The organism is Pseudonocardia wallangbongensis, assembly GCF_054486945.1.
Map to the genome: position 1 here is coordinate 112,477 of NZ_JBRERS010000015.1, position 56,889 is coordinate 169,365.

58 protein-coding genes and 1 pseudogene (1 of these 59 only partly in view) are annotated in these 56,889 nt (G+C 72.5%); 38 read left to right on the forward strand and 21 right to left on the reverse strand.

What is annotated here, in order from left to right:
* Positions 1-177: 177 nt before the first annotated feature.
* Both ACU436_RS36515 and ACU436_RS36520 read right to left on the reverse strand, forming a co-directional pair.
* Positions 178-597, reverse strand: coding sequence for an HNH endonuclease signature motif containing protein (locus ACU436_RS36515; protein WP_459031660.1), 420 nt, complete (start codon positions 595-597; stop codon positions 178-180).
* Entirely contained in the window at positions 554-1,072 is a 519-nt protein-coding gene (locus ACU436_RS36520) for a DUF222 domain-containing protein (protein ID WP_459031661.1), read from the reverse strand. Before ACU436_RS36520 ends, ACU436_RS36515 begins: the two co-directional genes overlap by 44 nt.
* Positions 1,073-1,472: 400 nt before the next feature.
* Here ACU436_RS36520 and ACU436_RS36525 point away from each other — a divergent pair, with 400 nt between their 5' ends.
* Positions 1,473-1,631, forward strand: a complete 159-nt coding sequence (locus ACU436_RS36525; protein ID WP_459031662.1) for a hypothetical protein — start codon at positions 1,473-1,475, stop codon at positions 1,629-1,631.
* Here the strand turns inward: ACU436_RS36525 and ACU436_RS36530 are convergent.
* On the reverse strand, positions 1,628-2,080 hold the full coding sequence (locus ACU436_RS36530; protein ID WP_459031663.1) for a winged helix-turn-helix transcriptional regulator: 453 nt from the start codon (positions 2,078-2,080) through the stop codon (positions 1,628-1,630). The genes ACU436_RS36525 and ACU436_RS36530 overlap by 4 nt on opposite strands.
* Positions 2,081-2,177: 97 nt before the next feature.
* Between ACU436_RS36530 and ACU436_RS36535 the strand changes: the two genes are divergently transcribed.
* A complete protein-coding gene (locus ACU436_RS36535) occupies positions 2,178-2,558 on the forward strand; it encodes a TIGR03618 family F420-dependent PPOX class oxidoreductase (RefSeq protein WP_459031664.1) in 381 nt (126 codons plus the stop codon).
* A 9-nt stretch (positions 2,559-2,567) separates the two neighbouring features.
* Here the strand turns inward: ACU436_RS36535 and ACU436_RS36540 are convergent, their stop codons facing one another.
* Complete coding sequence (locus tag ACU436_RS36540; protein WP_459031665.1) at positions 2,568-2,693, reverse strand: hypothetical protein; 126 nt, start codon at positions 2,691-2,693, stop codon at positions 2,568-2,570.
* Between the two features lie 21 nt (positions 2,694-2,714).
* On the opposite strand from ACU436_RS36540, the gene ACU436_RS36545 reads away from it, so the two are divergent.
* Complete coding sequence (locus tag ACU436_RS36545; protein ID WP_459031666.1) at positions 2,715-3,095, forward strand: enolase C-terminal domain-like protein; 381 nt, start codon at positions 2,715-2,717, stop codon at positions 3,093-3,095.
* 16 nt (positions 3,096-3,111) lie between these two features.
* Here ACU436_RS36545 and ACU436_RS36550 read toward each other — a convergent pair whose 3' ends face one another.
* On the reverse strand, positions 3,112-3,831 hold the full coding sequence (locus ACU436_RS36550; RefSeq protein WP_459031667.1) for an IclR family transcriptional regulator: 720 nt from the start codon (positions 3,829-3,831) through the stop codon (positions 3,112-3,114).
* Between the two features lie 154 nt (positions 3,832-3,985).
* Here ACU436_RS36550 and ACU436_RS36555 point away from each other — a divergent pair, with 154 nt between their 5' ends.
* The 12 genes and pseudogenes from ACU436_RS36555 to ACU436_RS36610 all read left to right on the forward strand — a co-directional run bounded on the left by ACU436_RS36555 (position 3,986) and on the right by ACU436_RS36610 (position 15,064).
* Positions 3,986-4,870, forward strand: a complete 885-nt coding sequence (locus ACU436_RS36555; RefSeq protein ID WP_459031668.1) for an amidohydrolase family protein — start codon at positions 3,986-3,988, stop codon at positions 4,868-4,870.
* A complete protein-coding gene (locus ACU436_RS36560; RefSeq protein WP_459031669.1) occupies positions 4,867-6,156 on the forward strand; it encodes an MFS transporter in 1,290 nt (429 codons plus the stop codon). Before ACU436_RS36555 ends, ACU436_RS36560 begins: the two co-directional genes overlap by 4 nt.
* A gap of 43 nt (positions 6,157-6,199) precedes the next feature.
* The gene (locus ACU436_RS36565) at positions 6,200-6,865 is read left to right on the forward strand and encodes an RraA family protein (RefSeq protein ID WP_459031670.1); all 666 of its coding nucleotides are present in this window, start codon (positions 6,200-6,202) and stop codon (positions 6,863-6,865) included.
* A 3-nt stretch (positions 6,866-6,868) separates the two neighbouring features.
* Entirely contained in the window at positions 6,869-7,972 is a 1,104-nt protein-coding gene (locus tag ACU436_RS36570; protein WP_459031671.1) for an Ldh family oxidoreductase, read from the forward strand.
* A 92-nt stretch (positions 7,973-8,064) separates the two neighbouring features.
* Positions 8,065-8,316: pseudogene (locus ACU436_RS36575) on the forward strand (Ldh family oxidoreductase); the annotation flags it as partial.
* A 315-nt stretch (positions 8,317-8,631) separates the two neighbouring features.
* A complete protein-coding gene (locus ACU436_RS36580) occupies positions 8,632-8,811 on the forward strand; it encodes a hypothetical protein (RefSeq protein WP_459031740.1) in 180 nt (59 codons plus the stop codon).
* Between the two features lie 149 nt (positions 8,812-8,960).
* On the forward strand, positions 8,961-9,647 hold the full coding sequence (locus ACU436_RS36585) for an alpha/beta fold hydrolase (protein ID WP_459031672.1): 687 nt from the start codon (positions 8,961-8,963) through the stop codon (positions 9,645-9,647).
* Positions 9,644-10,909, forward strand: a complete 1,266-nt coding sequence (locus tag ACU436_RS36590) for an NAD(P)/FAD-dependent oxidoreductase (RefSeq protein WP_459031673.1) — start codon at positions 9,644-9,646, stop codon at positions 10,907-10,909. Before ACU436_RS36585 ends, ACU436_RS36590 begins: the two co-directional genes overlap by 4 nt.
* Before the next feature lie 26 nt (positions 10,910-10,935).
* On the forward strand, positions 10,936-11,649 hold the full coding sequence (locus ACU436_RS36595) for a DUF1365 domain-containing protein (RefSeq protein ID WP_459031674.1): 714 nt from the start codon (positions 10,936-10,938) through the stop codon (positions 11,647-11,649).
* A complete protein-coding gene (locus ACU436_RS36600; protein WP_459031675.1) occupies positions 11,646-12,899 on the forward strand; it encodes a class I SAM-dependent methyltransferase in 1,254 nt (417 codons plus the stop codon). Before ACU436_RS36595 ends, ACU436_RS36600 begins: the two co-directional genes overlap by 4 nt.
* A gap of 9 nt (positions 12,900-12,908) precedes the next feature.
* Positions 12,909-14,264: a class I SAM-dependent methyltransferase gene (locus tag ACU436_RS36605; RefSeq protein ID WP_459031676.1), complete on the forward strand. Its 1,356-nt coding sequence runs from the start codon at positions 12,909-12,911 to the stop codon at positions 14,262-14,264.
* Complete coding sequence (locus ACU436_RS36610; RefSeq protein WP_459031677.1) at positions 14,261-15,064, forward strand: DUF1295 domain-containing protein; 804 nt, start codon at positions 14,261-14,263, stop codon at positions 15,062-15,064. The genes ACU436_RS36605 and ACU436_RS36610 overlap by 4 nt, the downstream gene beginning before the upstream one ends.
* 39 nt (positions 15,065-15,103) lie before the next feature.
* On the opposite strand, the gene ACU436_RS36615 is transcribed toward ACU436_RS36610, so the two are convergent.
* The 4 genes from ACU436_RS36615 to ACU436_RS36630 all read right to left on the reverse strand — a co-directional run bounded on the left by ACU436_RS36615 (position 15,104) and on the right by ACU436_RS36630 (position 19,254).
* Entirely contained in the window at positions 15,104-15,793 is a 690-nt protein-coding gene (locus tag ACU436_RS36615) for a fasciclin domain-containing protein (RefSeq protein ID WP_459031678.1), read from the reverse strand.
* Between the two features lie 321 nt (positions 15,794-16,114).
* Complete coding sequence (locus tag ACU436_RS36620) at positions 16,115-17,776, reverse strand: SulP family inorganic anion transporter (RefSeq protein WP_459031679.1); 1,662 nt, start codon at positions 17,774-17,776, stop codon at positions 16,115-16,117.
* Between the two features lie 7 nt (positions 17,777-17,783).
* Positions 17,784-18,986, reverse strand: coding sequence for an AI-2E family transporter (locus ACU436_RS36625; protein ID WP_459031680.1), 1,203 nt, complete (start codon positions 18,984-18,986; stop codon positions 17,784-17,786).
* A gap of 67 nt (positions 18,987-19,053) precedes the next feature.
* Positions 19,054-19,254: a hypothetical protein gene (locus ACU436_RS36630; protein WP_459031681.1), complete on the reverse strand. Its 201-nt coding sequence runs from the start codon at positions 19,252-19,254 to the stop codon at positions 19,054-19,056.
* 295 nt (positions 19,255-19,549) lie between these two features.
* Between ACU436_RS36630 and ACU436_RS36635 the strand changes: the two genes are divergently transcribed.
* The gene (locus ACU436_RS36635) at positions 19,550-20,503 is read left to right on the forward strand and encodes a hypothetical protein (protein ID WP_459031682.1); all 954 of its coding nucleotides are present in this window, start codon (positions 19,550-19,552) and stop codon (positions 20,501-20,503) included.
* Here the strand turns inward: ACU436_RS36635 and ACU436_RS36640 are convergent.
* Positions 20,490-23,171: a LuxR C-terminal-related transcriptional regulator gene (locus tag ACU436_RS36640; protein WP_459031683.1), complete on the reverse strand. Its 2,682-nt coding sequence runs from the start codon at positions 23,169-23,171 to the stop codon at positions 20,490-20,492. The two genes, ACU436_RS36635 and ACU436_RS36640, sit on opposite strands and share 14 nt — an antisense overlap.
* A 286-nt stretch (positions 23,172-23,457) precedes the next feature.
* Here ACU436_RS36640 and ACU436_RS36645 point away from each other — a divergent pair, with 286 nt between their 5' ends.
* Positions 23,458-25,374, forward strand: a complete 1,917-nt coding sequence (locus ACU436_RS36645) for an alkyl/aryl-sulfatase (protein ID WP_459031684.1) — start codon at positions 23,458-23,460, stop codon at positions 25,372-25,374.
* A 5-nt stretch (positions 25,375-25,379) separates the two neighbouring features.
* Here ACU436_RS36645 and ACU436_RS36650 read toward each other — a convergent pair whose 3' ends face one another.
* The gene (locus tag ACU436_RS36650; protein ID WP_459031685.1) at positions 25,380-26,375 is read right to left on the reverse strand and encodes a DUF389 domain-containing protein; all 996 of its coding nucleotides are present in this window, start codon (positions 26,373-26,375) and stop codon (positions 25,380-25,382) included.
* Positions 26,376-26,503: 128 nt separating this feature from the next.
* Here ACU436_RS36650 and ACU436_RS36655 point away from each other — a divergent pair, with 128 nt between their 5' ends.
* Together ACU436_RS36655 and ACU436_RS36660 are read left to right on the forward strand one after the other, a co-directional pair.
* Complete coding sequence (locus ACU436_RS36655) at positions 26,504-27,073, forward strand: hypothetical protein (RefSeq protein ID WP_459031686.1); 570 nt, start codon at positions 26,504-26,506, stop codon at positions 27,071-27,073.
* Between the two features lie 81 nt (positions 27,074-27,154).
* A complete protein-coding gene (locus ACU436_RS36660) occupies positions 27,155-27,754 on the forward strand; it encodes an HdeD family acid-resistance protein (RefSeq protein ID WP_459031687.1) in 600 nt (199 codons plus the stop codon).
* A gap of 395 nt (positions 27,755-28,149) precedes the next feature.
* On the opposite strand, the gene ACU436_RS36665 is transcribed toward ACU436_RS36660, so the two are convergent.
* The 3 genes from ACU436_RS36665 to ACU436_RS36675 are packed head-to-tail and all read right to left on the reverse strand — an operon-like array spanning position 28,150 to position 30,824.
* A complete protein-coding gene (locus tag ACU436_RS36665) occupies positions 28,150-28,848 on the reverse strand; it encodes a class II aldolase/adducin family protein (protein WP_459031688.1) in 699 nt (232 codons plus the stop codon).
* A gap of 28 nt (positions 28,849-28,876) precedes the next feature.
* The gene (locus ACU436_RS36670; protein ID WP_459031689.1) at positions 28,877-29,899 is read right to left on the reverse strand and encodes a Bug family tripartite tricarboxylate transporter substrate binding protein; all 1,023 of its coding nucleotides are present in this window, start codon (positions 29,897-29,899) and stop codon (positions 28,877-28,879) included.
* A 37-nt stretch (positions 29,900-29,936) separates the two neighbouring features.
* Entirely contained in the window at positions 29,937-30,824 is an 888-nt protein-coding gene (locus ACU436_RS36675) for a PaaX family transcriptional regulator (protein ID WP_459031690.1), read from the reverse strand.
* A gap of 68 nt (positions 30,825-30,892) precedes the next feature.
* On the opposite strand from ACU436_RS36675, the gene ACU436_RS36680 reads away from it, so the two are divergent.
* Genes ACU436_RS36680 through ACU436_RS36700 form a run of 5 tightly spaced genes read left to right on the forward strand, consistent with a single transcriptional unit; the run spans position 30,893 to position 35,994 of the window.
* The gene (locus ACU436_RS36680; RefSeq protein ID WP_459031691.1) at positions 30,893-31,780 is read left to right on the forward strand and encodes an LLM class flavin-dependent oxidoreductase; all 888 of its coding nucleotides are present in this window, start codon (positions 30,893-30,895) and stop codon (positions 31,778-31,780) included.
* Positions 31,777-33,978, forward strand: coding sequence for an oxidoreductase (locus ACU436_RS36685; protein ID WP_459031692.1), 2,202 nt, complete (start codon positions 31,777-31,779; stop codon positions 33,976-33,978). Before ACU436_RS36680 ends, ACU436_RS36685 begins: the two co-directional genes overlap by 4 nt.
* Complete coding sequence (locus ACU436_RS36690) at positions 33,975-35,354, forward strand: phenylacetate--CoA ligase family protein (RefSeq protein WP_459031693.1); 1,380 nt, start codon at positions 33,975-33,977, stop codon at positions 35,352-35,354. The genes ACU436_RS36685 and ACU436_RS36690 overlap by 4 nt, the downstream gene beginning before the upstream one ends.
* A complete protein-coding gene (locus tag ACU436_RS36695) occupies positions 35,332-35,523 on the forward strand; it encodes a DUF6052 family protein (protein ID WP_459031694.1) in 192 nt (63 codons plus the stop codon). Before ACU436_RS36690 ends, ACU436_RS36695 begins: the two co-directional genes overlap by 23 nt.
* A 27-nt stretch (positions 35,524-35,550) precedes the next feature.
* Entirely contained in the window at positions 35,551-35,994 is a 444-nt protein-coding gene (locus ACU436_RS36700) for a TetR family transcriptional regulator C-terminal domain-containing protein (protein WP_459031695.1), read from the forward strand.
* A 121-nt stretch (positions 35,995-36,115) separates the two neighbouring features.
* Here the strand turns inward: ACU436_RS36700 and ACU436_RS36705 are convergent, their stop codons facing one another.
* Positions 36,116-37,483, reverse strand: coding sequence for an MFS transporter (locus ACU436_RS36705; RefSeq protein ID WP_459031696.1), 1,368 nt, complete (start codon positions 37,481-37,483; stop codon positions 36,116-36,118).
* A gap of 116 nt (positions 37,484-37,599) precedes the next feature.
* On the opposite strand from ACU436_RS36705, the gene ACU436_RS36710 reads away from it, so the two are divergent.
* The 14 genes from ACU436_RS36710 (at position 37,600) to ACU436_RS36775 (ending at position 52,811) form a co-directional block, all read left to right on the forward strand.
* Positions 37,600-38,091: a MarR family winged helix-turn-helix transcriptional regulator gene (locus ACU436_RS36710; RefSeq protein ID WP_459031697.1), complete on the forward strand. Its 492-nt coding sequence runs from the start codon at positions 37,600-37,602 to the stop codon at positions 38,089-38,091.
* A 52-nt stretch (positions 38,092-38,143) separates the two neighbouring features.
* A complete protein-coding gene (locus ACU436_RS36715) occupies positions 38,144-39,085 on the forward strand; it encodes a hydroxymethylglutaryl-CoA lyase (protein WP_459031698.1) in 942 nt (313 codons plus the stop codon).
* Positions 39,086-39,113: 28 nt separating this feature from the next.
* On the forward strand, positions 39,114-39,863 hold the full coding sequence (locus ACU436_RS36720; RefSeq protein WP_459031699.1) for an enoyl-CoA hydratase/isomerase family protein: 750 nt from the start codon (positions 39,114-39,116) through the stop codon (positions 39,861-39,863).
* On the forward strand, positions 39,860-41,053 hold the full coding sequence (locus ACU436_RS36725; protein WP_459031700.1) for a CaiB/BaiF CoA transferase family protein: 1,194 nt from the start codon (positions 39,860-39,862) through the stop codon (positions 41,051-41,053). The genes ACU436_RS36720 and ACU436_RS36725 overlap by 4 nt, the downstream gene beginning before the upstream one ends.
* A 1-nt stretch (position 41,054) precedes the next feature.
* On the forward strand, positions 41,055-41,804 hold the full coding sequence (locus ACU436_RS36730; RefSeq protein ID WP_459031701.1) for an enoyl-CoA hydratase/isomerase family protein: 750 nt from the start codon (positions 41,055-41,057) through the stop codon (positions 41,802-41,804).
* Entirely contained in the window at positions 41,801-43,390 is a 1,590-nt protein-coding gene (locus ACU436_RS36735) for an AMP-binding protein (RefSeq protein WP_459031702.1), read from the forward strand. Before ACU436_RS36730 ends, ACU436_RS36735 begins: the two co-directional genes overlap by 4 nt.
* Positions 43,387-44,361 carry an NAD(P)H-dependent flavin oxidoreductase gene (locus ACU436_RS36740; RefSeq protein WP_459031703.1) on the forward strand — a complete coding sequence of 325 codons (975 nt, stop codon included), beginning with the start codon at positions 43,387-43,389 and terminating at the stop codon, positions 44,359-44,361. The genes ACU436_RS36735 and ACU436_RS36740 overlap by 4 nt, the downstream gene beginning before the upstream one ends.
* Positions 44,362-45,474: 1,113 nt before the next feature.
* Positions 45,475-46,791 (forward strand): MFS transporter, encoded by a 1,317-nt coding sequence (locus ACU436_RS36745; RefSeq protein WP_459031704.1) that lies wholly within the window; start codon positions 45,475-45,477, stop codon positions 46,789-46,791.
* A 28-nt stretch (positions 46,792-46,819) separates the two neighbouring features.
* Positions 46,820-47,863: a LysR family transcriptional regulator gene (locus tag ACU436_RS36750; RefSeq protein WP_459031706.1), complete on the forward strand. Its 1,044-nt coding sequence runs from the start codon at positions 46,820-46,822 to the stop codon at positions 47,861-47,863.
* Positions 47,864-47,943: 80 nt separating this feature from the next.
* On the forward strand, positions 47,944-49,269 hold the full coding sequence (locus tag ACU436_RS36755) for an MFS transporter (RefSeq protein WP_459031707.1): 1,326 nt from the start codon (positions 47,944-47,946) through the stop codon (positions 49,267-49,269).
* On the forward strand, positions 49,266-50,459 hold the full coding sequence (locus ACU436_RS36760) for a CaiB/BaiF CoA transferase family protein (protein ID WP_459031708.1): 1,194 nt from the start codon (positions 49,266-49,268) through the stop codon (positions 50,457-50,459). The genes ACU436_RS36755 and ACU436_RS36760 overlap by 4 nt, the downstream gene beginning before the upstream one ends.
* Positions 50,450-51,286 carry an enoyl-CoA hydratase-related protein gene (locus ACU436_RS36765; protein WP_459031709.1) on the forward strand — a complete coding sequence of 279 codons (837 nt, stop codon included), beginning with the start codon at positions 50,450-50,452 and terminating at the stop codon, positions 51,284-51,286. Before ACU436_RS36760 ends, ACU436_RS36765 begins: the two co-directional genes overlap by 10 nt.
* Positions 51,287-51,436: 150 nt before the next feature.
* Positions 51,437-51,709 (forward strand): DUF397 domain-containing protein, encoded by a 273-nt coding sequence (locus tag ACU436_RS36770; protein WP_459031710.1) that lies wholly within the window; start codon positions 51,437-51,439, stop codon positions 51,707-51,709.
* 205 nt (positions 51,710-51,914) lie between these two features.
* A complete protein-coding gene (locus ACU436_RS36775) occupies positions 51,915-52,811 on the forward strand; it encodes a helix-turn-helix domain-containing protein (RefSeq protein ID WP_459031739.1) in 897 nt (298 codons plus the stop codon).
* 150 nt (positions 52,812-52,961) lie between these two features.
* On the opposite strand, the gene ACU436_RS36780 is transcribed toward ACU436_RS36775, so the two are convergent.
* The 6 genes from ACU436_RS36780 to ACU436_RS36805 all read right to left on the reverse strand — a co-directional run.
* Positions 52,962-53,765: an SAM-dependent methyltransferase gene (locus ACU436_RS36780; RefSeq protein ID WP_459031711.1), complete on the reverse strand. Its 804-nt coding sequence runs from the start codon at positions 53,763-53,765 to the stop codon at positions 52,962-52,964.
* Positions 53,766-53,889: 124 nt separating this feature from the next.
* A complete protein-coding gene (locus tag ACU436_RS36785; protein WP_459031712.1) occupies positions 53,890-55,248 on the reverse strand; it encodes a PQQ-dependent sugar dehydrogenase in 1,359 nt (452 codons plus the stop codon).
* Positions 55,245-55,412: a hypothetical protein gene (locus ACU436_RS36790; protein ID WP_459031713.1), complete on the reverse strand. Its 168-nt coding sequence runs from the start codon at positions 55,410-55,412 to the stop codon at positions 55,245-55,247. Before ACU436_RS36790 ends, ACU436_RS36785 begins: the two co-directional genes overlap by 4 nt.
* A 121-nt stretch (positions 55,413-55,533) precedes the next feature.
* Positions 55,534-56,016, reverse strand: coding sequence for a (2Fe-2S)-binding protein (locus tag ACU436_RS36795; RefSeq protein WP_459031714.1), 483 nt, complete (start codon positions 56,014-56,016; stop codon positions 55,534-55,536).
* Positions 56,017-56,026: 10 nt separating this feature from the next.
* A complete protein-coding gene (locus tag ACU436_RS36800; protein WP_459031715.1) occupies positions 56,027-56,836 on the reverse strand; it encodes an FAD binding domain-containing protein in 810 nt (269 codons plus the stop codon).
* Positions 56,837-56,840: 4 nt separating this feature from the next.
* Positions 56,841-56,889 carry the final stretch of an enoyl-CoA hydratase gene (locus tag ACU436_RS36805; RefSeq protein WP_459031716.1) on the reverse strand. 686 nt of this gene lie beyond the right edge of the window, so the window shows 49 of its 735 coding nt (coding positions 687-735); its start codon lies off the right edge, out of view — the gene reads right to left on this strand; the stop codon is at positions 56,841-56,843.

Genomic DNA, 56,889 nt, shown 5'->3' on the forward strand with positions numbered 1-56,889 from the left:
GCAGCCAGTCGGCGATCGAGGCGATGTCGCGTGGCCGGGCAGGTCCGCGAGGACCCCACCCAGACGCCCATGATGGTCCGGTCGACGCCTGCGGCATCGAACCGGACCAACCCCACGACCAGCAGGACCGGCACGGTGACCGAGCCGAGCGGGGGGAGCGAACGCGACTCTGCGCGTTCAGGCCGCTGTCCTGATCCGCCTGGGCAGCAGGACGTCCAGGATCGGTTCCAGGTCGAGTCGGTCTCCGTCCCAGTTCGGGGTGAGCGTGTTGCGGTCGATCCGCAGCCGGGCCCGGGTGTGTATCTCGATCAAACTCTCGACGTTCCCGGTCAACGGGGCTGTGACGGTCGGGATCGGCGTGCCGTCCGGGCGCAGGAACTCCCACCTGCCGGAAAGGCGGTGGATGCGATAGCCGTGGTCGTGGATCACGCCGTGGTGGAAAGAGCACACCAGAACCAGGTTGTCGATGTCGGTGGGTCCGCCGAACAGCCAGTGCCGCCGGTGGTGGGCGTGCAGGAACCGGGTGTGGGTGCAGCCGGGGAACTGGCACGTCTCACCATCCCGAATGGTGAGCGGCCCGCACCACCGACTCGACATGGCTGGCGGTGCCACACAGGGCCACGTTCAACAGCGCCCGTTCCGCGGTCTGCGGGTCGGCCACCGCGGTGTGGCGCAGGTCGGACTCGCCGGCCGCGATGTCGGCGGCCATCCGGGTCGAGGTGGCGGTGTCGGACCCGGCAACCCGGGTGATGGCCCGGACTTTGGAGTAGGAGATCCGCCCGGCGGCGAAGGCCTCGGTGATGCGGGGTAGGTGTTGTAACGCGTGAGCGACCCTGAGGCGTTCGGTGGCGGTGCGCAGGTTCATCCCGGCCCGCCAGGACAGCCAGTGCGCACACGAGCGGATCCCGTCGCCGACCCAACCGCCGCGCTGGTCGAACTCGGCCAACAGCTGGAGGAAGCGGCATTCCGCGGCGGCGATGTGCCCGGCCAACCCCAACAACTCCGATTCCAGATCATCGGTGCTCATCTCGTCCATCGGAGCGGGGAGTGGAATGATCGTGGCTGCGGTCATGGGGAGCCTCCTGGGTTCGGATTGCGGTTCGAGTCCAGGATGGCATCCGGGTCCGACAATTCTTGACGGCCTGCGTTCCGCGGAACGCGGGTCGGATGGCAACGATCTTGTGGTGATGGCGGGTGTCGATTCGGGACCACCGGATAGTTGCGTAGGCACCCGGTCGAGGACGAAGTCGGAAACGGGCGTGCCGGACAGTCGGGGACGGCCGCCAAGGCGCCCACGGTATCGCCGCGAACGGTGCGGCAGCGCGCGAAACCCTGGCGGGGGTCGGGAGCATCGAGTCCCGAGGCGACCGGGCTCGCCCAACGCGAGAAAGATCGAATACCGGCACCGCGTTCCGCGGAACGCGGTCCGGGCGGCGCGCCCGCTGTCCGAGCTGTTCGCCGCGGGGTTCCTCGTGGCGGCGCTCGCGTTCCCGGAGTCGGCAGGCCGGCTGACCGACCCGGCCTACGTCCTGCCGTTCGCCGGAACGCTGACGCAGGTGGTCGGGCTCGCGGTGGCCGTCGTCGCCGGGATCGTCTCGGCGGCGCCCTCCCGCAGGACCGTGGACCGCTAGCCTGCCGAGCCGGGACCCGCCAGCACATCGACGTCGGCGGCGTGCATCGGTTCGCCGCAGTGGTTGCAGCGCAGGTCGACCCGGCCGATCCGGCCGCAGGCGTGGTGGCGGTAGAGCACGGGTGGCCCGGCCGTTCCGGCCTTCCAGCGGTCGCCCCAGCCGGCCATGACCATGAGCAGGTCGATGAGCTCGGTGCCCTTCTCCGTCAGCACGTACTCGTGGCGCGGCCGGTTGTCGTAGGGGCGACGCTCCAGCACACCCTCGTCGACGAGATGGGCGAGCCGCTCGGTGAGGACCTTGCGGGAGATCCCGAGGTCGGCCTGGATCTGGTCGAACCGGCTGAGCCCGACCCAGACGTCCCGCAGGACGAGCGGCGACCACGGCTCGCCGATGACGTCGAGCGTGCGCGCGATGGAGCACGCCATCTCGCCGAAGTTCGTGCGCTGCATGAGCACCACCCTAGCATTTGGGGTTCCTTCAAGGAACTCTAGCTGCTACGGTCTTCAAGTCTCTTGAAGGAACTTCAAATCTCAGGGAGCGCCAGCCATGATCAACGCCGACGTCCGCCGCGTGCTCGACACCACCGTGATCGCCCACCTCGCCACGATCCTCCCCGACGGCGCACCGCACTCCGTTCCCGTCTGGGTCGCCGCCGAGGGCGAGCGCATCGCGATCATCACCGGCCCGGGCTACCGCAAGACCCGCAACATGCAGCGCGACCCGAGGGTGGCGCTCTCGATGACGCCGATCGACAACCCGCTCGAACCGATCAGCATCCGGGGTCGGGTCGTCGAGTGGGTCGAGGGTGACGCCGCGTGGGAGATCGTCGACCGGATCGCGACGGCGTACATCGGCGGCCCCTACCCCCGCGCCGAGGAGCGGGTCATCGCGCTCATCGAGCCCGAACGACAGACCGTGGGCATGTAGCGCGGTGCCTCAGGGCTTGGGGCGGCGGAGCCGGTACTGCCCGCGGCGCAGGATGTCCGAGGCCGGCTGGAAGGCGTAGCCGCTGCCCGCGGCGACGACCCCCGGCAGGCCGGGGACGTCCCGGTTGACCAGCACCAGCTCCTGTCCCGCAGCGTCGTGCAGTACGTGCGGCCCGACGTCTGCATGGTCGGCGGGATCACCGCGGCCAAGAAGGTCGCGGCACTGGCCGAGGCGCGGCACGTCGGCGTCATCCCGCACAACCCGCTCAGCCCGGTCTCCACCGCGGCCTGCCTGCAGATCGCTGCAGGCGTGCCCAACTTCGCCATCCAGGAGCTGCCGCTGGGCGAGGACCGGGCCCCGAAGAAGGACGCGTTCTCGATGGCCTACTCCTACGACGGCCGGGGCTTCCTCGACATCCCGACGGCACCCGGGATCGGCGTGGAGCTCCTGCCGGATGCCACCGAGGCGGCCCCGCGGCGCGAATGGGGGCCGATCGTCGCCCGCCTGCACGTCGACGGGTCCGTCGTCGACCAGTGAGCAGGCCGGCGGCGGGTCAGCGGGCGGCCGTGGCCTGCGCGGCGATCGTGGCGGCGACCTCGGTCAGGCGGCGTGCGATCTCCGGGACCCGGGAGATCGGGAGCCGCGCCGCGGGAGCGCTGACGCTGATGCCGGCCCGCCGTTCCGGCCAGACCACGGGCACCGCGACGCAGCGCCCCTCCTCCTGGTTCTCCGAGTCGTCGACGGCGTAGCCGCGGGTCCGGGTGCGTTCGACCTCCGCGGACACGGCGGAGGGCGTGGTGCCGCTGGACGAGGTGAGTGCCGGTAGGCCCGAGGCGACGGAGACGGCGGCCACCCGATCGTCGTCGAGCTGGGCCAGCACGACCTTGCCGAGCGCGGTGGTGTGCAGGTGGGCGCGCTCGCCGACGCGCGCGGCGAGCCGCATGCGCTGCGTCGACTCGCAGACGGCGAGGTGCACCACCGCCGTGCCGTCGAGCACGCCGAGGTTCGTCGTCTCCCCGATCTCGTCCCGCAGCGCCTCCAGGACCGGACGCGCGGCCTCGATCAGCCGGGCGTCGACGTCGCGCCGCAGGCCGAGGATCGCGGTACCGGGGCGGTAGGTCTGGGCGACCTGGTCGTAGGTGGCGTAACCGCGCTCGCACAGCGTGGTGAGGTAGCGGAACGTCGTGCTCTTGGGCATTCCCACCGCCGTGCTCACGGCGGCGAGGCTGCTGCCCGACGAGGATCGGGCCAGCTCGTCGAGCACATCGACCACCCGGTGAACCGCACGTACGGAGTACTGCGAGGGCTCGCCCACCGTTTCCCTCTCTCCGCCGTGCCCCTTGACTCCTCGTCGCGGGCATTCCTAGCATACCGCACAGTTTTGAAACGCCGCGTGCCACTGAATGAAACGCTCTGCGGAGGCCTTCATGATCGTCGACGTCCACACCCACACCCCCGTCCAGCACGACGGGGGCCCGACGGACGAGACCTCCCCGCACCCCGCATGGCGTCCGGACGGGCCCGTGCACACCGAGCACGGCTGGGAGGCCTTCGACGCGGGGGTGGAGCCCGCCGACGTCGCGATCGTGTTCAACATCGCCGTCGACGACCCGGTCGGCGACACCGGGCTGCGGTACCGGCCCGAGGACACCAACACCGCCACCGCCGAGTACGTGGCCGCGCGGGCCGACCGGCGGATCGGGTTCATGTCGGTGAACCCGACCCGGCCCGGCGTCTGGGACGAGGTCGAACGGGCTCGCGCACTCGGGCTGAAGGGCGTGAAGCTCGGCGCGAACTACCAGCGCTTCGACCCGCTCTGCGAGCAGGCGATGGACTTCTACCGCTACTGCGAGCGCGAGGGCCTGCCGATCCTGTTCCACCAGGGCACCTCGCCGATCGCCCAGGCGCCGCTGCGGTACGCGCACCCGCTGGTCACCGACGAGATCGCGATCGCGTGCCCGGACCTCCGCATCGTCATGGCCCACGTGGGGCACCCGTGGGTCCGCGAGACCGTCGCGACCGTCCGGAAGCACCCGCACGTCTACACCGACGTGTCCGGGGCCGTCCTGCGGCCATGGGTCTGCTACGAGGCCCTCCTCTTCGCCGTCGAGTGGGGTGCCACCCACAAGCTGCTGTTCGGCTCGGACTTCCCCATCGCCACGGGCGCGGAGACCATCGCCAACCTGCGCCGGGTGAACGACGTCGTCGCCGGGACCGGGATGCCGCGGATCCCCGAATCCGTCGTGGAGAACACCATCCACGCCGACGCGCTGACGGCGCTCGGGCTCGACGACCCGCGTCCGGCGTCATGAGCACCCCGGAGGCGCGGGTCCGCGACGACGAGGTGATGCGCCGGATCCTCGTTCGCGTCATGCCGCTGCCGGTGCTGCTCGGCCTGATCTGCATCGTCGACCGCACCAACATCGCCTACGCCTCGCTCCAGATGAACGAGGACCTCGGGCTGAGCGCCACCGCGTACGGGTTCGGTGCCGGCATCCTCTTCTTCGGCTACTTCCTGCTGGAGGTGCCGAGCAACCTCGCCCTGCGCCGGTTCGGCGCGCGCCGCTGGCTGGCGCGGATCGCCATCTCGTGGGGCGTCGTATCGGCGGCGACCGCCTTCGTCTGGGACGAGGCGAGCTTCTTCGTGCTGCGGTTCCTGCTCGGCGTCGCGGAGGCCGGGTTGTTCCCCGGGGTCGTCCTCTACCTCACCTACTGGTTCCCGCGGAAGTACCGGGCCCGGGCGATGGCGCTGTTCATGGCCTGCATCCCGATCTCCTCCATCGTGGGAGGCCCGGTGTCGGGCCTGCTGCTCACCGCGGACGGCTTCCTGGGGCTGCGCGGCTGGCAGCTGATCTTCCTCGTCGAGGCCGTGCCGGCGGTGGTCCTCGGCCTGCTCGCGGCCTGGTTCCTGCTCGACTCTCCGGACCGGGCGCGCTGGCTGACCGACGCCGAACGCCGGTGGCTGGCCGCGGAGCTGCAGCGGGAGGAGGGCGAGGCCGCCCCGTCCCGGCACGACACGATCGGGGCCGCACTCCGCAACCGCTGCGTGTGGCTCTTCACGATCATGTACTTCTGCTTCGCCTGCAACTCGTACGGCGTCTCGTTCTTCCTGCCGCGGATCGTGGCCGGGTTCGAGCTGACCGAGGTGCAGGTCGGCCTGGTCTCGGCGGTTCCCTACGCGGTCGGCCTGGTGGCCATGCTCCTGGTCGGCCGCCACTCGGACCGGACGGGCGAGCGGCGCCTGCACTTCGCCGTGCCGATGGTCATCGGCGGGCTCGGGCTCCTCGGGACCGGGCTCACCCTGTCCGTGCCGGTGCTGGCCCTGCTGTTCGCGTCGATCGCGGTCGGCGGGCTCATGTCGGCGCTCGGCACCTTCTGGCCGCGGCCGACCGCCCTGCTCAGCGGCACGGTCGCCGTCGCGGGCATCGCATTGATCAACTCCTTCGGCAACATCGGCGGGTTCGTCGGGCCGTACGTGTTCGGGTTCCTCACCGATCTCACCGGCGGCGACTACACCCTGCCGCTGCTGTTCCTGACCGCGCTGGCCCTGCTCGGCGGGGGGCTCGCCCTCGCCGTGCGCGCCGCCGCCCGCCAGTGAGCCGATCCGGACCACCGACGTCCCACCGCAACGAGGAGGCCACATGGACACCACCACCCGCACCGACGAGACCACCGCCCGACTGGAGCGACTGTCCGTCGCCGTCGTGGCGGACTGCCTGGACCGGCTCGGCCTGCGCGACCAGGTGATGCACCCGCGCCTGCGGCCGCTCGACCCGTCCCACCGGTTCGCCGGGCGCGCGCACACCGCGGAGGTCGTCCAGGTGGACCGGGTCCCGGAGGACCGGGCCGAGCACTACCGGGGCGAGATCGAGGCCATCGACACCCTGAAGCCGGGGGACGTCATGGTCGCCTCGACCTGCCAGGGCTCGTTCTGGGGTGAGCTGCTGTCGACGGCCGCCCGGTACCGCGGAGCGGTCGGCATCGTCGGCGACGCCTACACCCGCGACGTCCGGCAGATGCTGGAGCTCGGTTTCCCGGGCTTCTTCGCCGGGATCCACGCCGCCGACTCGCTGGGCCGGATCGACGTCGCCTCGGTCGGGACCACGGTGACGTGCGGGGACGTCGTCGTGCACGAGGGCGACCACATCCTGGCCGACTACGACGGTGTCGTCGTCGTCCCGTCCTCCACGATCATCGAGCTCCTGGAGCGGGCGGAGGAGAAGACCGCCCGCGAGACCGACGTGCGCGGCGCGCTCGCCGGCGGCGACACGGTCCGCGAGGTCTTCGACCGGTTCGGCATCCTCTGAGGCATGACCCCACCCACGTCGCCCGAGGCCGCGAGGTTCCCGGCCACGCTGCTCCGGGAGCAGATCCTCCGGATCCTCTCCGCATGGGGCATGCCCGACGACCTGGCCGGGACGACCGTCACCGCCATGGTCGACACCGATCTCGCCGGGATCGACTCGCACGGCATCCAGATGCTGACGTCCTACGAGTCGCTGCTGCGCAGCGGGCACCTGCAACCTGCGGCCAGACCGGAGGTGGTCCGGGAGACACCGGTCTCCGCGGTGATCGACGGGCGGGGCGGCCTCGGCCACCCCGCCGCGGCGGCGGGCATGCAGCGCGCGGTGGACAAGGCCCGGGAGGTGGGGGTGGGGCTCGTCGCCGTGCGCAACTCCCACCACTTCGGCGCCGCGGGCCACTACGCCACGATGGCCGCCGAGCAGGGGATGATCGGCCTGGTCGGCACCACGACCCGCAAGATCGTCATGGTGCCGACCCGGGGGACGCTCCCCCGCCTGGGTACCAATCCCCTCGCCTTCGCCGCACCGACCGGGCCCGGACGACCACCGTTCCTGCTCGACATGTCGACGACCACTGTCGCCGTGAACAAGGTCAGCGTCTACGACCTCAACGAGCGGCCCCTGCCCCCGGGCTGGGTCCTCGACGGCGACGGGCGCTCGCTCACCGACGCCACCGCCGCGCTGCGCCAGATCGACGACGCGCTGGGCGGCCTGACCGCGCTGGGCGGCGACCCGGAACGGGGCGGCCACAAGGGCTACGGGCTCGGCGTGATCGTCCAGATCCTCGCCGGGACGCTCACCGGGTCGTCCTTCGGACCACTCCGCGACGCCGCCGACGGGCGGGCGGACATCGGCCACTTCTTCATGGCGTTCGACCCCGGGCTCTTCCGCGACGGTGCCGAGTTCGAGCGCGACCTCGACGCGATGGTCGACGTCCTGCACGAGACGCCGCCCGCCGACCCCGACCTCCCGGTGCTCGTCGCCGGCGACCCGGAGGCGACGAGCCGGGCCGAACGCGGCCGCACCGGGATCCCCGTCCCGCCGGCACTGATCGAGAAGCTGCGCGGGGTGTGCGAGCGCTGCGGCGTCCCGATGCTGCTCGAGCCGTAGCAGCACTTTCAGGCTCCACGGCTGACCGCCACCGCGTCCGTCATCACCTCGTGCAGTGCGTCGCCCGGCACAGCAACCACTTCGGCCCGGTCATGCCCTACCTCCACGCGGCGGCCAGGGCCGGGTTCGCGTCCATGATCGCGAGCAACGCCACGACGACCATCGCCCCGACGGGCGGGGCCCTGGCCATGCTGGGCAACAACCCGGTGGGCTGGGGGATGCCCTGCCCGGGCGCCGACCCCATCCTCCTCGACATCGCACTGAGCATGGCTGCCCGAGCGAAGATCCGCGCCGCCGCGCGGGAGGGCCGGCCCATCCCGGACACCTGGGCGACCGACGAGCACGGAGCGGCCACCACCGACCCGGCCGCCGCCCTCGCGGGCTTCCTGCTCCCGATCGGTCGGAGCTCCGCGAGGACGTCGAGGACTTCCGCCGGCGCGTCCTCGCCACCCCGGCGGCCGATCCGGACAACCCCGTCCGCCTCCCCGGCCAGCACGAGATCGGGCTGCTCGAGCGCCAGATGCGCGAGGGCGTCGAGATCGAGTCCGAGGACCTCGAGTCCCTGCGGGTCCTCGCCCTCGCGCTCACCAGAAGATGTTCGATCCGGCCGCCGCAAGTATGGTCATGTTGTGCCCGACATAACCACTCCCGGAACGCGGGTGACGACGGCATGGCACGCCCCGGGCGAGCCGGACCGGCCCCGCGGTGTGGTGGTGGCACCGGGTGACGCGGACGGCGAGGCCCCGGACGGTGCGGTCCTCGTGCGCTGGTGCGGCCCCGGGCAGGGGCGCCGGTGGGAAGCGCTGCGCGATCTCGTGTGCGACGAGGTCGAGGGGTAGACCGAGGGCGGTCCCGCCCCTCACCAGGCGTGTGACCTGCATCTCACGGCCGATCCGGGTCCGTGGTGCGGCTCGAACACCGGGCGATCGATCTCCCGGTGGAGAGGTGTCGTTTGCCCGCATCGTCGTCCCTGCCTCGCCTGGACGAGGTGCGCCCGATTCCGCGCCGGCACGGCTCGCCGGCGGGTGTGGTCCTGGTGCTGCACGGCGGGCGCGCGCACAGCGTCGCGAGCGGCGGCCGCAGCCGGTCGACGCGGCTGCGGATGCTGCCGTTCGCGCGCGGCATCGCGGCTGCGGGGCCCGCGACGTTCCTGCTGCGCTACCGCTACCGCGGCTGGAACGCCCCGCGCCGCGACCCGGTGCAGGACGCCGGCTGGGCCCTGCGTGAGCTCGCCGCCCGGCACCCCGGTGCCCCGGTGGTGCTGGTCGGGCACTCTATGGGCGGGCGGGCGGCGCTCGCGGCGGCCGGTGCCCCGAACGTGGCGGCGGTGTGCGCGCTCGCGCCGTGGCTCGACGCGTCCGACCCGGTGGACCAGCTCACCGGCCGCACGGTCCTGATCGCGCACGGCGACCGGGAGCGCTACACCGACCCGCGCGAGTCCTTCGCCTACGCGGTGCGGGCGAAGGGCGTGACGGACCGCGTCGCCCGCTTCGACGTGGCCGGCGCCGGCCACTTCATGATCACCCGCGCCGGGGACTGGCACGCGCTGGTGCGCCGGTTCGTCCTCGGTGAGCTCGGGGTCGAACCGCTGGACCCCCTGATCGCGAATGCCCTGCGACGACCGAGCCCCGAGGGCCTGCGCGTGGCCCTCCCCCGGAACGGAGCAGAGCGATGACGAGCCGTCCCACCGCCGCGGTAATCGGCGCGGGCGTCGCGGGCCTGACCGCGGCGCACGTGCTGCAGCGCCGCTACGACGTCACGCTGTTCGAGGCGGACGAGCGGCTCGGCGGGCACGCGCACACGCACGAGGTGGTGAGCTCCGACGGCGGCACGGCGCACGTCGACAGCGGGTTCATCGTGCACAACGAGCGCACGTACCCGACGCTGCTGCGGCTGTTCGCCGAGCTCGGCGTCGCGACGCAGGACTCGGACATGTCGATGAGCGTGCGGTGCGACGGCTGCGGGCTCGAGTACGCCGGGGCGCGCGGGCCGGGCGGGTTGTTCCCGCAGGCGTCGAACCTGGCCCGGCCCGCCTACCTGCGAATGCTCGCCGAGGTGTTGCGCTTCCACCGGCACGCCCGCCGGCTGGTGGCCGACGAGCGCGCCGGGGACGTGCCGTTGGGGGCGTTCCTCGCGATCGGCGGCTACTCCCGCTACTTCGTCGACCACTTCATGCTGCCGGTCGTCAGCGCGGTGTGGTCGGCGGGCGAGACCGTGTCACCGGCCTACCCGGCCCGGTACCTGTTCACGTTCCTGCAGCACCACGGCCTGCTCACGGTCGGCGGGTCGCCGCGGTGGCGCACGGTCGTCGGCGGGTCGCAGCGCTACGTCGAGCGCGTCGTGAAGAACCTGACGGCCGTGCACGCGGGCACGCCGGTCCGGGCGGTGCGCCGGACGGCCTCGGGCGTCGAGGTCCGCGACGGGGCGGGCACGGCCCACCGGTACGACCGCGCCGTCGTGGCCACCCACCCGGACCAGGCGCTCGCGCTGCTCGCCGAGCCGACGGCGGCGCAGGGCGAGGTCCTGGGTGCCTTCCGCTACTCGCGCAACACGACCTGGCTGCACTCGGACCCGGCCGTCCTGCCGCGCAGGCCGGGCGCGCGGGCGTCGTGGAACTACCTCAAGCCGGCGTGCTCGTCGACCGACGCCCCGGTGCTGGTCAGCTACGACATGAACCGGCTGCAGCGCCTCGTCGAGCCCGACGACTACGTGGTGACGCTCGGCGGGGAGGGCCGGGTCGACCCGTCCCGGGTGATCGCGCGGATGGTCTACGAGCACCCCGTGTACACGCCGGCGTCGGTCGCCGCGCAGCGCAGGCTCCCCGAGCTGGACGACGGCGTGCTCGCGTTCGCCGGCGCCTACCACGGCTGGGGCTTCCACGAGGACGGCTGCGCGGCCGGGGTCCGCGCGGCCCGGTCGCTGGGGGCGGACTGGTGAGGCGGCCCGCCCCGTACACCGCAGCGATGTACGACGTGGAGATCCGGCACGTGCGCCGGCAGCGGCAGCACCGGTCGTTCGCGCACCGGTCGTACCTGTGGCTGGTCGACCTCGACGCGCTGCCGCGGCCGCCGCGCTGGCTGCGGCCGTTCGCCCGCTTCGAGTCCCGCGACCACCTCGGCGACCCGCGCCGCCCGATCCGGGAGAACCTGGACGCCTGGCTCGCGCGCCAGGGTGTCGACCTGCGGGGCGGGCGGGTGCTGATGCTCGCCCACGCCCGCGTGCTCGGGCACGTCTTCAACCCGATCACCGTCTACTGGTGCCACGACGAGCACGACGCCCTGACCTGCGTGGTGGCCGAGGTGCACAACACCTACGGCGGGCGGCACTGCTACCTGCTGCGCCCGGACGCCGCGGGTCGCGCGCGCACCGCGAAGGACTTCTACGTCTCGCCCTTCCTCACCGTGGAGGGCGACTACGCGATGCGGCTGCCGGAGCCGGGCCGGCGGGTGGCGCTGGCCGTGACGCTGCACCAGCACGACGCCCCGGCGTTCACCGCCACCGTGACCGGCACCCGCCGCCCGGCCACCCCGGCCGCGCTGCTGCGGATGCTGCTGCGCCACCCGCTCGTCACCCACCGCACGACGGCGCTGATCCGCCGCCACGGCATCGCGCTGTGGCTGCGCAGGCTCCCCGTCGTGCCCCGTCCCGTGCACACCCCGCAGGAGGGCGTCCAGTGACCGCCTCGACGAGTACGTCCGCCCGCCACGTCCCCCGGCCCGCCGACGGCGTCTGGCCCGGGTTGGGGACGCCGCCGCAGGCGCCGCTGAAGGCCCGCATCGCCGAGGCATTGTTCCGCCGGGCGGTGCGGTCGCTGCCGGTGCGGGTGGTGTTCCCCGGAGGGGAACGCATCGGCACCGGCGGCCCGGACTCCCCCGTCATGCGGATCGTTCGGCCGCAGGCCTTCTTCGCCCGCCTCGGGACCGGCTCGAAGATCGGGTTCGGGGAGGCGTACATGGTCGGAGACTGGACGTCGACCCGCCCGGCCGACCTGCTCACGCCGTTCGCGGCGCAACTGTCGACGCTGATCCCGCCCGCACTGCAGAAGGCCTTCCGCCGGGTCGTCGAGCCCCGCAGGCCGGAGGCCGAGGCGAACACGCTCGACGGGTCACGGGAGAACATCCACCGCCACTACGACCTGTCGAACGAGCTGTTCGCGCTGTTCCTGGACGAGTCGATGTCCTACTCCGCGGCGTGGTTCGCCGACGGCGCCGACGACCTCGCCGCCGCGCAGCTCCGCAAGATCGACGGGGTGCTCGACATGGCGGGCGTCCGGGCGGGGCAGCACGTCCTGGAGATCGGCACCGGCTGGGGAGCGCTCGCCGTGCGCGCCGCGCAGCGCGGCGCCCGCGTCACGACGCTCACGATCTCGGCCGAGCAGGCGCGGCTCGCCGAGGAGCGGATCGCCGCCGCGGGCGTCGCCGACCGCGTGCAGGTGCTGCTGCGCGACTACCGCGAGGCGCAGGGCAGCTACGACGCGGTGGTCAGCGTCGAGATGATCGAGGCCGTCGGGGTGCGCTACTGGCCCACCTTCTTCGCGACGCTGGACCGGCTGCTGCGCCCGGGCGGGCGCGTCGGGCTGCAGGCGATCACGATGCCGCACGACCGCATGCTCGTCTCCCGCGACGACCACACCTGGATCTCCAAGTACGTCTTCCCGGGCGGGGTGATCCCGTCGGTCGAGGCCATCGAGGAGAACCTGCGCGACCACACGGGGCTGCGGATCGTGGAGCGGCGCAGCCTCGGCCCGGACTACGCCCGCACGCTCGCCCACTGGCGAGGCACCTTCCTCGACCGCTGGGAGGACGTGGCCGCGCTCGGGTTCGACGGGACCTTCCGCCGGATGTGGGAGTTCTACCTCGCCTACTGCGAGGCCGGGTTCCGCGTCGGCTACCTCGACGCCTTCCAGTTCTCGTTCCAGCACCGCTAGGAGTCGCACGTGCCCGTCGCCCCGCAGCTCACCGCCCTCGTCGAGCGGGTCCTCGACGCGCCACTGCCCGTCCGGATCCGCGCCTGGGACGGCTCGGAGGCCGGTGCCCCCGACGGCCCGGTCGCCGTGCTGCGGCACCGCCGCGCGTTGCGGCGGCTGCTGTGGAACCCCGGGGAGCTGGGGCTCGCCCGCGCGTTCGTGGCCGGCGAGCTGGACCTCGAGGGCGACCTCGCCGAGGGCCTGTCCCGGTTCTGGCGGCTCGCCCGCGACCACGGGCCCACCCGCCCGCGGCTCGGCCACGTGGGCGCGGCGGCCCGGCTCGCGGCCCGGCTCGGTGTGCTCGGCCCGCGGCCGCGACCCCCGGCCTCCGAGGCACGGCTCGGCGGCGTGCTGCACACGCGGCGCCGCGACCGCGCCGCGATCGCGCACCACTACGACCTGTCCAACGAGTTCTACGCGCTCCTGCTCGACCCGCGGATGGCCTACTCGTGCGGCTACTGGACGCGGCCGGCGTCGGCGTCCTACGGCCTGGCCGACGCCCAGCGCGACAAGCTCGACCTGATCTGCCGCAAGCTCGCGCTGCGCCCGGGGATGCGCCTGCTGGACGTCGGGTGCGGGTGGGCGTCGCTGCTGGTCCACGCCGCGCAGCACTACGGCGTCACCGCCGTCGGTGTGACGCTCTCGGCGCACCAGCGCGCGTTCGGGCTCGCCCGCGTCCGGGATCTCGGGCTGCAGGACCAGGTCGAGATCCGGCTGCAGGACTACCGGGAGATCGAGGACGAACCCTTCGACGCGGTCGCCTCGATCGAGATGGGCGAGCACGTCGGCGAGGCGAACTACCCCGTCTACGCCCGGCAGCTGCACCGGCTGCTGGTACCGCGGGGCAGGCTGCTGCTGCAGCAGATGTCGCGTGGGGCGGCCGGCCCGAACTCCGCGCCGGGCGGCGGGGCGTTCATGGAGCGATACGTCGCGCCGGACATGCACATGCGCCCGCTCGGCTCCACGCTCGACCTGCTGGAGGCGACCGGCCTGGAGGTCGTCGACGTGCACGCGCTGCGCGAGCACTACGTGCGGACCGTCCGGCCGTGGCTCGCCACGCTCGAGGACGAGCGGGACGAGGCCGTGGCGCTGGTCGGCGAGGAGCAGTACCGCGTCTGGCGGCTCTACCTCGCCGGCGCCGCGCTCGCGTTCGAGGAGAACAGGATGGGCGTGCACCAGGTGCTGCTGGTGCGGCCGGACGCCGACGGGCGCTCCGGCCTGCCGCCGGTGCGGCGCGACGTCCTGGGCGAGGACCCGGCGGCCGCCCGGACCGCTGCGGGCGACGGCGCGGCGGCGCCCGCCGTCGTGCCCGCACCACGAGGATGACCGGTGTGCTGACGAACCTCGCCGTGACGGCGGCCGTCGTCGTGACGCTGTTCGCGGGGGCGCTGCTGGTGGCCCTGCGGCGCGGTCGTCACGACGGCATCGACGTGCTCTGGGGTGCCGGGTTCGCGGTGATCGCGGTGGTCACGCTTCTGCTGTCCGACGGGGACGCCTGGCGGCGCTGGCTGATCACCGTGCTGACCTGCGTGTGGGGCCTGCGGCTCGCCTGGCACATCGGGCGGCGCAACGCCGGCCGCGACGAGGACCCGCGCTACCGCGACATCCTCGCCCGCGCCCCCGGCAGCCCGGTCGTGCACGTGGTCCGGAAGGTCTACCTGCCGCAGGCCGTCGTGATGTGGGTCGTGTCGCTGCCGGTGCAGTTGGGCCAGTACGGCTCTGCCGCGGGCCCGCTGCCGACCGTCCTGGCGGGTCTCGGGGTCGCGGTGTGGCTCGTCGGCTTCGTCTTCGAGACGGTCGGTGACACGCAGCTGGCCGCGTTCCGCGCCGACCCGGACAACCGCGGGCGGGTCATGGACCGCGGCCTCTGGCGCTACACCCGCCACCCGAACTACTTCGGTGACGCCGCCGTCTGGTGGGGCCTGGCGCTGCTCGCGCTGCACCACCCCGCCGGCCTGGCCGGGGTGGTCGGCGCCGCGGTCATGACCTGGCTGCTCGTCCGGGGCACCGGCGCGAAGCTGCTGGAGTCCACGATCGCTGAGCGCCGTCCCGGCTACGCCGACTACGTGCGCCGCACCAGTGGATTCCTGCCACTCCCCCCGAAACACCGTGCCCCGGACGATTGAGCCGAATCGCAACTCAGATACTTCGCATCACCCGAATGGTCAGCCTGCGGGCATCAGGACCTTGTCGATGACGAACACGGTGGCGTTTTCGGTCGGAATGTTGCCGCACAGCACCTTCGCCGTGTTGCCCATGCCGTCGGTGACCGTGGGCGCCTCGGCGGTGCCACCGATCGTGACCTGCCCGCCGGCGAGCTCCGTGACCTCACCGGCCTCCACGAGCCCCTCGGCGTCGTAGCGCTGCGGGACGACGTGGTAGGAGAGCACCGCGCCCAGCTTCTTCTGGTCACCGAGCAGCTCGTTGAACGCCTGGTCGCCCACCGCGCTCTGCACCTCGTCGAACGCCCCGTTGTAGGGCGCGAAGACCGTGATCGCCTTCTGCGAGTTGAGGGTGTCGGCCAGCCCGTCGACCTTCCCGACCGCGGTGACGAGGGTCGTGAGCAGCGGGTTCGTGCTCGCGGCGCTGGCCACCGGCTGCGGGCCCATGTTGTTCAGCGACCCGGGCTCGTCTCCTTGCGGGAGCTGCGAACACGCCGGGCCGAACACATCCTCGTTGGTGGTGACCCCGTCGCTCGCGGCCGCGGCCGGCGCGGAGGTCATCGGGTTCATCGGCGTGGCCGGCGCGCTCGGTTCCGCACCCCCCGCCTGCTGCTCCATGCCGCCACCGCAGGCGGCCAGCGTCAGGGTCAGTGCGGCGAAAGCGCCGGCAGCGGCGATTCGGTTGATACGCACGACAAATCCTTCCTCGATCTTCCCCGGCGAACCGGGCTCACCTGGCGTTCGAGGGCGACGGCGGAGCGGTTCAGAAATGCGGGTAACGTTCAGATAACGGCACGGATCAGCCGGCGGTGAAGATGGTGGCGGACCACCCGGATGCACCGTCGGGAACGGGGTCGGCACGCCGAGAACCGATCAGCACGGCGCGCCGCGACGGCCCGGCGCCGCCGGACGGTAGGCGCGACCGGCCGATGCGCGCAGCCCGGCGAGGACCAGCACTGTCATGGACCGTGTTCGACGGCCGCCCCGCTCGCGGTTCGGGTCCGGCCCGGCGGGTCACCCGTCCGGCCGGCCCCGGCTCCGGAGCGCGGCCGCCTCCTCCACGGTGCCGACCACGGTCAGCGCTTCCGCGCCGGTCGTGTGGAGGACGTCGCGCACCTGCCCGATCGGGTGCGCGAGCACGAGCTCGACGTCCCGGCCGCGCAGCCGGGCGGCGAGCTCGTCGAGCATGGTGGCGGCGGTGAGGTCGATGGTCGGGATCGTCTCGCCCGCGATCACGACGACCCGCGTGCCGGGGCCGGCCACCGCCAGTACCCGCTCCCGCACGTGGTCGGCGTTCGCGAAGAACAGCCCGGCCTCGACGCGGACGACGGCGACGCCCGGTATCTCCTCGCCGTCCGCGGGTCCGGCGACGTCCACCCAGGCTCCGGCCCGGTCGCGCTTGAGGCGCGGGACGTTCGGCTGGGACGCACGTTGCAGGAGCAGCACGATGGAGGCGATGACGCCGATGAGCAGCCCGGGCAGGGTGTCGAACAGCAGCACCCCGAGCAAGGCCGCGAGCGCGGCCACGAAGTCGGCGCGGGCGGCGTGGCGGTAGATGCGGCCGAGCCGGGTGGTCCACACCGCGCGGAAGCGGCGGAGCGCGGAAACGTCGACGAGGTCGATCACGGCGGCGATGACGACGGCCGCGAGGGTGGCCTCGGGCAGCTGTTCGAACAGGCCGGTGAGCAGCAGCAGCGTGATGATCGTGAGCGCGGCGACGACGACCCCGCTGAGCTGGGAGCGGGCGCCGGCGCCGCCGTTGACCGCCGTCTTGGAGAGGCTGCCGTTGACGACCATGCCGGAGGCGAGGCCGGCCCCGATGTTGGCGCCGCCCAGGCCGACCAGCTCGGTGTCGGGGTCGATGGTGTAGCCGTGCCGGGCGGCGTAGGTCTTGGCGGCGCCGAGCCCCTCGGCGAACCCGACCAGCGCCACCCCTGCGGCGGGCCCGGCCAGGGCCAGGTAGTCGCCCGGGGAGACGTCCGGGAGGCCGAGCGCGGGCAGCCCGGACCGGATCGGCCCGACGATCTCGACGCCCCGGGAGGTGAGGTCGAACAGGGCGACCGCCCCGATGCCGAGCGCGACGGCCACCAGCGAGCCGGGCACCAGCGGAAGCCACCGGCGCAAAACGATCACGACCGCCAGCGATCCGAGGCCGACCAAGGTGGTCGGCACGCTCACCGTTCCCAGCTCGGTGAGCACGTGCCAGGCCTCGGCGAAGAACTCGCCCTCCCCCTTCTCCACCCCGAGGAGTGCGGGCACCTGGCCGACGATGATCGTCAGCGCCAGCCCGATGATGAACCCCTTGAGCACGGGTTCGGAGATGAACGTGGACAGGAACCCCAGCCGGAGCAGCCCGGCGACGAGTGCGATCAGCCCGGTGACGATCGCCAGTGCGGTCGTGAGCGCGACGTAACGGGCGGCATCGCCGCCGGCGAAGAGCGCGACGGTGCCGGCCGAGAGCGCCGCCGTCGCCGACATGGGGGCGACGACGAGGTGGCGGGAGCTGCCCAGCAGGGCGTAGACGAGGAGCGAGGGAACGGCGGCGTAGAGCCCGATGACGGGCGAGACGCCGGCGATCGTGGCGTAGGCGAGCGACTCCGGCACCAGGACCGCCCACACGGTCAGCCCGGCGAGGACGTCTCGCCGCGGCGAGACGGCGCTCCACCCCCTCAGCACGGCGGCGTCACGATGTGGTGGGCCGCGCGGCACCGGGCAGGGTCCGGGTGTCGCGCTCGGGCTCGTCGCGGTCCGTGCCCTCACCGGGGCCGGTCTCGCCGGCTGTCTGTTCCTCGGAGCGCGCCCGCGCCCCCTCGCCGGGGCGGTCGTCCGGGGCGGGACGGCCGCCGGAGAGCAGGTCCGAGATCCAGCGGGTCTGCGGGTCGACGTCGAGGAGGAGCGCCTTGGTGAGGAGGGTGAGGGGGATCGCCAGCACCGCGCCGAGCGGGCCGATGACGAACGACCAGAACACCAGGGAGAGGAAGGTGAGGGTGAGCGAGAGGTTCACCGAGTCGCTGACGAACTTGGGCTGGATGATCGACTGGATCACAAAGTTGATCACGCAGTAGGCGACGACCACCGTGATCATGAGTCGCGGTCCGCCCTCCAGGAGCCCGAGCAGCGCCGGCGGCACCACGCCGATGATGAAGCCGATGTTGGGGATGTAGTTGGTGACGAAGGCGAGCAGGCCCCACAGCAGGGCCAGCGGTACTCCGACGGCCCAGAGGAACACCGCGTCGATGGCGGCCACGATCAGGCCGAAGACGGTCGAGACGAGCAGGTAGCTGCGGGTCCCGCGGACGAAGCCGCCCAGCGCGGTCACGATCGAGGTCTTCCGGCCCTCGACCAGCTCCAGGCGGTGGGAGAAGGCCAGCGCGTCGATCCCCATGAACAACACGACGAAGATCAGGAACAGCAGGTTGGTGAACGTGCCTGCCAGCCCGGCGAGCAGTTCGGTCACCACACCGGCGACGCGGCCGAACGAGATCTGCCCGATGGCCTGCTGGAGCTGCTCGGGGCCTATCCCGAGGCCGGCGAGCCACGCGCGCAGCTCACCCAAGAGCACGGTGAACCGGTCCTGGTAGAGCGGGAGGATCGTGCCGAGCCGGGCGACCGACAGGGCGAGGGACGCCGCGAGGCCCAGGATGATCGCCAGCACCACGACGAGGGTGATGGTGGCCGCGAGCCAGCGCGGCACGCCCCGCCTGCTCAGGATGCCGGTCAGCGGGTGCACCCCGATCACCAGGACCATGGCCAGCAACACCGGCGCCAGGATCGAGGAGAACTGCTGCAGGGCGAGCGTGCTGACGAGGAGCCCGGTGACCGTCAGCACGACCACCAGACCCCGTGGGATCCCGGCGGGCCCCACCGCGGGAGCGGTCTCGGACATCCTCGCCTCCTTCCGTGTGAGCCCGCCGGGGCGGGCCCCCGGCCGCTCAGCCGCGAACCCGGGTGCTTCAGTCGGGGAGCCGGTGCATGTCCACGAGCTCCAGACCGAGGTCGCTGAACCGGGCCAGCAGCCCGTCGAGATGAGCACGGTCGGTCACCGGCCCGAACAGCGTCGTACCGCTGCCGGGCCGTTCGGACACCTTCAGCTCCGGGAAGGCCGCGACCACGGTCTCGGTCAGCCGGCTGTCGATGTTGAACTCGTATCTCAACCGAACCCCCTCCTCCAGGGGCGGATGGCGCCCGTCCAGCTGGGTCACCGCGAGGGTCACTGTCCGCCGGGCGCGGCGGTGCTGTCCTCACCCGACGTGGACGAGTCCGCGGAGCCTCGCCCGCTCCTCCGGCGGAACGTCAGGTGGGTGCCCGTCCCCGCGACCGGGGAGGCGGGTGGTCCCCGCACACTGCCCTCATCCGCGTCGGACGACGCGCCGCGGCGGTCGGCGCCCGAGGCTCCCAGCAGGCCGTCCCGGATCGGGGGCGACGCGACGTGGGGGAACGGGGACCGTCGTGGACATCATCGCGGCATTGCTGAACACGGTGCTGGTCGTGTTCGTGGTGGCGACCATGCTCTCCGCGGGCCTGCGGACGGAGGTCTCCACGCTGGTCGCGGTGCTGCGCAACGGGCTGCTGGTCGTGCTGGTGCTGCTGGCCAACCTCGTCGTCGTCCCGCTGCTGGGGCTGGCCGTCGGCATGCTGTTCTCCTTGTCCGCCGCCGCGCTGGTCGCGTTGGTGCTGGTGGCCTCCTCACCCGGTGCCCCGTTCGGCGCGAAGATGGCGATGATCCAGAAGGGCGACGTCGTCACGGGTTCGGTGCTGCAGGTCGTTCTCGCCGCGGTCGGCAGCCTCACCTTCCCGGTCACGGCGAACCTGCTGCTGGTGGCGAGCGGCCTCGGCCAGGCCGTCAGCATTCCCGTCGGCCGGCTGGTCCTCAGCGTCGCGGTGCTGCAACTGGTGCCGTTCGCGGTCGGCCTCGCGATGCGGGCGTGGGCACCGGGGACCGCGGCGTCCTGGATGCCGCCAGTGGCGCGCGCCTCGAACCTGACGTTCGCCGGCGTCCTCGCGCTCGGGGTGCTGGGGAGCTGGCAGCAGATCGTCGACCTCATCGGATCGCGCACGCTGCTGGCGGCGGCGGTGTTCACCGGAGCGGGGATCGTGGCGGGGTGGGCGCTGTCCGCCGGCACCGGCACGACCCGGACGACCACGGCGCTGCTCGCGCCCACCCGCAACGCCGGACCGGCGTTCGCCGCGGTCGCGATCGCGTTCGGCAACGATCCGGCGATCCTCGCCGCGGTGTCGGGAATCCTGCTGGTCGGCCTGGCCGTCGAGCTGCCGGTGGCATCGTGGCTGGCCGGCCGCCGGACCACCGGTGAGGCGGACGCGGCCGACCGTGCCGCGGCCGACGAGGCGGGGCAGGCCGAGCTCGGCCGAGCCGGGTCCGACGCCGGGTTCAGAGCAGACTGAGGCGGCGGGCGAGGGAGACGGCGTCGCGGCGGTTCGCGGCCCCGAGCTTGCGGTACAGCGACCGGAGGTGCGTCTTGACCGTGTTGACGCTGACCTGGTGCTCACCGGCGATCTCCTCGGCGGTGAGCAGGGACGGCAGGTCGCGCAGCACCTCGATCTCCCGTGCGGTCAGCGGCGCGGCCAGCACGGGGTGCGGGTCGACGGCGTGGTCGACGACCTCGCCCGCAGCGTGCGCCTCCTGCCAGGCCTCTGCCTTCCTCCACGCCTCGAGCAGCCCCGCCAGGAAGGGCTCGAGGTGGCCCGCTCGCCCGATCGCCGCGATCAGGAGCTCGTGGACCGGTGGCCCGAAGTCGTAGAAGGGGCGCATCACACCGGTGTTCGCCCCGATGGTGAGCGCGGTCAGCAACGCGCGATGGACCGTCTCGCTCATCCCGGCGTGTGCGGCCGTGAGCGCCTCGACGAGCCAGGCCGTGATGAGGCTCGTGACGACGACGGTCGACAGCTCGCCGGCGAGCACGGGCGCGACCAGCGCGCGGGCACGGTCGTGGTGCTGGTGGTCGAGCAGCTCCACGGCGTGGAGCACCGCGACGTCACCGGTGCCCGACAGCAGCTCGTCCGCCCGGGCGGCGACGGCGGCCGCACGGCCCCGGTCGCCGAGGATCAGGCACATCCGCATCTCGGCCAGCTGGGCGAAGGCCGCGAGGGCCGGTGACGGCTTCGCGTCGTGGAGCTGGTCCCAGATCAGGTTCAGGTCCCGCAACGCGCTCCGGCGTTGCGGGTACCGGTCGAACGCGATGATCGCGGCACCGGACCGCACTGCGCACTCCGCCTCCGGCTCGATGGCACCGCCCCCCATCGCGGCCATCGCCAGGCCGACCTGGCGCCCCGCCTCCTCCAGGTCGAGCATCAGGTAGGCGCACCAGCCGGCGACCACGTAGGAGTAGGCCAGCTGGGGCGAGGTCGCCCAGCCGTGCTCGGCCGCGAAGACCGCCGTGCGCCGTGCCCACTCGCCGGACTCCCGGATCTCGCTCAGCCCTCCGGTGGCACCGGTGAGCTGGTTCATGCAGTCCAGCGCGAGCCGGTGGTGACCGCGGCGGCGCCCCAGCTCGAGGCCGGCGCGCAGGTCGGCCTTGGCCCGCGGGTAGTCGCCTGCGGCGATGCGCAGCGCACCCCGGTTGACGAGCACGAGGAGCTCGACGTCGTCGTCGGCCCGGCGGCCGCGGACGGCCGCGGCCGCCCGGTCGTCGACCTGTCCGAGGACGCCGGTGTCGCCGTGCATCCGCGCCTGGTAGAAGCGGGCCAGGTGGAGCAGGCGTCGCGTCCGGGCCGCACCCGGCCCCGTGTCGGCGCCCCGCTCGAGCAAGGCCTGAAACCGGGCCAGGGCCAGGTCACCACCCACCCGGTCACTCGAGCTGAACGCGACGATCGACATCAGCAGGAGGACCTCGGGATCGTCCCCGACCTCGGGTGGGCTCTCCGCGATCACCCGGATGAGCAGGGAGCCCTTGCCCGCCAGCAGCAGTTGGATGCCGTGCCGGGACAACAGCGCGCGGATCATGGCCGGGTCACCCGCCGCGACAGCGTGTTCCAGGGCGCTGCCGGGCAGGCCGGCGTCGTCGAACCACACGGCGGCCAGCCGGTGGCGGGTGCGGGCGGCGCTGAGGTCCCTGCGACGAAGCTCGGCGAGGAGGTAGGAGCGCAGCAGGGCGTGGTAGCGGAACCACTCACCCGAGCGCCCCAGGCGCTGCACGAGGGCGTTCGCCTGCTCCAGCCCGTCCAGCAACGCACCGGCATCCGGTCGTCCCGACAACGTCGCCGCGAGCTCGGCGGTGAGATCGTCGGTCACGCACGTGTCCAGCAGGAACTGTTGGAGGGCCACCGGCAGCCGGCTGAGGATCTCCGCGACCAGGTAGCCGGCGACCGCGCTGTCGTCCCCGGCGAACTCCGCCACGAAGCGCTCGGGATCCGGGTCGTGCGCCAGGCTCAGCGAGGCGAGCCGCACCGCGGCCGGCCATCCCTCCGTACGTCGCCAGAGCATCGTCAGGTCCGTGCCGTCGAGCTGGACGCCCTGCCCGCGGAGGACCTGCTCGACCTCCGTCCGGCCGAAGGCCAGGTCGAGGCCGCGGACCTCGCGCAGCCGGCCGTCGAGCCGCAGCCGGTGCAGCGAGATCGCCGGGTCCCGGCGGGTTCCGACGATCAGGTTCAGCCGGTTCGGCAGGCTCCGGACGAAGTCCGTCACCCCGGCGAGGGTGCCGGGGTCGGTGATCTCGTGGAAGTCGTCGAGCACCAAGGTCATCGGGGCCTCGAGCGCGTCCACCGCCTCGGCGAGCTCGGCGATGAACGCCCGGTCCATCACGGCAGGCGCCGTCAACGAGCCGAAGGGATCCCGGGGCCGCCGGTGGGCCGGCGTACGCCCCACGGCCGCGGTGAGCGCGGCGAGCACGCCCTGCCACAGGTGCGCCGGGTCGGCGTCGTGGCGGTCGCAGGTCATCCACCCGATCAGCCGGTCCTCGCGCTTCAGCCGCTGGGCGTGCAGGGCCAGCAACGTCGTCTTGCCGTACCCGGCAGGCGCGCAGACCAGCACGGCCCGCCCGGCCTCGTCGTCGTCCCAGTCGAGGATGTCGACCAGCTCCTCCCGCCCGATGACGGACGGAGGGATATGTGGCACCTGAATTTTCGACAGAGGTATGACCATAATCTTGTTGGGTCCTCGAACCAGCCCGTGATGGCCCCGTAAATCGATCTGGCAACCGGCAGGCGTTCGACCGTAGCCGCAGGTCCACCGGTTGCACAAGGGTCCGGTCAGCTCAACGGAGCGTAATCAATCAGCGGACAGAATCGCCCGGATGATCACAGTTCCGTTGAGTGAACAATGGGTTGCGAAGATCGTTTCCCCCGATCTCACCCGATCCGGATGATGATTTTCGGGCCGCGGGCCGCGACCCTTCGTCGTCATGACCGAGACGACCGCCACCGGGACCGTTCCCAGCCGCGACATCCTCACGGCCGCGGCCGCCATGGAGGCCCGCCTCCCGTTCGCCGACACCGCCGACCTGCAGGACGCGAACCGCGGATTCGTCGGATCGCGGAGCCCCGGGCAGGTCCGGGCCGCCGACGGGCGGGTCGTCTGGGACGCCGACGCCTGGTCCTCGGTACTCGAGACGTCCCATCCGGCCACCGTGAACCCGAGCCTGTGGCGGCAGGCCCAGCTCGTCGCGCTGCACGGGCTCTACGAGGTCACCGAGGGCATCTACCAGGTCCGCGGCATGGACCTGTCGAACATGACCCTCGTCGAAGGCCGGTCCGGCGTCATCGTCATCGACCCCCTGATCTCCACCGAGACCGCCGCCGCGGCGCTGGCCCTCTACCGCGCCCACCGCGGGGATCGGCCCGTCACCGGGATGATCTACACCCACAGCCACGTCGACCACTTCGGCGGCGTGCGCGGCGTGATCTCCGGCGACGACGTCGACGCCGGGCGCGTCCCCGTCCTGGCACCCGAGGGCTTCGTCGAGCACGCCGTGGCCGAGAACGTCTACGCCGGCACCGCCATGGCCCGCCGGGCGGCCTACATGTTCGGCGCCGCGCTGCCCGTCGGACCGGCAGGCCAGATGGGCGCCGGGCTCGGCATGACCACCTCCACCGGCACGGTGACCCTGATCCCGCCGACCGTCGACATCACCCGGACCGGGCAGGAGGAGACGATCGACGGCGTCCGGATCGCCTTCCAGGTCACCCCCGGCACCGAGGCACCCGCGGAGATGAACTTCCTGTTCCCCGACCGCGGCGCGCTGTGCATGGCCGAGAACGCCACCCACACCCTGCACAACCTGCTGACCTTGCGCGGTGCGCTGGTGCGGGACCCGCACGCCTGGGCGCACTACCTCACCGAGGCGATCGAGCTGTTCGCCGACTTCACCGAGGTGGAGTTCGCCTCCCACCACTGGCCCACCTGGGGCCGGGACCGGGTGGAGCAGCTGCTGTCCGAGCAGCGCGACCTCTACGCCTACCAGCACGACCAGACGCTGCGGCTGCTCAACCGGGGCTACGTCGGCGCCGAGATCGCCGAGCTGCTGGAGATGCCACCTGCGCTGGACACCGCCTGGAACACCCACGGCTACTACGGCTCGGTCAGCCACAACGTCAAGGCGATCTACCAGCGCTACATGGGCTGGTTCGACGGCAACCCCGCACACCTGTGGCCGCACCCGCCCGAGCAGGCGGGCCGCCGCTACGTCGAGGCGATCGGTGGTGCGGACGCGCTGCTGCAGGTCGCGAAGCGGGCCTACGTCGCCGGGGACTTCCGCTGGGTCGCCGAGCTCGTCGGGCACCTCGTGTTCGCCGAGCCCGGCCACGCCGACGCCCGCGAGCTGCAGGCCGCCGCGCTCGAACAGCTCGGCTTCGGCGCCGAGAACGGCACCTGGCGCAACTTCTTCCTGACCGGAGCCTTCGAGCTGCGCGGCGGCACGACCGGGACCCCCACCGAGACGGCCTCGCCGGACATGATGGCCCAGCTCAGCCTCGGGCAGCTGCTCGACAGCCTGGCGATCCGGGTGAACGGGCCGCAGGCCTGGGACCTGCGGGTGGGCATCGAGTGGATGATCACCGGGCCGGACGGGACCGAGGAGCGGCACTGGTCCCGGCTGCGCAACGGCGTCCTCACCCATGGGACAGGTTCCGGCCGCGGCGACGCCGACGCCACGGTCCGGATCGACAGGCAGGCGCTGCTCGCGTTGCTCTCCGGCCGGACCGGTGCCGGGGAGCTGGAGCGGGCGGGCAACCTGACCGTCGACGGGGCACGCGACGTGCTCGACCGGCTCCTCGGCGTCCTCGACACCCCCGACCCGGGCTTCGCGATCGTCACGCCGTAGTCGCCTCACCCCGGCGGCAGGTCGTGGATCCCGCCCACGACGAGCGAAACGCGAACAGGTACGTCGGCGAAGCCCGCCGCGTCGAGGTCACGGCGCAGGGACCCGACGTCGACGGCCGGCGGCGGTCCCACGGCGTCGATGCGGATCCCGTCGTCGGTCCCGCTCACCCCGACGATCTGCCACGAGCCCGCGGCGGCCCAGCGCTCCGCCACGGGCCGGATCCCGGCCACCTGGTTGTTCTGGACCACGGCCTGGACGCTGCCGATGCCCAGGGGCGCCGCGACCAGCACGACGAAGCCGATCACTACCACCAGCGAGCGCGGTCCGAGCCTGCCGACCCGGCGCCCCGCAGCCGCGGCGACCGTCCGGATCCGGTAGGCGAGCAGCAGCAGGGTGCCCGTCGCGATGATCGAGGCGACGTTCGTGGTGAACAGCAGGAACGCCCCGAGCGCCTGCCGCGGCTCGCCCGACTCCAGGGTCAGCCCGACCACCGCCAAGGGGGGCACCAGGGAGACCGCGATCGCCACGCCCGGCAGCGCGTCCGACACATCCGAGCGGACCAGTGCGAACGCGCCGACCACACCGGTGGCGAGCGCGGCGACCAGGTCGATGAGGTGCGGGCTGACGCGGCCCGCGACCTGGGAGTTGCTGTCGGCCACGACGGGCTCGGGCACGAGCAGGCCGAGGAGGAAGCCGAGCGCCACGACAGCGGCGGCACCGGCCACGATCATCGCGATCCCGCGCACGACCCACCGGGGCTCCCCGAGCACCACAGCCAGGGCCGTACCCAGGATCGGGGTCATCAACGGCGCGACGATCATCGCCCCGATTACCGTCGCCGTCGAGTCGGCCACGACACCGGCCCCGGCGATGACCGCCGCGAGAACCAGCAGCGCCCAGAACGCGGACAACTTGCGCCGGCCGTCGAGGAAGAGCCGCTCGACCATCCGGTCGACGTCGGCGCCCGTCACGCCCGACGCGGCGGACGGGTGCGCAGTCACCGCCGCCCCGCGCGTGTCACGCCCATACCCGGATGCTGCGCCGCCGCTCCCGTCGTCGGATCACCCGTCCGGAATGACGTGGCCCGCCGGGCATCCGTCGCACGATCTCCTGGGAACGGAGGCGACCCATGGACACCACGGGACTCGGGCTGCTGGCCGTCGGCCTTCTGCTCTGCTTCGCCGGCGTCAGATCGCTCAACCTCGCCCTGCTGGCGTCGGGCTTCGCGGTCGGATGGCTGCTGACCGAACCGTTCGGCGCCGCCCCCCTCACCGCGCTGGTCGTGGCGGCGGCCGCGGCGGTCGGCGCCTGGGTCGTCGCCCACCTCGTGTTCCGGGTCGCCCTGTTCTTCGTCGGCGGCCTCGCGGGGACGGTGATCGGGGCGAAGGTCTTCGGGCTTCTCCAGCCGGCAGGCGGCAGTGTCGTGCTGGCCGTGCTGTTCATCGCCGCCACCGGCTTCATCGGCGGGATCGCCACCCAGCACTTCCGGCAGCGCGCGCTGGCCGTGGCCTGCGCACTCGGCGGCGCCGGCCTGGCGCTGAGCGGCGTAGCACGGGCGTTCCCGGACGCGCTCGGGTTCCTCCGCGCACCGGGCACGCCATGGCAGTCGGTCGTGACCACCGCGGTCTGGCTGGCCCTCGCCGTCGTGGGCTGGACGATCCAACGGCGGGAACTCGGGGAGAAGGAGACGGCGCGATGACGGGTCGGATCATCCCGTCCGGACGAGGCGGATCCCCCGTCGTTCGAGCATCGTCACGACGGCGAGGGCGAGGAGGTTCCGATGAACCGTCACGGCGCGGATGACACGAGCCCACCTGGTCGGCTCGGGCAGATCGCCGAATCGCCCGGCCTGATGCTCGCCGCGGGCGCGCTGACGGTGCTGATAGGTCTGCTCGTCCTGGCGTGGCCCGGGGCGACCGTCCGGGTTATCGCATGGCTGTTCGCCGTCCAACTGGTCGTTTGCGGGGTCCTCCAGTTGGTCTCGGCGTTCTCGGCCGACCGCGGGCCGGGCGGGCGGGTGCTCTTCATCCTGCTCGGCGCGCTCTCGATCCTCGTCGGGCTGCTGTGCCTGCGCGAACCACTGCAGACCGCGATCGTGCTGGGGTTGCTCATCGGCGCGATGTGGGTCGTGCAGGGCGTCGTGGGCATCGCCGTCGCCCTGGGCGGCGATGGGGGCACGGCCCGGGGCTGGGCGATCGCCTCGAGCGCCCTGTCCGTGCTGGGTGGCGTGGTCGTCCTCGTCTACCCGGGCACGAGCCTCGTCGTCCTCACGTGGCTGTTCGGGATCACCCTCCTTGTCCTCGGTGTCGTGCTCATCGCCCAGGGCGTCATCGCACACCGGGGCCGGGCGCCCGCGGTGTCCGTCGCGCCACAGACCTGAGGCCGCCGGTGGGACGCGCTGCACTGGGAGGGTGCTGCCGAATCGGCTCGCCACACCCGGCCAGGTGGTCGCGGCCGGCGCCCGGGGTTACGCCCGGTCCCATGCGTCGGGGAGGCGCCCGGGTTGGGTGCTGGGGATCACTGCGTGCGCGTGTGAAACTGGTCCTCGGGGCGCCGCGCCCGACCTGCCCGCGATGTGCCCGGGAGGGGGCGCACAGGTGAGGGGCGGCCTCGCACGATGCGCGAGGCCCCTCGCCGCCCAGAGCCACCGGTGCGAGCACGTTCCGCCCCCGGGCCGCGAGGTCGACCACGCCCCGGTTCGGCAACACCCTCCCGGAGCGGCCGGAGAACCGCAAACGCTGATCAAGCCTGGGTAGCGCACCCCCCCCGTAGCCCTCAGCCGGGCAACCGGCCGTCGGCGCGCGCCTTCTGCTCGTGGTAGTCCCAGACCTTGCGTGCGATCTTGGGTGACCAGTTCGTGGTGCGCGTGCGCTCCAGGTTCTTCCCCTGCATCGGCTTCACCGGGCCGAGCAGCGCCGCCTGGTACTGCTTCTCCGCGTTCTGCTCCACGAACACCGCCCTGGCGAAGACGGCCTCGATGTCGGCCTCCACGAGGACGCTCCCGTGGTGCCGAATGGTGATCAGATCGGCAGCGCCCAGCTCGGCCGCGAGCTCCTCGCCGATCTCCCGTGTGTTCACGAGGCTCGAGGTCTCGTAGACGGGCAGGTCGGGGTGCACGAAGGAACCGATGGAGAACACCGGCTCCAGCGGGATCCGGGCGATCCCGAGCACCGTCTGCCAGTGCGGGTGGTTGTGCAGGACCGTGGCGACATCGGGGCGGGCCCGGTAGATCGAGGTGTGGATGTGGAACTCGCTGGGCGGCTCGTCGGCGCCCTCGAGCAGGTTCCCGTCGAGATCGATGGTCACGATGTCGGCCGCGGTCAGCGCGGCACGGCTCGCCCGGCGGGAGTTGATGAGGACCCGGTCGGTGCCCGGAGGCCGGTAGCTCAGGTGCCCGTTCATGTCGAGCAGCCCCGCGCACTCGAGCATCCGGATCGCCGTGGCGATCCTCGTCCTGGCCTCGCTCAGGTCCATGTCGCGTCCCCGGTCCTCTCGGTCGTCGTCATCCGGCTGTGAAGGCCTGCTTCAAGAGCTGCACGTACTCCGGCGGTGCCGCCATCAGCTCCTCGACCGTGGCCTGCACCTCCTCGCCGCCCGCGAAGTCGATGGGGCGCCCCGCCGCCGCGGACTCGGCCGCGAACGCCTCGTCGGTGGCGACGTCGGCGAATGCGGTCCGCAGCTCCGCGAGGAGGTCCGGGTCCATGCCGGGCGGTGCGGCGAACGCCCGGCCGGTCTCGAGCATCCGCGTGTGGCTCTCCAGCAGCGACCGGTTGGCGTCCGTGGCGTAGTCCATGACGGTCGGCACCCCGGCCAGCTCGGGCACCGGCTCCGCACCCACCACCAGCAGCGGCCTGGTGTCACCGCCCTCGATGCCCGGCAGCTGGCTGCTCAGGGAGAGGGCGTGCAGGTCGACGTCGCCCGCCACGACCGAGAGGGACGCCTCGCTGCTCCCCTCGAACCCGGTGACCACCTCGCTGCGGAGGCCGAACAGCGACCCGAGGACGACCGCGTCGATGTACTCGAGGGAGCCCGGGCCACCCGCCCCGAACCGCAGGGGACGGTCCGGGATGCCCGAGAGCACGTCGTCGAACGTCCGGAGCGGGCCGCGCGCACCCGTGACGACGACGTCCGGCTCCTGGCTGATCCGGCCGATGTAGGAGAACTTCGTGGCGTCGTACTGCACCCCGGGGGCGCCGGCCAGGGCGCTGCCGAGGTGGCCGACCATGTTGAGGATGGCGATCGAGGAGCCGTCCGGGCGGGCGTTCCAGAGCTCGTTGGTGGCGAGCAGCCCGCCGGCGCCCGGCTCGTTGACGACGGCGACCGTGGCGCCGAGCCGCTTCTCCAGCGCCGGCGCCAGCTGCCTGGCGTAGGTGTCGTAGCCTCCACCCGGGCTGAACGGCACGACGATCTCGATGGTCTCGCCCGCGAAGCTCCCGGACCCCGCGCCGGACGCGTCCGCGCCGCAGCCGGCGAGGAGCGGCGCCAGCAGGACCCCGCAGGTGAGTGCACCGAGAAGTCGTCGCATGCCGCTGTCCCCTCATCGTCGAGTCGACGACAGCAACCTACGGACGTTCTGTCTCACGGGGCTGATTATTCTGATCTGAGGAACACGACGGCGGAGCACCGCCCGCCATCACCTCGTCGAAGTACCTGCCCGCCGGATGTTCGAGCTCCACCATCACTCGCCGGAACGCGTCCGCGGCGCGGTGCCGCGCGACCGGGCGTGGAAGCAGCCGATCGGGTACCTCCGGGTCGAGGACGGCGAACTGGCGGAAGGTGTGGGCAGCGCGCACGCGGACCATGAACGCGGCCCGGTCGGCGTCCGGTCCGCCCGAACCCGCCGGGACCGCGTCCGCGAACTCGGCGACGAACTGCTCGTAGCGGTCGCACAGGCCCTCGACGTCCCACGCCCGTTCGACGAGGTGGTCGACCGGGAGGTCGACCGGAGAGGTGCCGACCAGCACCCCGATCCGGTCCGCGACCCCGATGCTCAGGGCGACGCCGTGAACCTCGCGGTCTCGGGTGTGCGGTGACAACCAGATCGAGTCCTGCACCGGACGGAAGCCGAGGAACCGCAGGCGACGAGCGAGCCTGTTGCGCTCCACCGGCTGCGACTCCGGCAACGCGTGCCACACCGTCGTCCAAGTGCCGTCCCACTCGGCGCGGTTCCCGAGCGTGAACAGCCGCCGGTCGCCCTCCGCCAGGAGATCGGCGCAGCGCGGGGTGATCTCGTAGTACACGTGCCGCCCGGCGCGCACCCGCGTCAGGAGATGCCGGCCGACGAGACGGTTGAGCGCTGCTCGGGCGGCCAACGTCGAGTAGCCGACCTCGTTCAGCACGCGCACCAGGCCGCCCGACCACAGCCGACGGTCGTCCTGCCGTCCGAAGATCGCGAGCAGCGTCATGACGAACTCTTGTGAGTCGCCACGGTCGGCCCGTCTGTCGTCCATGGTTCCGACCACCTTAGTCAGCCGCCAACAGTTGACACCTGACCGACGTCAGGTGCAGCCTATTCTGCGTGAGAGTCGGCGTGGCACTTCCCACCGCGATTCCCCAGGTCGCGACGAACGAGATCGTGCCGTGGGCCAGGCAGGTCGACGATGGGCCGTTCGCGAGCCTCGCGGTCCTCGATCGGCTGGTGTACGACAGCTACGAGCCGCTGGTCGCGCTCTCGGCCGCGGCCGCGGTGACGTCCCGCGTGCAGCTGGCCACCACGATCCTCATCGCTCCGTTGCGGGGCACCACGCTGCTGGCGAAGCAGCTGGCGTCCATCGACCGGTTGTCCGGTGGCCGCCTCGTGGTGGGCGTCGGCGTCGGCGCACGGCAGGACGACTACGAGATCGCAGGCGCCGACACCGCCCGCCGGGGAGCGATGCTCACCGACCAGCTGGTCGACATCCCGAGGCTGTGGGACAGCGGACGCCTCGGTCCGGGCACCGGGTCGGGATCCCGGCCCCGGTTCCTGACCGGCGGCACGTCCGGCGCGGCCCTTGCGCGGATGGCCCGGCACTCCGACGGCTACATCCACGGCGGCGGCCCGCCGCGCGTGTTCGGTCGTGCGGCGGCCGAGGCGCGCGCGGCGTGGATCGACGCCGGCCGCACGGGCGTCCCGGAGATGTGGGGCCAGGCGTACTTCGCCTTCGGCGCTGACGCCGCCGCAGGCGCGAACTACGTCCGCGACTACTACGGCTTCACCGGCGCGTTCGCCGACAAGATCGCTTCTGGCCTGCTGACGAGCCGCCAGCAGGCCGTCGAGCTCATGCAGGCGTACGCCGAGGCCGGTTGCGACCACCTGGTGCTGCTGCCGGCCGTCGCCGCCCGGACGCAGCTCGACCGGCTGGCCGACGCGGTCGTCGAGGCCGGCGCGGCGCCGGACACCCCGACGACGGCGAAAGCCATGCGATGAACGCCGGGCCGCTCGGGAAGGTCCTGGTGGTCGGCGGTGGCCCTGGTGGCCTTTACGCCGCGGCCCTGCTGCGCAAGGCGTTCCCGAAGACCCAGGTCCGGGTCGTCGACCGCAACCCGCGCGGCGCCACCTACGGCTGGGGCGTCGTGTTCTCCGAACAGACCCTCGGCGCACTGGAGCAGGCCGATGCCGCCACCCACCTCCGGATCCGCGAGAGCTTCGCCCGCTGGGACGCCATCGACGTCTCCTTCCGGGGGGAGCTGCTCCGCGCCCACGGACACGGCTTCTCCGGCCTGTCGCGGACGACGTTGCTGGACATCCTCACCGAACGGTGCGCCGAGCTCGGAGTCCTCGTCGAGCACGACACCGAGCTCACGGACACCTCGGCGTTCGCCGACCACGACCTCGTCATCGCCGCCGACGGCGTGAACAGCGGCATCCGCTCGGCCTCGGCGAGCCATTTCCGGCCGCGTTTCGACACCCGCACCGCGAAGTACGCCTGGTACGGCACCAGCCGGCGCCCGGAGGTGTTCACCTATCTCGTCCGGCCCACCGAGTGGGGCATCTTCCAAGGCACGCCGTACCCGTATGACGACGACCACAGCACGTTCGTCATCGAATGCGGCGAGGCCACCTGGCGCCGGGCCGGCCTGGACAGCATGACCGAGGAACAGTCGCGCCTGTTCTGCGAGAAGATCTTCGCCGACTTCCTCGAGGGCCACCCGCTGCTCTCGAACCGCTCGCTGTGGTCGAGCTTCGTCACGGTCAGGAACCGCACGTGGTCGAAGGACAACGTGGTGCTGGTCGGCGATGCAGCGCACACCGTGCACTTCAGCATCGGCTCGGGCACCAAACTGGCGATGGAGGACGCCATCGCGCTCGTGGACGCCCTCGTGAAGCACGACCGGCTGCCCGAGGCGTTCGCCTACTACGAGAACGGCCGGCTGCCGGTGGCGGAGGCGTTCCAGGACGCGGCCCTGCGCAGCCTGCTGTGGTTCGAGGCGCTCGACCGCAACATGGGCCTCGACCCGGAACAGTTCATGTTCAACTTCCTCACCCGCAGCGGTCGCATCTCCTACGACGACGTCCGGCAACGGGACTCGCGGTTCGCCGACCGGTTCGACCGGTGGTTCGCGCGAGCGGCCTGCTCCTCGACGGCACCGGTGCTCATCGCCCCCGGCCCGCTGTTCACGCCTCTGAGGGTGGGCCCCACCACGGTCGCGAACCGCGCCGTCCTGCCCCTGGGCAACGACATGGCCGGCCCGGACGGCGCCCCCGGACGCCGCCACCGGCGTGCGGTGCAGCACCGCGTCCAGGGCGGCGCCGGCGCGGTGCTGACCGACGTCCTCGCCGTGTGCCCCGATGGTCGGGTCACCCCGGCCGACGCGGGCCTGTGGAACGAGGAGCAGGAGCGTCGGTGGACCACGATCATCCGGGAAGCGCACGAGAAGGGGGCCGCGCTGCTCGTGGCCCGCCTCGGGCACGCCGGGCCCCGAGGTGCGACCGCTGCCCGCGACCACGGTGTCGACAGGCCGCTCCACGGCGAGGCATGGCCGCTGCTCGGCCCCACCGACCGGGCTTACACCTCGTACGGCCGCCGACCGAAGGCGATGGACCGTGACGACATGACCGCGGTCGTGGCCCGGTTCCGCGACGCAGCGCAGCGGGCCCTGCGGGCCGGGTTCGACGGCCTCGAGATCCACGCCGGCCACGGGTACCTGCTGGGCAGCTTCCTCTCCCCCCTGACGAACACCCGCACCGACGGGTACGGGGGCGATCGTGCCGCCAGGACGAGGTTCCCGGTGGAGGTGTTCCGCGCGGTCCGGGCGGTGTGGCCGGAGGACCGGCCGTTGTCCGTGTGCATGAACGTGCACGACTGGGCTCCTGGCGGCGCCGGCGTGGCGGACGCGACCGAGGCCGTGCGCGACTTCGCCGGGCACGGCTGCACGCTCGTCCACCTCGTCGCCGGGCAGGCCACGGCGGACAGCAGGCCCAGCTACGGCCCGTACTTCCTCGCCGGCCTCGCGGAGCACGTGCGGATCGAGACCGGCGTGCCCGTGATGATCCGCGGACGCATCACGTCCGGCGACGAGGCGAACACCGTCATCGCCGGCGGACGAGCCGACCTGTGTGTCCTCGACCTGCCAGGGCTCGCCGAGTTCGACGCGCCCGAACCCGGATCGGAGGTCCGAAGATGACCGACACGGTCCGTCGCGGCTACTGGAACCCGGCCGCCGAGACGATGCCTCGCGACCAGCTGCGCGCGGTGCAGTGGAGCAAGCTCGAGGCCCAGCTGCGGCACGTCTACCGGGGTTCCCCGTTCCACCGCGCACGGATGGACGCCGCCGGATGCCGACCGTACGAGGTGACCGGGCTGGACGACTACTTCGCCCGATTCCCGCTGTCGTACCGCGCAGACCTCCTGACCGCCGAGGCCGCAGCACCGCCGTACGGGACGCTGGCCGCGGTCGACCCCGCGTTGGCGATCGCGCGGCACCAGACCAGCGGCAGCAGCGGCCTGCCCCCGTTGCGCACCTTCGACACGGCCCGGGACTGGGCCTGGATCTCCGACATGTTCGCCCGCGGCCTGTACGGCACCGGGATCCGTCAGGGCGACCAGGTGGCCGTGGTGTTCGGCTACGGCATGTTCATCGGGTTCTGGGCCGGGCACTACGGCCTGCAACGGCTCGGTGCCACGGCCATCGCCACCGGGTCGTTGGACACGCAGCGACGCATCGAGCTCCTCATCGCCGAGGACATCAGGGCGTTGCTGTGCACGCCGACCTACGCACTGCACATGGCCCATCGCGCGGAACAGATGGGCGTCGATCTCGCCACCCAGACCAACATCGAGCTGCTGGTCGTCACCGGCGAACCGCGGCCGCCCACGACTCGTCGACTGATCGAGCGGGCGTGGGGCGCACCGGCGCTCGAGGTCGCCGGTATGACCGAGGCCGGCACGCTGATCATGTTCGAGTGCGGCCCGGACGCTCCCGGCATGCACATCATCGAGACCGACGTGATCGAGGAGGTGCTCGACGCCGACACCCGGCGACCGGTTGCCCACGGTGCACGGGGCGTGCGCGTCATGACCACGCTGGGCCGCGAGAGCATGACGATGCTGCGGTACTGGACCAACGACATCGTCGTGCGGGAACCCCACGACTCCTGCACCTGCGGCCGCACCTGGGACCTCTACCGGGGCGGGATCCTGGGGCGTGCCGACGACGTCAAGAAGATCCGCGGCTGTCTGTTCACCCCGTCGATGGTCGAGGACGTGGCCCGCTCCTTCGAGGAGGTCGAGGAGTTCCAAACGGTTCTGGACACCGTGGGCGCGCTGGACACCCTGATCATCACGTTCGAACCGAAGCCGCACGTCACGGCCGACGTCGCGGCCGACGTCGCGGCGCGGTTCGGCGCGGCGGTAAAGCGGGTGGTCGGCGTGACGCCACGGATCCTGGTCGGCGAGATCGGCTCGCTGCCCCGCTTCGACATGAAGGCCAAGCGGTTCACCGACGTCCGGCCCGCGTTGCGCGAGGAGGTGAATCCCGATGCGTCCCGAGGAGCTCAGTGACGGGGACGAGGCGGCGCTGCGCCGCGCGTACACCGACCTGCGTGCGCTGGCCGATCACCCGGTGCCCGCCGTGCGCGGGCCGGCCCGGCTCGCACTGGCCGAGGTCGCGCAGGTGATGAACACGGTCGGGATCGTCTACGAGCTGTACTCGAACGACCTCGCACCCTGACCGGGCGCCGACGCCACCCCGTGATCAGTGTTCGCGCTGCAACTGGTGATCGACCGCGCGACGGCGCGGGTGGCATCGGTGCTGCCGCTACCGACGGCCGGACAGGAGGTGGAAGCAGTGGCGGCCGAGCTCCTGCCCTTGGATCGCGAGCGCCGGGCGGAGATGGAGGTCTACCTGGCCCTTTTCACGGCCGCGAGCTCGAACGCGGGTCTCCGTGCCGTCCGCGACGCCGCGCACCGGACCACCCGGGACGCCTGTCGATGGATGATCGGCAGGCTCGACGACGCGAGTGATCTGGCCGAGGACGCCGACCGGGAGCTCGAGTCGGTCCGGCTGCACGCCGTGATCGACGGCCTCGCGGCCCACCTGATCTACGAGCCCGCCGACGCCGACCCCGGATGGGCACGTCAGGTGCTGGTACGGCACATCCGATCGCTCCGCGAGGTCGGCCGCGACGGGGCTGATCGCTGAGTCCGCACAGCGACCCCGCAACGGTCGTGCTCCGCGGCGACAGCTACACCGGGATCGCCGGGGTGACCGTCGAGGACCAGGCCGTGACCGAGAGCATGGGCGGCATCGTCGACCGCCGCGCTCAGCCCCGGCCGGGGTCCCGAGCCTCCTCCTTGAGGTCGCCCGCCTTCACCCCGACCAGCAGCAGAACGACGGCCAGCAGGATGACGCCGGCACTGATCTGCAGCCCGAGCGACAGGCTCCCCGTGGCGGACTGGATGAAGCCGAGCAGCGAGGGTGATGCGGCGGCGGCGAACGAGCCCATCGACGTCACCACGGCGATGCCGGTGGCCGCGGCCCGGTCGCTCAGGTAGATGGACGGGATCGAGTAGAAGACGGTCAGCCCCGAGTAGTGGGCGGCCGCCATGATCGCCAGCAGCGCCACGACCAGGGCGACGTTGCCGCCGACCACCGAGATCGCGATCATCGCGAGGGCGGCCACCATCCAGCTTGCCGCGGCGTGCCAGCGGCGTTCGAGGGTGCGGTCGGAGTGGCGGCCGACCAGGAACATGACCAGGATGCCGAGCAGCGGCGGGATCGCGGAGAACAGGCCGAGGTTCAGCACGTCGCCGACGCCGGCGTCGGCGATGATCCGCGGCGTCCAGTACGAGACGGCGTTGGCCAGGGTGTAGGCGCCGCAGGCGCACAGGCCGAGGATCCAGACCTTCGGGTCGCGCAGGGCGAGCAGCAACCCGCCGTGGGTGCCGGCGCGGTCGTGGCCCTTGGTGCGGCCGTCGGCGTCGAGGTCGGCCCGGACGGCGGCCTTCTGGGCGGGCGTGAGCCATGTCGCCCGCTCCGGCTCGTCGACGAGGGCGATCGCCACCACGGCGGCGAGCAGGATCGGGGGGATCCCCTCGAGCAGGAACAGCCACTGCCAGTCCGCGAGGCCCGCGACGCCGCCGAGCGCGTGCATGATCGTCCCGGACACGATCGACCCCAGGACCCCCGACACCGGCACGCCGATGAAGAACACCGCCGTCATCCGCGTTCGCCGGGCCGACGGGAACCAGCGCGACAGGTAGAACAGCGCGCCGGGGAAGAACCCCGCCTCGGCGACGCCGAGCAGGAAGCGGGCCACGTAGAAGCTCGCCTCGTCGCGCACGAACATCGTCGCGCACGTCACCAGCCCCCACGTGATCATGATGCGGACCAGCGTCTTGCGGGCGCCGATGCGCGCCATCAGCGCGTTGCTGGGAACCTCGAACAGGATGAACCCGACGAAGAACAGCGTGACGCCGAGCCCGTAGACCGCGGGCCCGAAACCGAGGTCGCGCTGCAGCCCCTGCTGGGCGATCCCGATGTTCGTGCGGTCGATGAAGCTGACGACATAGCAGATCACCAGCAGCGGCATGACCCGCAGGGCGATGGTGCGGTAGGTCGACGCGCGGTCCACCGTGTCGGCACCGCCGCCGCGGTCCGACCGCCCGGCGACGGCGTGGGGTTCGGCCACGGTTTCTCGACTCCTTCGTCCGGGGGCATTGTCGCCGAGGCACCGGCGGCGACGCCGAGTGTCGATACCTGTGTTGATTTTGTCAACACTCGGGCGAGGATCGCTACGATGCCCCCATGGCGCAGCGAACGGACGGGCGGGACCCCGTACCCATCTCGGAGCTCCTGTCGTACCGACTGTCGCGCACCTCGTCGGCGATGTCGCGGTCGGCGGCCCTGCGCTATCGGCGGGAGTTCGACGTGAGCCTGGGCGAGTGGCGGGCGATCGCGCTGATCGCGTCCGACCCGACGCTCACGCTCAACCGGCTCGCGCGCCGGTCGGGACTCGACAAGGCCCAGATGAGCAGGGTAGTCAGCCGCCTGACGGAGCGCGGTCTGGTCAACCGGACCGCGGGCTCGGGCCGCACGTCCCAGCTCGCGCTCACCGAGGATGGCACCCGCGTCTACCGGGGCCTGATCACCGCGGCCAACGAGCGGGACGCGAGCTTCCTGGAGATCCTCTCCCCCGACGAGGCCGACGCGCTGCTGCGCGCGCTCGACAAGCTCGCCGACCTCGCACTCGCCTTCGAGCAGCGTGAGCGCGAGCACGCGAACCGCCCCGAGTGTTGACTTTATCAACATAGCCGCGTACAGCTGGAGTCATCGACGAGGAGGTGACTCGATGGCGGCGCACGACGTCGTGACGATCTGCGAGTGCTTCGCCCGCGACGGGCTCCAGCACGAACCCGAGTTCGTACCGACTGCGACCAAGACCGCGCTGCTGAACGCGTTCACCGAGGCCGGCTTCCGCCGGGTCGAGGCCACGAGCTACAGCCACCCGTCCCGGGTCCCCGCCTTCGCGGACGCCTCCCAGGTGCTCGTCGAGGTCGGGCGCAGGCCAGGGGTGGCGTTCAAGGCGACCTGCCCCAACCCGCGCGCGGTCAGCCGGGCGCTCGCCGACCTCGACGCCGGGCACGGCGCCGACGAGCTGAGCCTGCTGGTCTCGGCCAGCGAGAGCCACACCCAGCGCAACCTGCGCACCACCCGCTCGGGCCAGTGGGAACGGGTCGAGGAGATGGTCGCGCTGGCCGGTGGCCGGTTCCGGCTGGTGGGGGTCGTGTCGGTGGCCTTCGGCTGCCCGTTCGAGGGCGCTGTCGACCCCGGCCGGGTCGCCGAGGACGTCGCGCGGTTCGTGGACCTCGGTGCGGACCTCGTGACCCTGGGCGACACCACCGGCGTGGCCACGCCGCGGACGGTCGCCGCCATGTTCGCCCGGCTGGGGCGCGCCCACCCCGGTCTCCCGGTCGTGGCGCACTTCCACAACACGCGCGGCACCGGCATCGCCAACGCCGTCGCGGCGCTCGACGCCGGTTGCCGGCACTTCGACAGCGCGGTCGGCGGCGTCGGCGGGCATCCCGCGGGCATCGGCTACGGCGCCGGGCTGACCGGCAACGTCTGTACCGAGGACCTGGTCGGCCTGCTCGACGCGATGGGCGTCGAGACCGGCATCGACCTCGACGCGCTGGCCGCGGTGTCGCGGGCGTGCGAGGAGGCGCTGCAGCGACCGCTCCACAGCATGGTCGCGCGCGCCGGCTTCACCCGCTCCGCGGCCGTGCCCGCCTGATCCGGACCACCACCCTGGAGAGCCCTTCGTGACCGTGCCGACCGAGCCCACCCGCGACGACGTCCTGCTCGTCGAGGACCACGCCGCGGTCCGGATCCTGACCCTGAACCGGCCGGAGAAGCTCAACGCCCTCGACACGGCGCTGACCCGCGCGCTGAGCACCGCCCTGGACTCCGCCGACGCCGACCGCGCCGTCCGCGCCGTGGTGCTCACCGGCAGCGGGCGCGGCTTCTGCGCGGGCGCCGACCTGCGCGAGTTCTCCTCGCTCACCCCCCAGCACCCCGATGCCGTGCTGGAACGCGCCGCGTTGACCTCCCGCCTGCAGGTGCAGATGCAGCGCATGACGACCCCGGTGGTGTCCGCCGTGCGCGGGGTGGCCGTCGGGGGCGGCGCGGGCCTGGCGATCGGCGCCGACATGGCCGTCGCCGCCACCGACCTGAGGTTCGGCTACCCCGAGCTGAAGCACTCGATCGTGCCGGCGCTGGTCATGACGGGCCTGGTCCGCCACCTCGGCCGCAAGCTCGCCTTCGAGCTCGTCAGCACCGGCCGCCTGCTCGGCGCCGACGAGGCGCTCGCCCACGGGCTCGTCAACCGGGTGGTGGCACCCGAGGAGGTCGTGCCGGCGGCGCTCGAGATCGCCGAGCAGTGGGCGGCCGTCGAGCCGCGCGCGCTCGGCGCGGCGAAGGACCTCTTCCACCGCGTCGCGGACCTGCCGACGGACGCCGCGATGCGCGCCGGGCAGGACGTCAACGCCCTGATGCGCGGGTTCCGCGCGTGACCCCGCGGCCGCTGGAGGGCATCACCGTCCTCGACCTCACCCGGGTGCTCGCCGGGCCGATGGCCACGCAGATCCTCGCCGAGCTCGGCGCCACCGTCGTCAAGGTCGAGCGGCCCCGCACCGGCGACGAGACCCGCGGCTTCGAGCCCCGGCTCCCCCACGGCGAGAGCGCCTACTTCTTCGCCTTCAACCGCGGCAAGCGCTCGATCACGGTCGACATCAAGGACCCGCGCGGCCGCGACCTCGTGCGGCGGCTGGCCGCGCGCGCCGACGTGCTCGTCGAGAACTTCCTCCCAGGCACCATGGACCGCCTCGGCCTGGGCCACGCCACCCTCGCGGATCAGAACCCGGGCCTGGTCCACGTCTCCGCGACCGGCTTCGGCCAGACCGGGCCGGACCGCGGGCGCAAGGGCTACGACACCGTGTTCCAGGCCCTGTCGGGCGTGATGGCGATGACGGGCGAGCCGGACGGGCCGCCCGTGAAGGCCGGCGTACCGGTGGCGGACCTGAGCTCGGGGCTGTGGGTGGCGATCGCCGCGCTGACCGGGCTGGCGGGTCGCGCGGCGCACGGGCGCGGCCGCCACCTCGACGTGTCGATGATGGACGTCCAGCTCAGCCTGCACGCGCTCAACGCGGCCCGGCTCTTCGCGCTCGACGAGGACCCCGTCCGCACCGGCACCGAGCACCCCGGCCGGGTGCCGTCCGCGGCCTTCCAGGCGGGCGACGGCCGCTGGCTCCACATCAGCGGCAGCGACCAGCACTGGGCACCGCTCTGCGCGGTGCTCGGGCTGCACGAGCTCGGCGCCGACCCCGGCCTGCGGCAGAACGCCGGGCGCGTCGCGCAGCGCGAGCGCGTCATGAAGTCGCTGCGCGTCGCCATCGTGGGATGGGACCGGGATCCGCTGGTCCAGGAGCTGCTCGCGGCCGACGTCCCGGTCGGCGAGGTCCGCTCGGTGCGCGAGGCGCTCGCCGACCCGCACGCGGCCGCGCGCGACGTCGTCGGCGGCTTCACCCATCCCACCGAGGGCGACTTCCCCGCGCTGCGCACCCCGTTGCGCGAGACCGGCGGGCCCCCACCCCCCACCGGCGTCCCGCCGCTGCTCGGCGCGGACACCGACGCCGTGCTCACCGACCTGGCCGGCCTCACGGCCGACGAGATCGCCGGGCTGCGCACCGCGGGGGTGATCTGAGATGGCCGAGCCGCAGCGGGTCCGGCTCGCCGTCGACGGCGCCACCGCGCACGTCGAGCTGGTGCGTCCCGAGGCCCGCAACGCCGTCGACCTGCCGATGTGCCTGCAGCTGCGCGCCGCGTTCGAGGAGATCGACGCCGACGACGGCATCCGGGTGGTCCTGCTCGGCGCCCGGGGCCCGGCGTTCTGCGCCGGCGCCGACCTGAAGGAGCGCACCGGGAAGGACGCCTCCTGGGTGCGCAGGCGCCGCGTCGCCTCGTTCGCCGCCTACGCCGCGATCGAGCAGTGCCGCCGCCCGGTGGTGGCACTGGTCCACGGTGCGGTCGTCGGCTCGGGCGGCGAGATCACCCTGGCGGCGGACTTCGCCCTGGCCGCGGAGGGCACGACCTTCCGCTTCCCCGAACCGCACCGGGGTACGGTCGGCGCCACGCAACGCCTGCAGCGCGCGATCGGCAAGCGGCGCGCCAAGGAGCTGCTGTTCACCGGACGCCCCCTCGACGCCGAGGAGGCTGCCGCGCTCGGCATCGTCGGCCGCGTCGTCCCCGCGGCCGAGCTCGCCGGCGCCGGCGCCGAGACCGCACGCGCGATCGCCGAGGCGCCCGCACTGGCGATGGCCCTGACCAAGCGCGCGGTCGACCTGGGCGCCGAGACGGACCTCGACCGCGGGATCAGGATCGAGATGGCCGCGATCGAGCAGTGCCTCGCGGACGGCGGCTGGCGGGACCGGTTCGGGAAGGTGGACGAGGAGTGATCGACCTGCACACGGCGTGCCCGCTCACCGCGCACGAGGCCCTGGAGCGCGCCGCATTCCTGGCACCCGACGTCGAGGCCGTCGTCACGGCCGAGGAACGCACCACGTACGGCGAGCTCGCCAGCCAGGTGGCGCGGATCCGGGGCGCGCTCGTCGCCGCCGGCATCGGGCGCGGGGACCGGGTCGGCGTGTGCCTCGGCAACGGCCCGGCCTGGGTGGCGCTGTTCATCGCCCTCGGGTCGGTCGGAGCGGTCACCGTGCCGGTCAACACGCGGTTCACCGCCGACGAGGTGCGCTACACGCTCGCCCACGCGAAGGTCGGCACCCTGTTCGTCGCCGACCGCGTGCTGAACGTCGACTTCGTTGCCATGCTCGACCGGCTCGGGCTCGACACCCTCCCCGAGCTCCGCACCGTCGTCATGCTGGGGAGCGCGGTTGCGCCCGGCTCCACCTCGTGGGCCGACTTCCTCGCCGCCGGAGCAGGCACCACCGCGCAGCCGACGGCGACGCCCGACGACATCCTGCTGGTGCAGTACACCTCCGGCACCACCTCGCGCCCCAAGGGCGTCCTGCTCACCCACCGCAGCATGTGCGCCGACGCGTTCTTCTCCGGCGCCCGGATGGGCCTGCGCCCGGGCGACCGGTTCCACTCCGCGCGGCCGTTCTTCCACGTCGCCGGGAGCACCCTGTCCGTGCTGTCGTCCGTCCAGCACGCCACGACCCTGGTCACGATGCCCCGGTTCGAGCCCGGCGAGGCCCTGCGCCTGCTCGACGCCGAGCGCTGCACCCACTTCTCCGGCAACGACACCATCGCCCTCCTGCTGCTGGGCCACCCCGACCGGGCACGCCACACCCTGCGCCTGCGCGGCGCCTGGGTGGCCGCCTCCCCCACCGTCGTCCGCCGCGTGATCGACGAGCTCGGCGCCCGCGAGTGCGTGGCCGGCTACGGGCTCTCCGAGGCGTCCCCGAACGTGGCGCAGTCGGCGTGGTGGGAGCCGGAGGAGGTGCGCGCCGCGGGCGCGATGGCCGTCCAGCCCGGCGTCGAGGTCCGCATCCGCGCCCTGGACGACAGCCGCGACTGCGGCCCGGACGAACCCGGGTCGATCCTGGTGCGCGGCTGGAACGTCATGCAGGGCTACCTCGACGACCCGGCCCGCACCGCCGAGACCGTCGACCCCGACGGCTGGCTGTCCACCGGCGACATCGGCGTGCTCGACCCGTCCGGGCGGCTGCACTTCGTCGGCCGGACCAAGGACATCATCCGGGTCGGCGGCGAGAACGTCGCGCCCGCCGACGTCGAGGACACCCTGCACCGCCACCCGCTGGTCCGCCAGGCCGCGGTCGTCGGCGTCCCCGACGAGCGGCTCGTCGAGGTGCCCTTCGCGTTCGTCGTGCTCACCGAGCCCGGCGTCACCGCGGAGGAGCTGCTCGCCTGGTCCCGCGAGCGCATGGCCGGTTTCAAGGTGCCGCGGCACCTGCGGATCGTCGACGGGTTCGAGGACATCGGTATGACGGCCAGCTCGAAGGTGCAGAAGAACCAGCTCGCCGCGCACGCCCGCGCCCTGCTCGAGCGGGCCGGCGCGTGACCCGGATCCGCACGCCCGTCACCGAACTGCTCGGCGTCGACCTGCCGATCGTGCAGGCCGGCATGTCCTGGGCCTCGTCGTGCTCGGCGCTGCCGCTCGCCGTCAGCAACGCCGGCGGGCTCGGCGTCGTCGCAGCGGGTCCGATGCGCCTGCCCGACCTGGCCCGCACGCTCGACGAGATGGCCGCCGGCACCGACCGCCCGTGGGCGGTGAACCTGCCGCTCCACCGGGCCGGCGCCGACGAGGTCATCGACCTGCTGCTGGAGCGGCCGCCGCCGGTGCTGATCGCCTCCCAGGGCGGGCCGCGCCGCTACCTCGACCGCTTCCACGACGCCGGCACCCGCTGCTTGCACGTCGTCGCCGCCACCGAGCACGCCCGCAAGGCCGCCGACGCCGGGGTGGACGCCCTGGTCGTGGTCGGCGCGGAGGCCGGCGGCCACCCACCGCCCGCGATGGTCGGCACGCAGGTGATCGTCCGCGCGGTGGTCGCCGCCGTACCGGCCGTCCCCGTGATCGCGTCCGGCGGCGTGGCCGACGGCCGCGGGCTCGCCGCGATGCTCGCGCTGGGCGCGGGCGCCGCCCAGTTCGGCACCCGCTTCCTCGCCAGCACCGAGGCGTCCGTGCACGACGGGTACAAGTCGGCCGTCGTCGCGGCGGGCGTGCACGACACCCGCGCCGTCGGCCGCGGGCTCGGCGTCATCCGCGTGCTCGCCAACGACTTCACCGACCGCATGCTCGGGCTCGAGGCGTCCGGCGCCGACGAGGACCTGCGACGCAGGACCTTCCACGCCGCCACGCTCAAGGACGCCGCGCTGCACGGGGACGTCAACGGGGGCAAGGTCGAGGCCGGGCAGTCGGCGGGGCTCGTCGACGCCGTGCTCCCGGCCGCCCGCATCGTCGAACGGATCGTCGAGGAGTACCGGACGGCCCTGGCCGGCCTCCCGCGGCTGCAGGACCGGCCGACGACGTAGAGGTTGGTGCAGCGACGACGAACGGCACCTTCGTACTGCTCTGTCGAACGTCGACTGAGCGCACTTTCATCGTGATGGGCCCGCCTGGGTGTGGGGCCGCGAGTGGGTGGGGTTGGCGCGATTCTCGACAGCCGTCACGTTCGCCGGTCGGAGACGCGTCGGGGTAGGCCCCGAGCAGGCGCCCGTGGATTCGCGTGGGATGCACCAGTGGACATGTGGCGCGTTGCGCGCTGCGGTACGACGGGGCCGAGTGGGAGAACACCGATACTGTGGGCGCGCTGCGAGATACGCCTCTTGCCTCCCGGACCTGCGTACGAACACTCACCTGCACGAGCAAGGCGACTGGGTGTGGCCACCCTGCGGTCACGATTCGGGACCACAGGATAGTTGCGCGGGCATCCGGCAGCGACGGACTCGTCCAAGACCGCCGTGCCCCCACGTCGGGGACGGCCGCCCACGCCACCACGGGGTCGGTAGTTCCGCCCGCCCAGCCACCCCGCCCAGGTTAGGGATCGACGCGAACGGATGGACTGCGCCGGAGGCAAGGAAGCGGTAGGGAGTGACCGTCCGGCACGGGGCGCCGGGACGGCGCGCCAAGCCGCGGGTTTCATGATCAGATAGACCTCAGCGGGGTTGGCTCAAGATCCAACCCCGCTGGTGTCGACATGATCTTGGACAGGCCCGGCGTGGCCGGGCGTGATCGTTGCGAGACCGCGCTCAGCGCCCTGGTCACGGCGATATGCCGCATCTCGGACCGATCATGCACCCTTGATCGCTGCGAGACCGCGCTGAACGTCCTGGGCAGGGCGATCCGCCGCATCTCGGACCGATCATGCGACCCTGATCGCTACGAGACCACCATGAACGCCCTCGTCAGGGCGATTTCGCGCAGCTCGGATCGATCACCAGGCGCCGACCCACCCGAGCCCCGGCCCTCGCGCTCCAGGGAGTGCTCCTGGTGCACGAGCGGCACCTTCGTCCGAACCTATCGCACGAAGGTGCCGTTCGTACGGTCTGTGTGCCCATTCGCAGGGCGGAAACGGGATATGCCGATCCTCGGATGTGCACCTACCCTCCGGTGATCACGCGAAGCGGAAACCGAAGGGTTCACCGATGCATCCTGCGCCGCCCGCCCCCGACCCCACCAGCACCCGCCGGGTCGCACTGGCCACCCTGATCGGCACGTCCATCGAGTGGTACGACTTCTTCGTCTACGGCGCCGCCGCCGCGCTCGTGTTCGGCAAGCTCTTCTTCCCGGACGCGAGCCCGCTCACGGGCACCCTGCTCGCCCTGTCCACCTTCGGCGTCGGCTTCATCGCCCGCCCCATCGGCGGGGTCGTGTTCGCCCACTACGGCGACCGCATCGGCCGCAAGTCCATGCTCGTCCTGTCGGTGCTGCTCATGGGCGGCGGCACGTTCCTCGTCGGCCTGCTCCCCACCGCCGACACCATCGGCGTGGCCGCACCCATCCTGCTCGTCCTGCTGCGCATCGCCCAAGGCATCGGCATCGGCGGCGAATGGGGCGCCGCCGCCGTCATGGCCGTCGAACACGCCCCACCCCACCGCCGCGGCTTTTTCGGCAGCTGGCCGCAGGTCGGCGTGCCCGCCGGGATGCTCACCGCCAACCTCGCCATCCTCGTCATGTCCGGCACCATGAGCGAGGCGGCCTTCCTCGCCTGGGGCTGGCGCATCCCCTTCCTCGCCTCCATCGTGCTCGTCGTCGTCGGCATCGTCATCCGGCTCAAAATCCACGAATCGCCGGTGTTCGAGCAAGCCAGAGCGGCCGGCCGGATCGAACGGCTACCGGTGCTCGCCGTACTGCGCAAACAGCCCAGGAACGTGCTGCGCGCCGCCGGCCTGCGCTTCGCCGAGAACAGCACCTTCTACATCCACACCACCTTCGTGCTCACCTACGGCACCACCCTGCTCGGCATGCAACGCGACGACCTGCTCCTCGCCGTGATCGTCTCCTCCGCGGTCGGCCTGGTCAGCCTCCCCTTCTACGGCTGGGCCTGCGACCGGTTCGGACGGCGCCCCGTCATCCTCTGGGGTTCCCTGGTCCTGCTCGCCATGAGCTGGCCCTACTTCTGGGCCCTCGACACCCGCTCCCTACCGATCATCATCCTGGCCACCGTGGTGGCGGTGAACGTCGGCAACAGCGCCGTCTACGCACCCCAACCCGCCTACTTCTCCGAGCTGTTCGAACCCGAGGTCCGCTACAGCGGCGCCTCCATCGGCGCCCAGGCCGCCAGCGTCTTCGCCGGCGGCCTCGCCCCGGTCATCGCCACCGCACTGCTGAACGCCACCGGCGGCTACAACATGATCGCCCTCTACATGTCCGCCATGATCATGATCACCATCGTCACCGCGCTGCTCTCCCCCGACCCCTACGGCGCGTCCCTACGACGCCGCGAGCCGGCACCGACCTGAGCGGCCCCCCGCCTGCCAGACTCGGCCGGTGGACCTGCGTCAGCTCGAGTACTTCCTCGCTGTCGTCGAGCACGGTGGGGTGCACCGGGCCGCTGCGGCGCTGCGCGTCGCACAGCCGTCGCTGAGCCAGTCCCTGCGCAGGCTGGAGCGGGACCTGCAGACGGAGCTGTTCCACCGCGTCGGCCGGGGCCTGGTGCTCGCCCCCGCCGGCGAGGCCCTGGTCGGGCCGGCCCGTCAGATGCTGCGCACGGTGGGCTCGGCCTACGACGCGGTCCGCGAGGTCCGCGAGCTCGAGGCGGGGCGGGTCGACGTCGCTTCCCTCGCCGACCTCTCGGCGGACCCGGCCGCGATCTGGGTCGCCCAGTTCCGCGTGGTCAAGCCACGGGTCAACGCGCGCATCGAGGAACGGGGTGGCGTCTCCCAGGTCGCCGAGCTGGTGTCCTCCGGTGAGTGCGAGGTCGGGGTCAGCGTGCTGCCGCATCCGCGGGACGGGCTCGTGCACGAACGGCTGCTCACCCAGCACTTCGTGCTCGTCGCCCCGCCCGGAACCGACGCGGGCTTCCCGGACGCCGTTCGGCCTGCGGACCTCGACGGTGTCCCCCTGGTGCTGGGCGAGCGGCATACCACCACCCGCGAGTGGATCGAGGGAGCCTTGCGGGCCGCCGACGTCGAGCCCCTGGTCTCGGTCGAGGTCCCGCAACGGGGCGCCGTCCTGCCGATGGTCCTCAACGGCGGCGGCGCGGCGATCGTGCCACTGCGCCTCGCGCTCGACGCGTTCCTGCGCGATGCGGTGGTCCTGGAGCTCGATCCGCCCCTGCGACGCGACATCGGGGTCGTCTACCGGCCGGGCCGCATGGCCCCGGCAACGGCGGCGTTCCTCGACTTCACCCGCGACCGGGTGCGTTCCTGGGAGCGCGCGATCGAGCGGCGGATGGCGGCCGGGCTCGGGCGGGTGCAGGCCACGGCGGAGACCGACCTCGCCGTCCGCCGTCGGCAACGCGCCGAGTTCTCCGAGCGCTCCCCGGTCGCGCGGATCGGCCGCGGGCTCCCGCCGAACGATAGGCAGGAGTGATCGGACCACATGATTTCACGTCTTTGACGCTGTCGGTTCGGCCGCCTTGACTGTTGCCCGGACCGACCGCGGGAGACGCCATGGCAGAGACGCCGAGTACCGAGCCTCGAACGGCGGCGACGTCGTCGGCCGGGGCCGAAGGCCTGCGACGGGGTGCGTGGACGGCCACCGCCCTCGCGTTCGCCTTCATGCTCCTGAACTTCGCCGACAAGGCCGCGCTCGGCTTCGCCGGCAGCGCGATCATGCGGGACCTGGGCATCACCCCGGCCGAGTTCGGCGTCGTGCAGAGCGCGTTCTTCTGGCTGTTCGCCGTCGGCGCCCTCGTCGTCGGGGCGCTGAGCACGCGGATCTCGGTTCGGGTTCTGCTGCCCGCGCTGATGGGCATCTGGATCCTGACGATGGTCCCGCTGCTGTTCCCGGTCGGGTTCGGCCTCCTGCTGGTGTCCCGGGTCGTCCTCGGCTTCGCCGAAGGACCCGCCTACGCGCTGGCGACCCACGTCGTGCATTCCTGGTTCCCGCCCGAGAAGCGCGCCCTGCCCGCCGGGGTGATCAGCGCCGGGAGCTCGGTGGGACCGCTGATCGCGGCACCGGTGCTGACCCTCGTGATCGCCACCTGGGACTGGCACGCGGCGTTCCTCGTGCTGATCGTCGCGGGGCTGGTCTGGCTGGTCTCCTGGTTCCTCCTGAGCCGCCCGTCGCCCGAGGAGGCGACGACCGCCCGGCCGGGCACCCGCACCCGCACGGACTGGCGCCTGCTCGCCCGCCAGCTGCGCACGCCGACGATCATGGGGGTCGCCTTGCTGGCCTTCGTCGGCTACTGGACCACCACCCTGCGGGTGTCCTGGTTGCCCCTCTACCTGGAGCAGGGCCTCGGCTACGACGCCGTGACCGCGGGCCGCCTGGTGACGGCGCCCTACGCGCTGGCCGCGGTCGCCGCCGTCGGCGCCGGGTTCCTGTCCAACCGGCTGCTCGCCGCCGGGGTGTCGCGGCGCTGGGCGCGCGGCGGGCTGTCCGTGGCGTTCGTGGTCGCCGGCGGGCTCAGCATGTACCTGTTCACCGCGGTCGCCCCCGGCGCCGTGCAGATGGTGCTGGTCACCTGCGCGTTCTCGCTGAACTCGGCCGCGTACGGCGTCGCGCTGACGATCGTCGCGGACCTGGTGCGGCCCGCTCACCGGGGTGCCGTGCTGGGCTGCCTGGTGGCGTTCTACAGCATGGCGGGGGTGATCGCGCCCCTCGTCCTGGGCTTCTCGATCGGCGACGGTGCCGACGTGGCCTCCGGCTACGGTCACGGCTTCGCGATCAGCGCCGTGGTCATCGTGGTCGGCGGCCTGCTGTCGCTGGTCTTCATCGACCCGGAGCGCGACCTCGCACGGCTCCCCGGCGACGACGAGGTGGAGCCGGCGTGAGGCAGCCGCTCGACGGGGTCCGGGTCATCGACTTCGGGCAGTTCATCGCCGTACCGGCGGCCGGCGCGGCCCTGGCCGCCATGGGCGCCGACGTCATCAAGGTCGAGCCGGTGGGCGGCGAGTCCGCCCGTCAGATCGGCGTCTACGGCCAGGCGATGGTCCGCACGTACAACGGGGACAAGAGGTCGCTGGCGGTCGATCTGCGCGCCCCTGAGGGGCGGGCGCTGGCCCAGCGGCTCGTCCGGGACGCCGACATCGTGCTGCAGAACCTGCGGACCGGGGTCATGGAGTCCTTCGGTCTCGGGTCGAGCGATGTGCGCGCGGTCAACCCGGGCGTCGTCTACGGGTCGGTCAGCGGTTTCGGGCGGCACGGCCCCTCCCGGGACCGTCCGGGGTTCGACATCGCCGCACAGGCGGAGAGCGGCCTGATGTCGGTGACCGGGGAGGCCGGGCGGGACCCGCAGCGCGTCGGGGTGCCGGTGGTCGACGCGGCGGCCGGGCACGTACTGGCCGAGGCCGTTCTCGGGGCGTACATCGGCCGGTTGCGGTTCGGTACGGGCCGCGACGTCGAGGTCTCGCTGCTCGACGTCGCCATCCACCTGCAGGGCACGACGTGGGGCGAGTACTTCCTCACCGGCCGGGTGCCGGAACGGAAGGGCAACGGACAGCCCACCGTGGCCCCGGCCGCCGACGTCGTTCCGACCGCGGACGGGGCGATCGTGCTGTCCGCCTACACCCCTGCCCACTTCTCGAAGCTCTGCGCGCTCGTCGGGCGCCCCGACCTGGCCGCCGACCCGCGGTTCGCCACGAACCCCGACCGGGTGGCCCACCGGGCCGAACTGCTCGCCGAGCTCACCCCGGCGTTCCGGGAGCGCACCAGCGACGACGCGCTCGACCTGCTGGTCGGCAACGGGATCGTCGCAGGCGCGATCAAGACCTACGAGCAGGTGGCGCGGCACCCCGACGTCCGCGCCTCCGGGACGTTCGTCGAGATCGTCGACGACGGCGACGCCTACACGGTGGTGCGCGCGCCCTGGCGAATCGGCGACGGCGACGCGCCGTCCCGCACGCCGGCACCGCGGGCCGGCCAGCACACCCGGCAGATCATGACCGAGCTCGGCTACCCCGCGACCGAGATCGGTGACCTGCTCCGGCGCGGGATCGTGCGGGAGGCGGCGACGTGCGCGTAGGCGTGGACCGCGCGGAGGCCGACGGCATCGCTTCGCTGACGCTGCGCAACGAGGGCCGGCGCAACGCGCTGGCGGTCGATCTCCTCGACGACCTGGACCGCGAGCTGGACGACCTCGAGTCCGCCGCCGCGATCCGGGTCGTCGTGATCAACGGCCACGGATCGGCGTTCTCGGTGGGCGCGGACCTCGCCGCGCCCCCCGAGCGCCGCACGCTGCGCGGCGACTCGGTGACTGCGGACCTGGCCCGGCTGCGCCGGGTGGGGCGCATCGCCGAACGCCTGCACCGGCTGCCCCAGGTCACCGTGGCGGCGGTCAACGGGGCGTGCGCCGGTGCCGGGCTCTCCCTCGCGCTGGCCTGCGACCTGCGGATCGCGACCGAGGCAGCCGTGCTCAACACCGCGTTCCTGAGCGCCGGCCTCTCCGGTGACCTCGGCGGGATCTGGTTCGCGACCCGCATCCTCGGCCAGGCGAGGGCCCGCGAGCTCTTCCTGCTCCCCGGCCGGCTTCCGGCACGGGAGGCACTGGCCGCGGGCCTGGTGACCAGGGTGAGTTCCGACGAGTCCTTCGCCACCGACGTCGCCACGCTCACCGCACGGCTCGCGGCCGCCGCGCCACAGGCCGTCCGGGCGCTGAAGGGCAACCTCCGCGACGCCGACGCGATGCCCCTGACCGACTACCTCGACGTCGAGAGCGAACGGATGGTCGCCACGTTCCACACCGACGACGCCCGCGAGGCGGCACGGGCATTCCTCGAACGCCGAGCACCGGTCTTCACCGGCGCCCCGGCCGAGGCCCGCACGCCACGCGCCGGCCGGGACGGGCGCTGAACCGCACCGCTACATGATCGATCAACGTGTCGCCCCTCACGGCCACGTGCCTGCGGTTGCAGATGCAAGCCTGGATGCAGTTTCATATGCAATTGCGGCTGTCTCGCGGCAGCCCGGGATCTACAGGCACGACCGGAGGGTGATCACAGCATGCAGGACTTCGTTGGGCCGTCGGTCGAGTCGCCGACGTCGTCGGTGGACACGGCGTCGCTCCAGTGGCGGAAGAGCACGCACAGCAACCCCAACGGCTCGTGCGTCGAGCTCGCGCCCGCGCCCGGTCGGCAGGTCGGGATGCGCAACTCACGATTCCCGGACGGAGAGGTGCTCGTCCACACGGCAGAGGAGCTCCGGGCGTTCCTGCTCGGCGTGAAGCACGGCGAGTTCGACGACCTGATGGACGGCGATCGCCCCGGTCTTCGGTGAATCGGATACTGCAGTTCGAACTCCAGCACCGACCCCGGTGATGGCCATCACGTGGAGAGGACGGGTTGCCATCCTCGTCCGCGGATCATGATTCGCTCTACACCCCGTTGGCGTCGTAGGGTGTGCTCCGGTTCGCCCGCCGCCGCAAAGCCCGCGGTACCGTGTGGGCCTGATGCGTGAGATCAGTGGCTTCTCGGGGGTGATTATGGCCGACGGGCAGGACGACGACCCGCTGGAGGGCGCGTTCGCCGAGGCTCGGGGCGGTCCCACGGTCTTGCGCATCCTGGTCGGTGCACAGCTTCGCCGGCTTCGTGAAGCGAGCGGCATCAGCCGTGAGGCGGCCGCCTATGCGATTCGTGGCTCCGAAGCGAAGATGAGTCGCATCGAGTCGGGCCGGGTCGGTTTCAAGCCGCGCGATGTCGCCGACCTCCTCACCCTGTACGGGCTCGCCGCGGGATCGGCCCGGGACGTGGTGCTGGGACTGGCCGAGCAGGCCAACGAGCCCGGCTGGTGGCACCGCTACAGCGACACCATGCCGGACTGGTTCTCGACGTACGTCGGGCTGGAACAGGCCGCCACGATCATCCGTACCTACGAGGCCCAGTACGTACCTGGCCTGCTGCAGACCGAGGCCTACGCCAACGCCGTGGTCGACCTCGGCGAGGCCGTCCGAGCCGATGAGGTCAGCAAGCGCGTCGAACTGCGGATGCACCGCCAGCAGCTGCTCACCGTGCCGAAGCCCCCCGACTACTGGGCGGTGATCGACGAAGCCGTGCTGCGCCGCCACCTGGGCGGCCGGGACGCCATGCGCGAGCAGCTCGACCACATCCTCGAGATCAGCAAGCGGCCGCACATCACCGTGCAGGTCGTCCCCTTCGACCGCAGCGACGTCGCTGCGGTGGGCGGGCCGTTCACCCTGCTGCGCTTCGCGGAGAACGACCTCCCCGACATCGTCTACCTCGAGCAGCTGAACAGCGCCCTCTACCTGAACAAAGACGTCGACGTGAAGAACTACCTCCAGATCATCAACCGGCTCGCCGCCGGCGCGTTGACGCCCCAGCGGTCCACCGAGTTGATCGCGATGGCCCGCGACGCGCTCTGACGTCCGGGGGCCGACAGAGTCTTCTGGTTCTACGGGTCCAAGCATTCACCTGGTATGCCGAAAGGCCCGCGTACGCAATGTACGCGGGCCTTTCGACAATGCCTACAGCCAGTGCGTGCCCGGCCGGTCGGACGTTCCGTGCCGGAAACGTCAGGGCTTGCGGCCCACACCTGCGAGCGTGGGCAGGTCCTTGATGACGTCGCCGGGCGCCGGGCGCCACATCGGAATGCTCACCAGGCCGGGCTCCACGAGCTCCAGTCCTTCGAAGAAACCGGCGATCTCCTCCGGGGTCCACAGCTTGTACGGGACCGCACCGGTGTCGTCATAACCCTGCTGCGCCCGGTTGAACGCCTCGTCCTCGGTGGTGGAATCGGAGAATGCCAGGTAGCTACCCGACGGCAGCTTGGTCATCACTCCACGCACGATCGCCAACGCCGCGTCGTAGTCGTTGATGTGCCCGAGGACGCCGTTGATGGTGACGGCGACGGGCTTGTCCAGGTCCAGCGTCTTCCCAGCCTCGGACAGGACCACCGCGGTGTCCGTCAGGTTGGTGTCGACGTAGGTCGTGACCCCCTCGGGGGTGCTGGTCAGCAGGGCACGCGCGTGCGCGAGCACGGTGGGGTCGTTGTCGACGTAGACGATGCGCGCCGCCGGGTTCGCCTCCTGGGCGACCTGGTGCGTGTTGTCGTTCGTCGGCAGCCCGGTGCCGATGTCCAGGAATTGAGTGACTCCAGCCTCGCCGGCCAGGTAGCGCACGCTGCGGGCCAGGAAGTAGCGCATGCTCCTGGCGATGTCGACGATCCCCGGGAAGACCGCGATGTACTGGTCACCGGCCTCTTGGTCGACAGGGTAGTAGTCCTTGCCGCCTTGCCAGTAGTTCCAGATCCGCGCCGAGTGGGGAACGGACTCGTCGACCGCCGGGCCGGTGTCTGAGCTAGAGAACTCGTTGCTCATGTCGTTGACGCACTCACTCTCTGTGTCAGTAGGCCTCCCAGAGGGTACATGATCACTCATCTCGGTGTGCACCCCGATGCATGTTCAGGAATGTCGGCGCCGACCCGTACCGACGCGGCTCGGGCTATCGCCCCGGCGGTACCAGCCGGTACACCGCACCGGCGTCGTCGTCGGTGATGTAGACGGCGCCATCGGGCCCGGTCACCGCGGCGACCGGCCGGCCCCAGCGCGAGCCGTCCGGGTACTGGAACCCGCCCACCAGGGTCTGCTGCGGGCCCATCGCGCCGTCCTGCCACGGGAAGAACGACACCTCGGGTGCCCGCGGTGGCGACGCGTTCCACGATCCGTGGACGCCCACCAGCGCTCCTCGGGCGTACCCGTCCGGCAGCCCGCCGTCGACGAACGACAGCCCCAGCGGCGCGGAGTGCCCACCGAGCGCCTGCTCCACCGGGGGCAACGTCGCGCAGTCCAGCTTCTCCGCGTAGCGGTTGGTCTGGATGTCCGGGGTGAACGGCACTTCGGACCGGTGCTGCGCGGTGCCCGCGACACCGATCTCCACGTCGGCGTCCGGGTTGCAGTACGGCCATCCAAGGTTCCGGCCGGGCGTGAGCCTGGCCAGCGCCTCGACCGGGTGGTCACGCACGTACTCCTCGATCACCTGCCCCTGCGACGACCCCGAGGCCCCGCCGTAGGGGTTGTCGAACGGGTACTGGATGTTGTCGCGGTTGTTCACCGCCGTCCACACCGATCCGTCGGGGGCGACCGCCAGGCCGGTGCCGTTGCGAACGCCCACCGCGAACGGCTCGGGAGGCCCACCGCCCGGGGGCACGCGCAGGATCGATGCCCGCGGTGGTTTCGCCGTGAGGTCCTCGGCCGAGATGTTGCCCGTCGACCCGACGGACACGTAGACGGCGCCGTCCGGACCCACGGCCACGCTCTTCAACGCGTGCGCGTACCGGCCGCCGAGGTCCGGGCTGCGGGCGTCGGGCAGACCGGTGACGACCGGGCGTGGATCCGCCGCCGCCCCGGCCGCGTAGGCGTAGGCGTCCACCCGGTCGCTCTGCGCGACGTACAGGGTCGAGTCGACGAAGGTGAGCCCGTGCGGCTGGTTCAGGCCCTCCAGCAGCACGGACTCCGTGGCGCCGCCTCGCCCGTCCGGTGCCAGCCGGACCACCGAGCCGTCCTCCGGCACCGAGACGAGCAACGTGCCGTCCGGCGCCCACGCCGCGAGCCGGGCCGACGGGACCCGCGCGAACACGGACATCGTCCAACCGGCGGGAACGAGCACCTGCCTGGGCGAGTCCAGCGGGGCGCCGCCCAGCCCGTCCGGGACGGTGACCGGCACCGGGACCAGACCGGTCGGGACCGCAGCCGTCGGTGCCACAGCCCCGGCAGCCGGCGCGACGGGGGCCGAGGTGCAGGCGGACGCCAGGACCGCGGCCGCCGAGAGCAGCATCGTCGCGGCGCGGCGGTACCGGCTCAACGACCGGCCCAGCGGGGTGGCCGCTTCTCCGCGAACGCCGTGCGGCGCTCGACCATGTCCTGGCTGACCATCAGGGCGTCCGGAGCGGGTGGGTGGTGGCGCACGGCGTCGATCACGTCCGGGATTCTGCGCGTCTCCTCCATGATCTGCAGGGAGGCGCGCACCGAGGTGGGTGACGCTTTGCCACGAAAACCGCGTCATGGCTCCATAACGCTGTTTCGGGGGCTCGCAAAGAGCATTGTGGAGCCACAATGCTGGGGTTCACTGCGTACACGTCCCGCCCCACTATCCGGTCGTCCCGTCACCGCGCAGCACCGCGGCCGAGGCCTCGACCGCGTCGACGATGCCCTGGTACCCGGTGCAGCGGCAGATGCCGCCGGACATCTCCTCCCGGATCCGCTCCCGATCCGGGTCCGGCTCGGTGTCGAGCAGGTGCAGCGCGGTCATCAGCATGCCGGGGGTGCAGAACCCGCACTGGAGGCCGTGGTGCTCGACGAACGCCTCCTGCAACGGGTGCAGGCTGCCGTCCTCGCCGGCGAGGCCTTCGACCGTGGTGATCGAGGACCCGTCGGCCTGCACGGCGAACATCAGGCACGAACGGACGGGTTCGCCGTCGACGAGCACCGTGCAGGCGCCGCAGACGCCGTGCTCACAGCCCAGGTGGGTGCCCGTGAGGCCGCAGTCCTCGCGCAGCGCGTCGGCGAGCGTACGGCGCGGCTCGACGTCGATCCGGACGCGCTCGCCGTTGACGCTGAAGGTCGTCTCCACGTGCTCGCTCCTACTCGATCCCGGCCTGTGCCAGCGCCCGGCGCATCATCTCGGCGGCGATCGCGCGCCGGAACGGCGCCGACCCGTGCAGGTCGGCGGTGGGGCGCAGCTCGTCAGCCGCGGCCGCCGATGCCTCGTGTGCGCTGCCCCCCGCGGCGAGCGCCTGCTCTCCCGCGACCGCGCGCACCGGGACGGCGCCGACGCCGCCCAGCGCGATCCGCACCTGCCCGGCGATCTCCGCGACCACGGCCGTGACCAGCGCGAAGTCGCCCCGCCGGCGGGCGAACTCGGCGAAGCCCCACCGGTCCGGCACCGGGAAGCGCACGTCGACGAGCACGTCGTCGTCGGCGAGGGAGGTCATGAGCGCACCCTCGAACAGCTCCTCCGCAGGCACGTTCCGGGTGCCCGCCGGACCGGCGACGGTGACCGTGGCGCCGGTGCCGACGGCCACCACCGGCAGCTCGGCCGACGGGTCGGCGTGCGCGAGGCTGCCGCCCGTGGTGCCGCGCGTGCGGATCGCGGTGTGGCCGATCCAGCGCGCCGCCTCGGCCAGCAGCGGGTGGTGGGTCTGCCGGGTGAGCGTCGCGTGGCGGGTCAGGGCGCCGACGCGGAGTGCGTCGTCCTCCGGGCGGACGCCGGCGAGCCCCGGGATGCGGTTGACGTCCACCAGGACCGACGGGTGGGCCATCCGCAGGGCGAGCACGGGGACGAGGCTCTGGCCGCCCGCGAGGAGCTTGCCCTCACCGTCGGCGTCGGCGAGCACCGTCACGGCCTCGTCGACGCTCGCCGCGCGGACGTAGTCGAACGGAGCGCACTTCACCCCCTCACCGCCCCTCGAACCGCGGCGCCCTGTGCTCGACGCGGGCGCGCCGG

Bases quoted from the DNA above. Each gene is read 5' to 3' on its own strand.
- ACU436_RS36780 (WP_459031711.1), bottom strand. From the start codon at position 53,765: ATGAGCAACGAGTTCTCTAGCTCAGACACCGGCCCGGCGGTCGACGAG.
- ACU436_RS36520 (WP_459031661.1), bottom strand. From the start codon at position 1,072: ATGACCGCAGCCACGATCATTCCACTCCCCGCTCCGATGGACGAGATG.
- ACU436_RS36710 (WP_459031697.1), top strand. From the start codon at position 37,600: ATGGCGCAGCGAACGGACGGGCGGGACCCCGTACCCATCTCGGAGCTC.
- ACU436_RS36715 (WP_459031698.1), top strand. From the start codon at position 38,144: ATGGCGGCGCACGACGTCGTGACGATCTGCGAGTGCTTCGCCCGCGAC.
- ACU436_RS36535 (WP_459031664.1), top strand. From the start codon at position 2,178: ATGATCAACGCCGACGTCCGCCGCGTGCTCGACACCACCGTGATCGCC.
- ACU436_RS36660 (WP_459031687.1), top strand. From the start codon at position 27,155: ATGAACCGTCACGGCGCGGATGACACGAGCCCACCTGGTCGGCTCGGG.
- ACU436_RS36665 (WP_459031688.1), bottom strand. From the start codon at position 28,848: ATGGACCTGAGCGAGGCCAGGACGAGGATCGCCACGGCGATCCGGATG.
- ACU436_RS36645 (WP_459031684.1), top strand. From the start codon at position 23,458: ATGACCGAGACGACCGCCACCGGGACCGTTCCCAGCCGCGACATCCTC.
- ACU436_RS36775 (WP_459031739.1), top strand. From the start codon at position 51,915: ATGGCCGACGGGCAGGACGACGACCCGCTGGAGGGCGCGTTCGCCGAG.
- ACU436_RS36755 (WP_459031707.1), top strand. From the start codon at position 47,944: ATGGCAGAGACGCCGAGTACCGAGCCTCGAACGGCGGCGACGTCGTCG.
- ACU436_RS36675 (WP_459031690.1), bottom strand. From the start codon at position 30,824: ATGGACGACAGACGGGCCGACCGTGGCGACTCACAAGAGTTCGTCATG.
- ACU436_RS36560 (WP_459031669.1), top strand. From the start codon at position 4,867: ATGAGCACCCCGGAGGCGCGGGTCCGCGACGACGAGGTGATGCGCCGG.
- ACU436_RS36695 (WP_459031694.1), top strand. From the start codon at position 35,332: ATGCGTCCCGAGGAGCTCAGTGACGGGGACGAGGCGGCGCTGCGCCGC.
- ACU436_RS36770 (WP_459031710.1), top strand. From the start codon at position 51,437: ATGCAGGACTTCGTTGGGCCGTCGGTCGAGTCGCCGACGTCGTCGGTG.
- ACU436_RS36570 (WP_459031671.1), top strand. From the start codon at position 6,869: ATGACCCCACCCACGTCGCCCGAGGCCGCGAGGTTCCCGGCCACGCTG.
- ACU436_RS36670 (WP_459031689.1), bottom strand. From the start codon at position 29,899: ATGCGACGACTTCTCGGTGCACTCACCTGCGGGGTCCTGCTGGCGCCG.
- ACU436_RS36595 (WP_459031674.1), top strand. From the start codon at position 10,936: ATGTACGACGTGGAGATCCGGCACGTGCGCCGGCAGCGGCAGCACCGG.
- ACU436_RS36745 (WP_459031704.1), top strand. From the start codon at position 45,475: ATGCATCCTGCGCCGCCCGCCCCCGACCCCACCAGCACCCGCCGGGTC.
- ACU436_RS36730 (WP_459031701.1), top strand. From the start codon at position 41,055: ATGGCCGAGCCGCAGCGGGTCCGGCTCGCCGTCGACGGCGCCACCGCG.
- ACU436_RS36655 (WP_459031686.1), top strand. From the start codon at position 26,504: ATGGACACCACGGGACTCGGGCTGCTGGCCGTCGGCCTTCTGCTCTGC.
- ACU436_RS36690 (WP_459031693.1), top strand. From the start codon at position 33,975: ATGACCGACACGGTCCGTCGCGGCTACTGGAACCCGGCCGCCGAGACG.
- ACU436_RS36565 (WP_459031670.1), top strand. From the start codon at position 6,200: ATGGACACCACCACCCGCACCGACGAGACCACCGCCCGACTGGAGCGA.
- ACU436_RS36555 (WP_459031668.1), top strand. From the start codon at position 3,986: ATGATCGTCGACGTCCACACCCACACCCCCGTCCAGCACGACGGGGGC.
- ACU436_RS36625 (WP_459031680.1), bottom strand. From the start codon at position 18,986: ATGTCCGAGACCGCTCCCGCGGTGGGGCCCGCCGGGATCCCACGGGGT.
- ACU436_RS36530 (WP_459031663.1), bottom strand. From the start codon at position 2,080: ATGCAGCGCACGAACTTCGGCGAGATGGCGTGCTCCATCGCGCGCACG.
- ACU436_RS36590 (WP_459031673.1), top strand. From the start codon at position 9,644: ATGACGAGCCGTCCCACCGCCGCGGTAATCGGCGCGGGCGTCGCGGGC.
- ACU436_RS36610 (WP_459031677.1), top strand. From the start codon at position 14,261: ATGACCGGTGTGCTGACGAACCTCGCCGTGACGGCGGCCGTCGTCGTG.
- ACU436_RS36685 (WP_459031692.1), top strand. From the start codon at position 31,777: ATGAACGCCGGGCCGCTCGGGAAGGTCCTGGTGGTCGGCGGTGGCCCT.
- ACU436_RS36515 (WP_459031660.1), bottom strand. From the start codon at position 597: ATGTCGAGTCGGTGGTGCGGGCCGCTCACCATTCGGGATGGTGAGACG.